Source organism: Emergencia sp. 1XD21-10 (assembly GCF_009936045.1).
GTDB lineage: Bacteria > Bacillota > Clostridia > Peptostreptococcales > Anaerovoracaceae > Senimuribacter > Senimuribacter intestinalis.
Genome location: NZ_QWEQ01000008.1, coordinates 57,672 through 113,060 on the forward strand (window position 1 = coordinate 57,672; position 55,389 = coordinate 113,060).

A 55,389-nucleotide genomic window follows, 5' to 3' on the forward strand; every position below is an offset into this window, starting at 1 on the left:
TTACTTTTTCCGAACGCCAAGTCCGGTAATGGCTGCACCAGCAACGCTCAGTCCTAAGGCGAAGTAAAGCAGAGCGTCGACGCCGGCAGTGCTGAGCACAATTCCGCCGGTTAAGTTGCCGACTACGGCGCCGATAGAGATAGATGCGGTCATATAGCTTTGACCGGTCACCTGGTCGCTTGTTTCCATTTTTTCGTTGGCGTAGTACACCGAGGCAGAGATAAAAATCGCATAGCTAAGCATTTGCAGGGATTGCGCCAGATAGATACCGGTGACGCTGCCAGCGATGATATAGGCCAGCGCTTTCAGAATAAAGGCTGCGCCTGCAAAGGCAATCAGTGCGCTTGGGGAAAACCGTTGAATTAGCTTGTAAAATCCGAACATAACTGGAAGCTCCATCAAGGCTTCGATGGAAAAGGCGGTACCCATAGCCGCGCTGTCTCCGCCGAGAGGCTCTATCATCTGTATCATATAAGTATGTACGATGTTATGAAATGACATCAATAAAACGATGCCAAAGAGCGTTACCATGAAGGTCGGATATTTTCGGGCAAACTGCACCATGCCGCTTTTGTGGTCCTGGTGCGCTGTTGCGTCTGCAGTACATTCTGAAGCGGTATGATTGCCGCTGGGCATGGAGCCTGTCACCAGAAGAAGACCGATGAGAACTGCCATGCTCAAATAAATGATAGCTTGCTCACTAGTTGCAGAAATCATTTGCCCGGCAATATAGGAAATCAGCGCATATGCCACAGAGCCCATGCCTCTGGCGCTGCCAAAATCTACAGAAATTCCGCTTGCCTCATAGGCAAAGGCGGCGGAATTGACAAGGGGCATCTGAAAATATACCAAAATGGTAAACAGTAGGTAAACTCCCACGTTTATCAAAAAGCTGCCGCTGCAAATAATCAGCAGAAAGAGGCAAGCAAGCTGCAGCACACCGATTCCTAAAATGGCATTTCGCCAAGTGACTTTTTTGTATTTGTCTGTTACATTGCCTACCACCAGCTGACCTGCCGCTGCAAGAATATTGCTTAGCGCCACGATGACGCCGATACTTGCAGCAGAAAGCCCTTGCGCCAGCAGAAACACTGTAATAAAAGCAGTAGACAAGCAGTAGAGCATCCAGTAAAAAGCATGGAGACCTTTATACCTTAGATTAAGCAGTCGTTTATTCTTATACATCCAGCAAAAATCCTTCCTGGAACGGGTCTTTTGGATCAAGAATCCAGGTTGCAAAACCGGTGATGCATGCATTCCCGGTGATTCTTGGAATAATGGCAGGAATGCCTTCTACAGTAGTTTCTTCTACGACTTCGCATTTGAATTTAGAGCCGATTACGCTTTCATGAACGAAACTTTCGCCGGCTTTCAGCTTGCCCTCAGCGTAAAGTAGAGCAGCTTTTGCGGAAGTACCTGTACCGCAAGGGGAACGGTCTATAACCTTAGGCAGAGCTACAACGATGTTCTGAATATCTGCGTCTTCGCTCTTTGCAGGACCTGCAAATTCAACATGGGTAACTCTGTCTACAAACGGCAGGGTTGGGTGATGAATCTCCACCTGTTCGTTGATGTCTGCTGCCAGCGACTGGGCAATTTCGATGAATTTGCCACAATTTGACGGATTGATGTCAAGACCAACCTTTTCAGCAGGCAGAATTGCGTACACATTGCCGCCCCAGGAAATATCCAAGGTCAATGGGCCGAAGGCTTCGGTCTGCACGGTTACATCTTGCTTTAGAACCAGCGCCGGCGCATTGAGGAATGAAACCTCTTCTACGATGCCGTCATTTATCTTTGCGTTTACGGTGATGACACCGGCAGGAGTATCCAATTTGATGGTGGTAACCGGTTCCTGCACATCGACAAGACCTGTTTCGATAAGGGCGACTGTGACGCCCATGGTGTCGTGACCGCACATCGGCAGCCAGCAGCTGGCTTCAAAGTAAAGCACACCTACATCGGTGCCGGGCGTACAGGGCTCTGTAATCAAAGTGCCGGACATGATTTCGCTGCCTCTTGGCTCGAACATCAAAACCTTGCGGAACCAGTCTTCTTTATCTCTCATATATTCAAATTTTTCCTGCATGGTATTTCCAGGAATTTTACGAAATCCGCTGACGACATTTCGGGTAGGTTGTCCTAAGGTGTGGGTTTCGATTGTTCTAAAAAGTTTTTTCGCTTTCATTATTACGGGTCCTTTCTATCTTTATGACGATTTTATTTCATTTATATATACAAGCAAAAAATATGCCAGTGGTTTATATAGGGAAAAAAGCCATAAAAAGGGGAAGGTGTCTCTGTAATTGAGCAGCTCTTGAAAATATTGTGTCAAAAATAGTACAAAACACAGTATTTTTATGAGAAAGTCAATTATACAGCAAAATAGCAGCAAAAAACTGTAACGAAAATAGTACAGACTGCGGATTTTTTCGCCGTTTTGACTAAAAAAATCCGGCTGAACACCATGTTTTTTTATCATTTTACACGAAAGACTGGTCTTTCTCAATGATTTTATTTGGCACGGAATTTGCTTTTATATAAAGTGCATAAAGAATGAAAAGGAGTACACTGCATGATTTTTAACATACAGAGATGTTCCATTCACGATGGAGCGGGTCTGAGAACGCTGGTGTTTTTCAAAGGATGTCCACTTCGATGTAAATGGTGCGCAAATCCGGAGTCTCAAAACTTTGAGACGGAGATTATGGAATCCCGCGTTAAATGCGTGGGGTGCGGTCTTTGCAGAAAAGTCTGCCCGGAAAATGCAATCTGCGATGACGGTACAATAGATCGCAGTCTTTGTACAAACTGCATGCAGTGCACCGATATTTGTTATGCTGAGGCGAAGAAGATCAGCGGAAAAGCATATACGGTGGAGGCATTATATAAGGAAATTGAAAAAGATAAACCTTTTTATGCCAGGTTTGGAGGCGGCGTGACCTTTTCCGGAGGAGAACCACTGATGCAGGGCGGTTATTTGCGGGATATTGCAAAACGCTGCAAGGAGAAAGGAATCCACGTCATGGTGGAAAGCTGCGGCTTTGGGGTCTATGAAGAGTTTGAGGAGGCTTTGCCTTATATCGATGGCATGTTCATGGATGTGAAGCATATGGATCTCGGCGTGCACGAGGAACTGACAGGCGTGAGCAACGAGTTGATTCTTGACAACATCAGAAAGATTTCCGCTTTCGGCATTCCCCTTACCATCAGAACGCCGGTGGTACCCGGTTGTACAGACAGCGAGGAAAATATCAGGGCAATTGCAGAATTTGTGGGGAACTTGCCTACAGCAAAAGAGTATGAATTGCTTGCTTACCACGATTTCGGAACGCCGAAGTACAAGGCACTGGGGCGAAGCTATGCCCTTTCTGATATCGGAACGCCAAGTGATGAGGAAATGCGGGCACGAGTAAAATGCGCGAACGAAGTGTTAAATAAATATGGAAAAGAGTGTTTTTGGATGAAAAACAATAATAAGGAGGTAGTAAAATGATTTCTGAAAGAATTGTAAGATTGAGTGAGAAGGTAAGAGATACACCGGTTACAATTTGTCTGGACCGTGCAAGACTGATTACGGACTTTTACAGTCAGCCATCCATGGAGCCGTTTATGATCAGAAGGGCAAAGTCTTTTGCCTATGTGCTGGATAATAAGAAGATTTTTATCGATGAAGATTCTGTACTTGCAGGTCATTTGGCTTCTCGCCTTCACGGTACGCCGCTGTATCCTGATATGACCGCTTGGCTTCGTGATGATTTAGAGGAACTGGACACCAGAGAGTCTGACAATCTGAAGTTTATGCCAGGTGAAAAGGAAGAACTGAGAAAGATTGTGAAGAAGTGGGAAGGCAGAGCTTTTGGCGATTTGACCGCGGCTTTAGCAGACCCTGACATGGACGAAATGGTAAACCTGGGTATTTTTACAAAGGGCGTTTCCAACAAGTCCACCATGAACCATGCGCCTTTTTACGATGAACTGGTAACAAAGGGCTACCGCTTCTATATCGATCAGTGCAAGGCAAATATCGCCGGCATTGAAAAGATGAACATCGAACAGATGGAAAAGCGCTATACATGGGAAGCGATGATTATTGTTATGGAGGCTATCATTCGTTTCGCTCACAGGTACGCAAAGCTGGCTGAAGTCATGGCGGCAGACTGTACCGATGCAGAAAGAAAAGCGCAGCTTTTGACTATTGCTGAAAATTGCCGCGTTGTGCCGGAACATGCACCGAAGAACTTCCATCAGGCAGCTCAGCTGGTATGGTTTACCCATCTTGCATTGCAGATGGAATATAACAGCAACGATAACTGTCTGGGCAGATTTGACCAGTACATGTATCCGTTCTATAAACAGGATTTAGCTGACGGCGTGGAAGAAGCATTTATCGCTGACTTAGTACACGAATTTAAGCTAAAAATTGCAGAACTTTGGGAGGTTCGCACCACCAGAGAATCTATCGCATATCCGGGCTGCCCACTCTGGATTCACATGATGATTGGCGGCGTTTTGCCTGACGGCAGCGACGGCTGCAACGATCTGACCAGACTGATTCTACACTGCATGGAAGATCTACAGACTAAAGAGCCTTGCGTATCCTTCCGTTACCATGATGGCGTTGACGAAGAAACTTTCCGTTTGGCGCTGGCTGTAGCGAGAAAGGGAGGAAGCCATCCGGCATTCTTTAACGACAGCACCAACATTTCCCACTTGCTTTCTCTGGGGCATTCTCTGGAAGATGCAAGAAACTGGGGTATCTGCGGCTGTATCGAACCGAGCGTACCGGGTATTACCGATTTCCAGTCAAATGCGGGATATTTTAATCCAAGCAAGGTTTTTGAGATTACCCTGAACAACGGCGTGGATCCGATTTCAGGAAAGCAGATTGGACCAAAGACAGGAGATGTGAGAACCTTTACTTCTGTGAAGCAGATTATGGACGCTTACGAAATTCAGCAGGATTTCTTCATGAACAAGTTTGTGGAACTCTTTGACAGAATCGTATCCTGCCACGCATGGACAGCGCCGACGATTACAGGCTCCTGCTTCACACACGGCTGTATCGAAAAGGGAACTGTGCTGCAGAGAAGAGGCGCAGAGCATAGATATTCCGCTGTTGCCATCACTGGTATTGCAAACATTGCAGACTCTCTGGCAGCGATTGAGGAATGTGTATTCAACAAGCAGTATCTGTCTATGGGGGAACTGATGGATCTTCTGGAAACGGACTTTGAGGGTAAGGAAAACCTGCGTCAGCTGCTCATAAACAAAGCGCCGAAGTACGGCAACGATATTGAAGAGGTGGACTGCTACGCTCACTGGCTGTCAAAGCTTTGCAACGACCAGATTACGAAGCACACCGACGGCCGTGACGCAAAGTATACCATGGTAATTTCCACCCAGTCCTACAACGTAGTATTGGGGCAGCTCATCGGCGCCCTGCCTGATGGAAGAAAAGCGTACACAGCGCTTGCTGACAACGCTTCCCCGATGATCGGCATGGATGTGAACGGACCGACTGCTGTGGTAAAATCTCTTGGCAGAATTGATCCGCTGCTTGCACAGAGCGGCGTACTGGTAAATCAGCGGTTTGACCCGGCGATTGTAAAGGGTGAAAAAGGTCTTGAAATCATCGAAACTGTCGTAAAGACTTACTTTGACGACCAGCACGGACAGCATATTCAGCTCAACGTTGTGGATGATGAAACCCTGCTGGCAGCACAGAAGGATCCGCAGAAGTACCGCAACATTCTGGTGAGAGTTGCAGGCTATTCCGCTTACTTCGTAGATCTGGAAAAGGATATTCAGGATAACATTATTGCAAGAACATTGCAGAAGAGTTTATAAATAGTACAAGGAGAAAAGTAACATGGCAAAAAGAGGAGACTGGGTGCGCATTCACGCAATCGTGCTGAAAGCCGCTGAGAGAACTGCTAAGATTCCAGAAGACACACAGAAGTGCGATCTGCAGCAGTGGACAAAGGGATTTTTGCAGGAAGAAGCTGCAGAAGTAGGAGATGAAGTTACAGTAAAGACTGCGGTGGGCAGAATGGTAAAGGGCACCTTGATTGAAGAGGGACCTTACTACACCCACAGCTACGGCAAATTCGTGCCGGAAATTATAGACATTGATAAACAGCTGAGAGAAATCATGTTCGGAGGTGAGAAATAATGGCATTACCAAAAGATTACGATTCCGTAATGGCAAGATCCGCAGAAATCAACCTGAAAGCTCTGGGAATCGACTATAACGAATTTGAATCGGGCTCTGTCGCTTTCGACTATGAAGGACTCATGGCAAAGACCGGATATACAGTAGAAGAAGTAGCAAGGATTCAGGCAAAGACTGCAGTGGGAGGCACACCGCTCATTGAGCTAAGAAACCTGACAGAGCTTGCAAGAAAATATGCAAAGCCGGGGTACGGTGCTAGAATTTTTGCAAAGGACGAAGCGGCAAATGCTTCCGGATCCTTTAAGGCGAGAAGAGCAGCCTGCGCAGTGGCACATGCAAAGAAGCTGGGCTACAAGGGTGTAATGGCTGCAACCTCAGGAAATTATGGTGCTGCTGTAGCATCTCAGGCAGCGATGCAGGGATTAAAGTGTATCGTTGTACAGGAGTGTTATGACTCAAAGGGCATCGGGCAGCCTGAAATTGTAGAGAAAGCAAGAAAGTGTGAAGCCTATGGCGCAGAAGTTGTACAGCTGACCGTAGGGCCGGAGCTCTTCTATTCATTCCTTTCTATCTTAGAAGACACTGGTTACTTCAACGCTTCTTTGTATTCGCCGTTCGGTATCGCAGGGGTAGAAACTCTTGGATACGAAATTGCTGAGCAGTGCAGAGAGATGACAGGGAAAAATCCTGATGCCGTTGTCTGCACTACAGCAGGCGGCGGAATGATTACAGGAACCGCAAGAGGATTGATCAAGGCGGGGTCTGCGGATACAGAGATTATCGCAGCTTCCATCGACTTGACGGGACTGCACATGGCATCAGACACCCAGTTTAATAAAAAATCCTGCACTACAGGACACACTGGCTTTGGTGTGCCTCATGCAACAGGACCTGACCACTCCGACACACCGCGCAGCGCAGCAAGAATTTTGCGTTATGCCGATAAATATGTTACAGTAAAGCAGGGAGAAGTTATGTACATGACAGAAGCCCTTGCCAATTTAGAAGGTCTCGAAAGAGGACCTGCAGGAAATACTGCCCTTGCAGCAGCCTTTTCTCTGGCACAGGAAATGCCGGAAGATCAGATTATCGTTATCAGTGAAACCGAGTATACCGGCGCTGGAAAACATATTCAGCCGCAGCTTGATTTTGCAAGAGACAATGGAATTGAGATTAAGTTTGGAAATCCGCAGGCAGAAGACAAGCCGGGCGTGAATATCGTGCTGCCGGAAAATCCTGGTCTGATTAAACATCAGGTGGCTGACATCAACAGATTTAGACAGTCGATGATTAAGAGAGCTTGCAAAGAGGCAGGTGTATCCCCTGAAAATCTCACTGCTGAGGATATTGCATATCTGGCAGAAGAAACAAAGACGGATGCGCAGTTTGTAAAGGCAACTTTGGAACTTGCGTAGCCCTATCATACGGAGGAAGAAAATGAGTAAAAAAATCGTATTTTGCGGCGGCGGCAATATGGCAGAAGGCGTTATCAGAAGCGTACTGCAAAGAGAAGTTGCAGCAGCCGGCGATATTACTGTAAGTGAATTGAACCCGCAGCGGTGTGACTATTTGAAAGAAGCTTACGGCGTGGAAGCGCTTGTGGATGCCAGTGCAGCGATGAAAACAGCGGACATGATTATTATCGCGGTATTGCCTAAAATTGTGCCGGTGGTATTGCAGTCGTTGGTTGGCGTCGTGAAAGAGGATGCGGTGGTGCTGTCCATTGCAGCTGGCGTAAAGATTGCCTCTATTGAGGAGGTGCTGGGCGCAGACAGAAAGGTAATCCGCGTGATGCCAAATACCTTGGGACAGTCCGGAAACGGGCACAGTGCAGTCTGCCTTAATTCCAATATTAATGAAGAAGATAAAGCTTATGCGCTGGAATTTTTAGGCGCACTGGGGCAGACGATTATTTTGCCGGAGTCCATGTTTGGTGAATTTACAGCTTTCAGTTGTTCGGGACCGATGTGGCTGTACCAGATGGCGGACGCTTTGGTTGATGCCGGTGTCTATGCGGGATTTAGCAGAAGCGACGCGCAGAAAATGGTCATCAAAAACATGCTGGGCGTTGCTATGATTCTCGATGAGACCGGCGATGAGCCGAAGGAAAGGGTCAACGAAATGTGTTCACCGGGCGGCGTCACCATCGAAGGTTACAAATCTCTGGTGGATGAAGGCTTTGCTTCTGCGGTTATGACCTCTGTGGATAAAGCTGTGAAGAAAGCGAATGCAATTTAAAGATTAGTGGATATAGAAAGTGGAGCTGTGCATTAATGGAAATAACCGTTAAGAACTGCTCCCCTTTTTTATTTTCTTTTTTGTTTGTTTCGCAGCTATTTAGCAAAATCGAAGCGATACATCAGCAGCTTTTCCACAATGTGATCATAGCCACAATGCTGGATTCCATTTCGCCGAGTGGAATCTGATTATAATAAAAGATGAGGGCGGCGGTATCTTGGTCAGTCAGGCTGGCAGCCGGCTGTACATTGAGTCCGATGGAGCGAGCCGTTTCAGAAAGGATCGCAGGGGATTTTTTTGTGCGGACTTTTAAGATGATGTTGATTCCTGAGTTGGTATTGGTCGGTGTGACGAAGCCGACGCCAAAGCACGCAAAAGCGGTAAGTGCGATCTGTAGTTTTTGACCGTAAAGCTTGCGCAATTTTTTGATATTGGTGTAGTAAAGCCCATCTTCCATAAAGAGGGCGAGGGTTAGCTGCTCTGTTTTGGAACAGGTCTGGGTGTAGTCGGTTTTAATGGTGTTGAAAATTTCCATCATTGACTCCGGCAGCACCATGTAGCTGATTTTGACTGCGGGAAATAAAGTGGACGAGAAAGAGCCCAGATAGACAACCCTGCCGCTGTCATCAAGACCCTGTAGCGCCGGCACAGGTTTTCCGAAGTAACGCAGTTCACTGTCGTAATCGTCCTCTAATATAAAACTGTGATTTTCTTTTGCCCACTCTAAAAGCTGGTAGCGTCTGCCCACCGGCATAACGGAGCCTGTAGGGAACTGATTAGAGGGGCTGACGTAGACTGCCGAAGGAATATTGGTCGGCAGTTTTTCTATATGGATTCCGTCGTCTGATACAGGAATTTTCGTAATACTAAAACCGTGGTCGCGGAAAATGTTTTGCACTGGAAGATAACCGGGATCCTCGGTTGCGATATGGTCTACGCTGATTTTGCGCAGAATCCGGCAAAGGTGACTGGTCAGTTGCTGGGTACCCGCGCCTATGACAATCTGCTCCGGGTTTGCGATAACACCGCGAGAGTTATAGATGTACTTTGAAATCTCAAAGCGCAAGGCGCCTTCTCCCTGCGGGTCGCTTTCAAAGAGCAGCAGACGGGAGTAGTCGTTAAGCACACGGGCCATGCATTTTTTCCATTTTCCAAAGTCAAAGCAGGACAAATCTTGTTTGTAAGGGGATTCCTGTACCGCATAAGAGGAGAGGTCAAGACCAGTCTCTGGGGTTAGTCCTCTGTCTGAACTGCCGCCAGCCACATTGGCAACATAGTAGCCGGACTGCGGCTTGCTGATGATGTAGCCTTCTACCAAAAGCTGGTTGTACGCCTGCTCGGTGGTGGTAATGCTGATGGACAAATCTGCAGAAAGTCTGCGGAGTGAAGGCAGTTTCTCTCCGGCGGTCATATTGCCGCAGGTAATTTCACTTTTTATGTGTCTGTACAACTGTATGTATAAAGGCGTTTTAGAACTGTTTTTGAATTCTATTGTAATTGGCTTCATTTCGCAAAAACCTCCAAAGTGTATATATAAAAATAATATATTCTGACTGTTTCTTTAAGAACACTTTAGTGCTATTATAATACTGACAGAGAGAAAGTCAATAGAAACAGGTGAAATTATGATTAGAAATGAAAATAGAAATCAAATAGCGACGATGGTAATGACGGCCTTGATGATGTGCCTTGTGATGATTGCGACCATGTTTATCAAAGTGCCGATTCCGTTTACCCAGGGGTACGTTCATTTGGGGGACTCCATGATCTTTCTTGCCGTTTTGATACTCGGCAAAAAAAGCGGTGCACTGGCAGCAGGCGCCGGCTCGGCTTTGGGTGACATCATCGGCGGTTATGCTTTTTGGGCGCCGTGGACGCTGCTGATTAAGCTGGTTATGGCATGGATTTTGGGAAGTTTTGTGGAGAGAATGGAAAAGTCAGGGAAAAACCAGCAAGAGGGTAGAATTTCTGTGGGGGAAGTTATCGGAATGGTCATCGCAGGCCTTGAAATGACAGCAGGCTATTATGTGACCGAAGCTGTCATGTATGGGAATTTCATTGCGCCGCTTTCGGGTGTGCCGTGGAATATCGGGCAGTTTGCAGTGGGCATGGTCCTTGCTTGCATATTAGCAAGCGCCCTTTGCAAAACACCGGCGAAAAAATTCTTTGCTTATAAATAAATTGCGACGGACAGAGGAATCTTCAGCGGGGAAGATTCCTTTTTTCTTTGGGGAGATTGTGGTATAATTACCGCAGTGGAAACATATTTGAATGAGGTACTATTATGACAGAACAGGAAATTTTACGGATTGCTAAAGAGGTAGGTATTGAAAACAGCGCATTTATGAATGCGAAGGATTTGGTCTTTGAATTTGAATTTCGTAAATACTGCGAGATGAACCAATGCGGTAATTTTGGGAAAAATTATGGCTGTCCGCCGGATTGCGGTACCCCTGCCGAAATGAAGGACAAGGTGATGAAATACAGCCGTGCCTTGGTTTTGCAGACCATTCAGCCGGTAGGAGACATCACCGATTCCGCAGAGACCGGTTCGCTGAAGAAAAGACATAACGCAAAAATCAGAATTTTTATCAATGAACTTGAGGCGAAGGGCATTAAAGGTATGGCAATTATGGCAGGACCATGCAGCGCTTGCAGCCCTTGTGCAAAGGTGAGCGGTGAGCCATGTAGATTTCCGGAGAAGAGAGCTTCCTGCCTTTCTGCTTACGGAATCAATGTGGCAGAATTATGTAAAACCTGCGGACTTTCCTGGGATCATGGGAAGGATAAGGTGGGGTTCTTTGGCATTTATATGATGGATTAGAAAGCAGGACTTTGAAAAACATAGAATTTTAATATTAAAGTACACAGCGGACGCATGTTCTAAAATTCGGATTCTTTAAACGGAATTTCGGACGAAAAGATGAGGAGAAAGCAGCAGAAAAAATCCGAATCTCCTAAAATAAAAGAGTTTTCAGAATAACCTTTTTCTGGCACAACATTTGCATGTCCTTTCTAGTGTGAGATATCACAAAAGAAAAGGAGATGATCAAATGAAGAAAAAGCTAATCAGTGTAATCCTGGTTTTATCTGTCGTCATGACGATGTGTTTTGGCGCGATGGGAACCGTCTATGCAGGAGATCAGATGCAGAGAGTCAATCTGGCAGTCAGCGTAGATGGAAATGAACCTGTGACCGTAAAAGCGTACAATGCGTCCTATGCGTATAACATGTATGTTTCTGTCAAAGATCTATGCAGTGCTTTGAGTGGAAGCGAGAAGCAGATGAATTTTAAATACGATGAAGAAAGTGGCAAGTACATCTTCACCACGGGAAAAGCCTATGAAGCTGTCGGTGGAGAGAATGCAGCATTTGATGTAACATATAGCCAGAATCCAAAAGAAGGGCAGGACGATATTAGCCTGAGCACACCGGGAATGACAACGCCGACCAACATGGAGATCGACGGAAAGCCTTATGGCTACAGCGTGTATAAAGCTGGAGACGATATCTACATGAAAATTTTAGATCTGGGATTTGCCTTTGGTCTGGAAACTAAGCTGACTGGGAAAAATGCACTGTCAGTGAATACGAAGAAGAACTTCAGCATCGACATCGATCAGCTTGACAAAAATGGTTATTTCAGTTTTCTGCACGGTGCGATTGTCGGCAACGCTGACACGGGAGAAATCCTTTACGCAAGTAACGAAAATGTACAGACCCAGCTGGCGTCCACTACAAAATTGATGACTTATCTGCTGGTGCAGGAAGCAATTGACAAAGGTAAAATTTCACTGGATACGAAAGTAAAAATTTCTGAAGCAGTGATGGAGGAAGCAAACTCCGAAGACAGCACCGGTATTTGCAGAAATAATTTTGAACTTGGAAAAGAAGTTTCTGTTCGTGATCTTTTGGCAGGATTCTTGTTGCCGTCTGCTAATGAGTGTGGAACTGCGCTGGCTGAAGCTGTCAGCGGATCCGAAGAGGCATTTGTAAAACTGATGAACAAAAGAGCAAAAGCACTGGGGCTTTCCTCAGCTGTATTTTACAATGTACATGGTCTTCCAAACTATGACAGCAGCGCAGTAACTGCAAAGCGTCAGAATTCCATGAGTGCAAAAGATATGTTCAAACTGGCATCCTATTTGCTGAAGAACTATCAGAAGGAACTGACTGCATTTACAGGACAGACACAAATTGAACTTCCAACCTTTGGAGAAGGTGTTGTTGCAACTTCAACTTATGGAACGCTGATTTACAATCTGGGTGCAATCGGACTGAAAACCGGAACAACCAACAGATCCGGTGCAAACATGGTTACTGCAGTGCCTGTGACAATCGAGGGTAAAACTCAGAATATTGTTTCTGTAATTTTCGGGGCAGAAGGCACAGCTGAGCGTTACGAAAAGAGTACTATGCTGATTGAATATGCAAAACAGTACTATGCTGCAAAAGATGCGGTGAAAGCAGTCAAGGTTAAAGTTTCTACAAAGACTGGAACCAGCGGAATTACAATTTCCTGGAAAAAGACAGGAAGCGCAGTAGACGGCTATCAGGTATACAGAGCAACGAAAAAGAACGGAACTTATAAGAAGATCGTTACAACAAAGAAACTCTCTGCGCTCAACAAGAGCACAACAAAGGGAAAAACTTACTATTACAAAGTAAGAGGCTACAAGAAAATTGACGGTCACACAGTTTATACACCATGGTCTGACAAAGTAGCACAGAAACGGTAAGCTAGCAATAATAAATACACCAATTGAAAAAAGACGGTAATCTGGAAGCAGGTTACCGTCTTTTTCTAGGGACTTCTTTTTGTGAAATTAGTCCCTCTTCACATCATAAGCAATCAAAGCCACTTGGCAACCGCACTGGTCAGAGAGCTTTCTTTCAGCGTCATCGATGATTTTCATCTCACTTGGAGAAATCGCCGCAAACTTGTTGAATTCCATACTTTATCACCTCCTAATTATAGTATGGCAAATTTTTTGTAATTGTGGTAAAATAAATTGTTAAACAATAATTACCAAGAGGCGTATATGGAAAATATCATTCGCATTGAGAATTTAATCTTTGAATATATGACGGGAGAGGATGACGAAAAGGTCCGCGCTATTGACGATGTGTCGCTTTCTATCGAGCGGGGCAGTTTTACTGCGATTATCGGCAGAAACGGCTCCGGCAAGTCGACATTGGCAAAGAACCTGAACGGACTTCTTCTTCCAAGCGGCGGCAGGATTTTCGTAAGAGGTTGGGATACCAGCGATGACAACCACATCTGGGATGTGCGGCAGAGCGCCGGGATGGTCTTTCAGAATCCTGACAACCAGCTGGTTTCCTCCATCGTTGAGGATGATGTGGCCTTTGGACCTGAGAATCTGGGCATAGACCCTGTCGAAATCCGAAGACGGGTGGATGATGCGTTGACAGCAGTCAATATGGGAAAATATAAGAAAAAATCTCCCCATATGCTTTCCGGAGGACAAAAACAGAGAATTGCTATTGCCGGAGTAGTAGCGATGAAACCAGAATGCATCATTTTCGATGAGCCGACTGCTATGCTGGATCCAAAAGGCAGAGAAGAAATCATGGAGATTATCAGACAGCTCCACGATGAGGGTATTACTGTAGTGCTGATTACCCACTTTATGGACGAAGCGGTGCAGGCTGACCGAATCATTATTATGGATAGAGGACATGTGCTGCTTGACGGCACGCCGGAGGAAGTCTTTGCACAGGAAGAAACGATTAGAGAGGCGAGTCTGGATTTGCCTCTTGCGGTGGAACTTGCCCAGAGGCTGAGAAAACGCGGAATCAAAATTCCAAAGGAAATCATTACCGCTGAAGGATTGGTGGAATTCATATGTCAATACAAGTAAGAAATTTATCCCATATTTATTCCAAAGGTATGCCTGACGAGCAGAAGGCGCTGGACAATATTAACTTTAACATATACGACGGCGAAATTGTCGGTGTCATCGGACATACCGGCTCCGGAAAATCGACCCTGCTGCAGCACCTCAACGGACTTTTGAAAGCGGACAGCGGCTCCATCGAAATTGACGGCATCGATATTACGAAGCCCGGTGTCAGCATGAGGGATATTAGAAAAAAAGTAGGGTTGGTGTTCCAGTATCCAGAGTATCAGCTTTTTGAAGAAACCGTAGCGCTGGATGTGGCATTTGGACCGAAGAATCTGGGGCTTTCCCCGGAGGAAATTGACAGCAGAGTTAAGGAAGGACTGGAGCTTGTGGGGCTTTCCTACGAGGACATCAAAGATCGATCCCCCTTTGAGCTTTCCGGCGGGCAGAAACGGCGGGTAGCTATTGCAGGCGTTATCGCCATGAAGCCCCATGTGCTGATTTTGGATGAGCCTACTGCGGGACTTGATCCGGGGGCGCACAAGGATATACTTTCTATGATTGAGCAGGTGCATGAATCGCAGAACAATATCATTCTTTTCGTTTCCCACAATATGGCGGACGTGGCAGCGCTGTCGGACAAAGTGCTGGTCATGGACGAAGGAAAGCTGGTCATGGCGGGTACACCGAAGGAAATTTTCGCGCAGAGAGACAGGCTGGCTGGAATCGGACTTTCTGTACCGCCGGTGACGGAACTGATGTGCCAGCTCAAAGAAAAGGGCATTCCTGTGGAAGAAAACATTCTGAGTCTCAAGGAGGCGACAGAATCAATATATGAGTATTTGCAGAGGAAATCATGATTAGAGATATTACGCTTGGACAGTATTACGGGGTGGAATCCCCCATTCATAGATTAGACCCGAGAATCAAAATTATTGCGACGATTTTGTTTATCGTAGAATTGTTTTTGGTGGACAGCTTTGTCGGATTTGCGGTCAGTATTGCAGCGCTGGGCACCGTGGTGGCGGTCAGCAAAGTACCCCTTTCCTTTATTATGCGCGGACTGAAGCCGATACTTTTGATTATCATTTTTACCTTTTGCCTCAATATCTTCATGACAAGCGGGCAGGTGCTGTGGCAGTGGGGATTTTTGAAAATCACCAAAGAAGGTCTTTATATGGCGGCATTTATGGCGCTGCGTCTGGTACTTTTGATTATCGGCTCATCCCTTTTGACTTTGACGACAAAACCAATCGGTCTAACTGACGGTATAGAGCGGCTTTTAGGACCTCTTTCGCATGTCGGCGTGCCCGCTCATGAAATTGCGATGATGATGTCTATTGCACTCCGTTTTATTCCGACGCTTCTTGAAGAAACGGATAAGATTATGAAAGCCCAGCAGGCGCGGGGTGCAGATTTTGAGAGCGGCAATATTTTGAACAGAGCAAAGGCGCTGATTCCGATTTTAGTACCGCTGTTTATCAGCGCATTTCGCATTGCGCAGGATTTAGCAATGGCCATGGAAGCAAGGTGTTATCGAGGCGGCAAAGGCAGAACGCGCATGCATGCCATGAAGATGCAGGGCAGAGATTATACTGCGATGGTTTTGATGGCGCTGTTTCTGGCAGCCATTGTTTTGATGAAGATTTATTAGAGGATATATGAGACAGAGAAAGATTAAAGATATTGACAATAAACTGGCAGCTTATGGGGCGTTTACGGTACCAATCCCAGCTGCGAATAAGGGAAAATGGCAGGAAATTTTTGGAAACCATAACCCTGTCTATCTGGAAATTGGCTGTGGCAAAGGTCAGTTTATCACAGAAATGGCGAAGAGGTATCCGGACAGAAACTTCGTGGCAATCGAAGGGCACCAAAGTGTGGTACTTAGGGCGCTTGAAAAAGCGGACGCAGATCAGATCGCCAATGTGCGATTTGTTTTGGAATATGTAAAAGACATTAGAGAATTCTTTGCGGATGGAGAACTTGCGGGGGTGTATCTGAATTTCAGTGACCCGTGGCCGAAGGATCGCCATGCAAAGAGGCGGCTTACCTACGGAAAAAGGCTGCAGCAGTACCGGCAGATTATTTGTGCCGGTGGCGGCATTTGTTTCAAAACAGACAACGAGGGGTTGTTTACATTTACCCTGGAACAGATTGAAGAGGAAAATCTGGAAATTTTAGAGATGAGCAGAGATCTTCACGCTTCGGAGTTTGCGGCAGAAAATATTACCACTGAATACGAAGATAAATTCGCAAAGACGGGGAAAAATATCAACTATGTAAAGATAAGAGCCTGAGATGGCTCTTTTTCTTTCGACTGCGATTAGTCAGAAATGACTTTGGTCGGATCGCAGACTTTTCCGTTTTTCAAAATCTCAAAGTGCAGATGAGCTTTGTCCATGGATTCGTACAGCGCAGATTTGCCGATGTTGCTGATGACCTGCCCCTTCTTTACGGTATCACCTTTCTCGCATAGCTTGTCTGTTGCCAGATTGCAGTAGCGGGAAATGTAACCGCCCTGATGGGTGATTTCGATGGTAATGCCATAGGCGTCGTCGGTGTAAACCTCAGTGATGGTGCCGTCAGCCACAGCTTTTACGCCAGAACCCTGCGGCGCCTCAAAATCAAGGCCTGGGTGGGTCATGTACTGGTCTAAGGTCAGGTTGTAAATCACCATGTCCATGGAGTATTCCTTGGAAATTTTTGCTGTTGACATGTCCATAGGACTAGCAAAAGCTGTTTTCTTCTTTGTCTGTTTCTGGCTGTCAACTGTTGGAATGTTGGAAGCGGTTTCTTCCGAATTTTCATTTTCATCGAGTGCTTCTTCCGCTGGGGAAGTCTGCTCATCTAGTTGTGGTTTTGTCGGTGTTTCTGTCGCTGCCGGCACGTCACCTGCACTTTTTGCAATCTTGTCTATGCTGGACTTTATGGTGAAAATCGAGACGAGAGCGATGAGACAGAAACAAAGCATTAAAACCGCAGCAACTTTGTCTTTTCCTTTTTTCTTTTCTGCTTGGCGCATGTTCTTCACCTCCTGCATTTAGTATCACCACTTCCGGCAGGATTCATACTAATATTAACTTGTAAAAAAAGGGAGAAACGTCTATAATTTAAAATAGAAAAAAATTCTTGTGATAATATAATAAACAGGGGGTTTTAATGAACAAGTATTTAGATATTGCGCCAGAGGTAAGAGAGGCGCTGGAAAGTAACAGACCAGTGGTTGCGCTGGAATCTACCATCATTTCTCACGGCATGCCGTATCCGAAGAATGTAGAGACGGCTCTTGCTGTGGAGCAGATTATTAGAGATAATGGTGCAGTACCTGCAACGATTGCCATTCTCGGTGGCAGACTCAAGTGCGGTCTTTCTAAAGACGAAATCGAATATTTGGGTAAGAAAGGCGCTGAAATTGTAAAGACTTCAAGAAGAGACGTGCCTGTAGTGCTGTCCCAAAAGATTGACGGAGCGACGACCGTGGCAACGACTATGATGATTGCCAACATGGCAGACGTTAAAATTTTTGCAACCGGTGGAATCGGCGGGGTGCATAGAGGCGCAGAAACTACCATGGATATTTCAGCAGACCTGGAGGAACTGACTAACACTCCAGTTATGGTAGTTTGTGCTGGAGCAAAGGCGATTTTGGATTTGGGTTTGACCTTGGAATATCTGGAGACCAAAGGCGTTCCTGTTATCGGCTACGGGACGGAAGAACTGCCGGCATTCTATACCCGAAAGAGCGGATTTGCCGTAGATTATAGACTGGATACGCCGCTAGCGGTTGCGGAAGCCTTTGATGCACAGCGAAAATGTGGACTGCATACGGGCATGTTGGTTGCTAACCCGATTCCGGAAGAGTTTTCCATGGATGCAGATACGATTAACCGCGCTATTGACGAGGCGATTGCAGAGGCCGCTGAAAAGAATATCAGCGGCAAAGAGACGACGCCGTTCCTGCTGGCGAAGGTAAAGGAAATTACAGACGGAGAAAGCCTTGAGGCGAATATTCAGCTTGTTTACAACAATGCAAAGGTTGCAGCCCAGATTGCTTGTGCTCTTTGCACATTATAAAGGAGCAAAGAGATGAAACTAATTTCGTGGAATGTTAATGGGCTGAGGGCATGTCTCGGCAAGGGATTCGTAGAATCTATGACGGCGCTTACGCCGGATTTTATCTGCATTCAGGAGACGAAGATGCAGGAAGGGCAGGCGGAAGTGGATCTGCCCGATTATCTGGAATTTTTCAGCAGCGCTGAAAAGAAGGGCTATTCCGGCACGGCTATTTTTGCAAAGGAAGCGCCGCAGTCTGTGCAGATTAATTTCGGTAAGCATACTGATGAGGGTAGGGCTGTGATTTTGGAATATGAGAAGTTCTTTTTGGTCAATGTTTATGTGCCCAATGCGCAGGATCAGCTGAAGCGAATCGACTACCGTATGGAGTGGGAAGATGATTTCAGGGCGTTTGTGCTGGAACTGGATGAGAAGAAGCCGGTCATCATTTGCGGCGATATGAATGTTGCTAAGGAGGAAATTGACCTGAAGAATCCAAAGACTAATCGGGGCAACGCCGGATTTTCCGACCAGGAGCGGGACAAAATGCGCAAACTGCAGGCGGCAGGTTTTGTGGACACGTTCCGTTATCTATATCCCGATTTGGAAGGCGTGTACAGCTGGTGGTCCTACCGTTTCAACGCTCGCAAGAACAACGCGGGGTGGAGAATCGACTATTTTCTCGTCAGTGAGCGCATTGCAGACAAAATTGTGGATGCAAAGATTCATACGGACATCTTTGGTAGCGACCACTGCCCAGTGGAGCTGGAAATAGAGCTGTAGAGGATACAGTTTGAAAGGAATTGACGTACGGAAATAGGAAAAAATTAAGGCATAGCCTTTAGTGGGATTTTGAACCACCGCTGGGGCTGTGCCTTTTGTGTTGCTTTATGTTTTTTGATAGGTGGTTGTGCAGGAATAGAAGGTAACTACCCGATTTGCACAACTTTAAGGGCTTTGGTTATCATACAGTTGTGCAGATTTTATGATGCAGCATTCATTTGCAAAACTTTTACCCTTTTTTCCTTCTATAGTTGTGCAATTTACGAGAGATTAGCATGTTCTGCACCACTTCAAGGTATTTGACTGGCATAAAGTTGTGCAAAGGGATGAATTCAAGCAAGTATTTGCATAACTTTGAACTTATTGTTTTGCGATGGGTTGTGCAAATCGATGGCGATTATGGGTTAGTCTGCACAACTTTCACTTCCATTCTGATTTCCGCCCTGCTCGCCGGTCAGGTTCTGCAGCCAGACGCCCTTTTTGACCAAGACGAATCCGATGGCGCATTTGATCAAATCCAGCGAATGGTCGATCAGGAAGACCAGCACCACAGGCAGGCTGGTAAAGCGAACCATGATGGTGACCGCAGGAATGGTGCAGACCCACAGGAACATACTGTCAAAGAAAAAGGTGATGATGGTTTTTCCGCCGGAACGCAGGGTGAAGTAGGACGCATTGATAAATCCCAACAGCGGCGCGGACAGTCCTTGAATCTGGATGAACCGCATGGCGATATGCTGGATTTCCGGGGCAGTATTATAGAGCTGCGGAAACAGAGGCGCGATGAGGATGAGAAGAATTCCTGTAATCACGCTGCAGAACATGGAAAAGGCGATGAGCTGATTGTCTTCCTCCCGGGCTTTTTCCAGTTCTCCCGCGCCAAGCAGTTGCCCCACGATGATGCCAACAGAGCCGCCCAGAGAAGCGAAGACTACGTTGGTAACATTACTCAAGGTATTGGCGATGTTTTCTGCGGCTATGACGTCAAGCCCCAGCATGGAATAGCACTGCGCCAGGAAAGCCAGCGCCAGTGACCAGAGTAGTTCGTTGAAAAACAGCGGCGTAGCGACGCGCAGCAGCTGTTTGACAAGTCTTGCCGGCACATGGAGACTGCGGTAGAGATCTTTGATGAAAGGAAGTTGCTCCGTATGTTGATGTGTCCATACTACGATAATAGCAAGCTCGACAAAGCGCGAGAGGACAGTGGCGATAGCAGCCCCTTCTACACCCAGAGCAGGCGCGCCAAATTTTCCAAAAATCAAAATGTAATTGAAGACCAGGTCAACAAGGACAGCAACGATACCGCTGATCATCGGCACGATAGTTTGCCCGGTTTCGCGGAGTGTACTGGAATAAACCTGAGACAGGGCGCTGGGCAGCATGCCAATCAGCATAATTAAAAGATAGTTTCTGCCATAGGTTAACGTGGCGGCAAGATCGCCATGGCTTTCTCCCTGATGGAGAAACGCTTCGATTAGCGTGCCGCCGAAGGGAATTAGAATTAATGCGGCAAGTAGGGTCAGAATCACACCGCAGAGTATTTTAAAACGCATGGTATGACGCAGCCCGTCGTTATTTTTGCTGCCGAAAAACTGGGCGCCCAGAATACCGGCACCTGCCACAGCACCAAACACTGCCATGTTAAAGACCAGCGTCAGCTGGTTGGCGATGGAAACGCCGGACATTTGCTCTGTACCCACCTGTCCTACCATGATATTATCCAGCATATTGACAAAGTTGGTAATGCCGTTCTGTAGCATAATCGGGACGGCAATAAGAAGCACTTTCTTATAAAACGCTCTGTCCCCGATGAGCTTCAGACGTTTTGGATGATTGTTCTGTTGTAACTGCTGCATGCTTTTGCCCTCCTTGTTTGTAATACGTGAATACCAGTATATCATAAAGCATGTGGATTGTATACAAGAGATTTGCTGTGTATTATGTGCGGATGTTGCGGCAAAAGCTATTTTCTTGTATAATGCTGTTTATAAGGAAAAAAGGATTTGATTCAGATGATTGTGATGACAGTGTTGCTTTTGCTTCTCGGAGGCTTTCTTTGGTGGAGCAGAAAGAGCATAAAAACAACGAGATATTTTTACTGGAACAAGGCGCTGCCTTCTGCCCTTGACGGACTTCGGATTGTACATCTGTCGGACTTACAGAGTGAGTATTTCGGCAAAGCACAGAGACGGATTTTAGAAAAAACAAGGGCTGCTTCGCCGGATTTGATTGTGTTTACAGGGGATTTGACAGATCGAAATCATACGGACTATCAGGCGGGAATCACATTGATGGAGGGGCTTGTGAAGATTGCGCCGGTTTACTATGTTGATGGAAATCACGAGCTGGCGCTGCCCGTAGAGGAAATATCGCAGATGTACGATGTGTTAGAAGGAATGGGAGTTGTCCTGCTCAGGGACAGAGCGACAACCTTTACAAAAAGTGGTGCGCCGCAGATGCGGCTTTTAGGGCTGTCAGAGGAAACGATTTATCGTGCGAAGATTAGCGGCGGCGCTTTACGTGAAGGAGAAAAGTGCAGTAGAGAGAAGGTTTCTGATACGGAAATTGATAGGCAGCTGGTGCGGGAGTGTATTGCGGCGCTTCTGACAGATGCGGGGGAAGGTGAGAATGCTTTTACACTATTGCTGGTTCATGAGCCGCAGTTTTTGGAAGTGTATGCTGTACCTGGTATCAATCTGATTTTTGCAGGGCATGCGCACGGCGGACAGATTCGACTGCCTTTCACACAGGGACTGTTTGCGCCTGGGCAGGGAATTTTACCGAAGCTGACAAGTGGTATGCATCAATCGGGGAATAGTACTATGGTAATCAGCAGGGGGCTGGGCAACAGTACCTTCCCGTTCAGAGTGTTCAATAGACCAGAGATTGTGGTAATTCAAGTTGAGTCGCAGCAATAGTAGTATTTGATTTTCTAAGCTTGTGTGCAGAGGAAAATAAAATGCTGACAAAGAAGTTGACAGTAAATGTAAAATATGGTAGCATATACATGGGCGAACTGGCATGGAAAGAGAGATGGAAATGTCAGAGAAAAATATCACATTTGAAATTAAAGAACATTTAGGAGTTATCACCAGATTTGAGAGCGGATGGAATCGTGAGCTGAATATCATCAGTTGGAATGGCGCTGCCGCTAAATATGATCTTCGCGATTGGGATCCTCATCATGAACGCATGCGTAAGGGCATTACCCTTCATGCTGCAGAAATGCGAAAGCTGGTGGATTTGTATCTGAACAATAACACGAGAAAGGCAGTGGAAGAAGGCAGAAGGCTTGAGAAACAGCGCAGAGATCGTCAGCGAGAACAGTTTGAGCAGAGTGCCGAGGCTAGAGGTGCGATTGCAGAGGCTGTTGATGCCGAAAGCTATGAAGCAGCACTTCCGCCTGAACCGGAAGTCGCAGAAGGTGAGGATTTGTCATGCGCATCTCAGAAACCGTGTCAGTGTTCAGCTGAAGAGGTGGAGGAGTCTAGAGCTGATACTGAGACAGAGCAAGAGTCTGTGGATTTGACGCCTGTGCAGGTCAGCGATGTAACTCCGTTTTAAGCTTACAGATCGTGTCGATTTTTCATGAACCAATGACAAGCAGACCACATAATATATAGCAAACGACTAAAACAGGAGGTATGTATTATGTCATGTTTTAATAATAGAAGAGGTATGGACGATAGTCTGTTATTCTTTTTCTTATTACTGGTTCTGCTGTTCTGCAATCCGGGCGCTTTCGGATGTGGCAGCTGCGGCGACACATGCGAACCTACATGTTGCTAATTTCAGCAGATGAGAGAGGGAGAAATCCCTCTCTTTGTGTTTTTGCTTTTACATAAAAGGCGAGTGTGATATAATAACCTCAGAAGGATTGCGGTACTGCCGCAAGGAAGGAGATTAAATATGAAGGTTTATCTTAGAACAGTTCCAAGGGGTCCGTGGGAAATGTTGGAACTGGAACAGGGAATTACAATAGAGGAAATTTATCGAAGCTATGAGAAGGACTTGCCTTATACGATTATAGCGGCGAAGGTAGACAATAAATTTGAGGATCTGACTTATGCGCTGGATACAGAATGCCGTGTGGAACTTTTGGATATAAGGACGCAGGCTGCTAATCTGATTTATCAGTACAGCTTGTCTTTAATCTATCTGAAAGCCGTGTCAGATTGTCTGGGCAATGTGCGTGTTGAAATACAGAACTCTTTAAATAAAGGAGTCTATACAGAAATTAAAACGGCGGAAGTTGTGACTGAGGCGCAGGTTGCGCAGATCGAAAAGCGAATGCGGGAAATCGTAGATGCCGATATGCCTTTTGTGAAAGAGGTTGTCTCCAGAGAAAAAGCCATGGAGATTTTTGAAAGAGAAGGGCGCAGAGACAAACAGAAGATTATGGGTGCTTCTCTTAATTTAAAGGACGTAAAGTTCTACTCCCTCGGCAATGTCAGAGATTTTTTCTATGGGCTGATGGCGCCGTCTACAGGATATATTCAGTTCTTTCAGCTGATGAAATATCGCCGCGGCGTGTTGCTGCGTTTTCCGCACCCATCGAATCCGGGAGAGATTCCGCCTTATGTGGATGAAACGAAGATGTATCAGGCATTTGGAGAACAAACCAGATGGGACAAACTGCTGGGCGTCAACTACGTGGCGGATTTGAATGAGAAAATTGAAAATGGTCAGTACAGAGAGCTGATTCAGCTTTCTGAGGCGCTGCACGAGAAGAAAATTGCAGAGATTGCCGATATGATAAAACAGCAGAATAAACGGATTGTTCTCATTGCCGGACCGTCTTCATCAGGCAAGACCACTTTTGCGCGCAGACTCTGCATTCAGCTGAAGGTGAATGGTCTGGATCCGATTTATATGGGAACTGACGACTATTTTGTTGAGCGGGAGCAGACGCCGCTCGATGAGCACGGCGAGAGGGATTATGAAAATTTACAGGCGCTGGATATTGAATTGTTCAACAGCAATATGAATGACCTGCTGGCAGGCGAAAAGGTGGATTTGCCGACTTTCAACTTTATGACTGGACATAAAGAATACGGGAGAAGAATTACATCGATCAAGGCAAATCAGCCTATCGTCATTGAAGGCATCCATGCGCTCAACGAAGAGTTGACTGCCTATATTCCGAAGGAAGAAAAGTTTAAGGTTTATATCAGTCCGCTGACACAGCTTAATATCGATGCACATAACAGAATCCCAACGACTGATGAACGAATGCTGCGGCGTATGGTGCGCGATAATCTGTATAGAGGTCACAACGCACAGAGCACCATTGCAAGCTGGCCAAAGGTGCGTGCGGGTGAGGACAAAAATATTTTCCCGTACAGCGGAGAAGCGGATGTGCTGTTTAATTCGTACCATGTTTATGAGATTGCAGTTCTAAAGAAATATGCAGAGCCGCTGTTGAAGGAAATAAGTCCCCAGGAAGCAGAATATGCAGATGCAGTGCGCATGCTGAAATTCCTGCGTTTCTTTAAAACCATAGAGGATGACAGTATCATCGTCAACAACTCAATTATCAGAGAGTTTATCGGCGGAAGTATTTTTACGGATTGATAAGAGGTATACCAGAAAGGATGCAGCAAGAAAATGGCAGAGATAACTGTAGTCGGAGGAATCAATATTGATATTGAGGGGATTCCCTATCAGCCGCTTCGCACGGCGGATTCCAATCCAGGGATTGTGAATCAGTCCTTTGGAGGCGTAGGGCGAAATATCGTAGAGAATATCGCAAGAATGGGCGGCGATGCAGCCATGCTTTCTTTGACAGGTGATGACTTTATGGGAGAAAGTGCTAGAAAGCAGCTGGAAAGTCTTGGCGTGGATACAGATCATATTTACCATATTCAGGGTGAAAGCACGGGGGTGTATTTGTCTATTCTCAATCATAGAAATGATATGGAACTTGCCATTTGCAACATGGATATTTTGGAGCGGATTACACCGGCATTTCTGGAAGACAAGATGGAGTTTCTGAATCGCTCGAAAATCGTTGGTGTGGATTGTAATCTACAGAGGGAAAGCTTGGATTACATCACGGAGCGTGCCAGAGTACCTCTGTTTCTAGATCCGGTATCTGCTTCAAAGGCGGAACGGGTAAAGCCGATTATCGGAGCTTTTCACACCATAAAACCCAATCGCATTGAGGCAGAACTGTTAAGCGGTATTAAGATCACTGATGAGATTTCTCTGTCAAGAGCAGGAGAATGGTTTTGCAGACAGGGTGTAAAAAGGGTCTTTATCAGTCTTGGCGAAAAGGGTGCTTATTACAGAGAAGGCGCTTGCGAGGGGATCGCAGCGACAAAGTCGGTGAGGGTATTAAGCGCCACTGGAGCCGGCGATGCTTTTTCTGCAGCGATTTTGCTGGGGCATGTGAAAGGCATGTCAGCCAGAGAAGCGGCGCAGATGGGCATCGCCTGTGCATCTATTGCTATGGAAGCGAAGACGGCAGTAAATCCGGAGATATCTATGGAAAAAGTATACGACAGAATATAGAATAGAAGCACCGGGTGAGTGACCGGTATGTACACATACAAAGGCTCGCTTTCAGGCAAAAGTGGAATATTATTAAAAAGATAGGACGGGGTTCGCTGAATTTGAGAATCACGTCCTTTTTCTTTTGTTATCTTTCTATAAAATATCAGTTCAAATAAATGGTCTATTCTGATATACTAAATAGAAAGCTATAAAAGGGTTGGGAGAAAACATGGATGGAAAGAGAGATTTTATAAGAGGCGCAGTGATTTTGAGCATATCAGGAATTTTAGTGAAACTGCTGGGAGCAGCGCTTAGAATTCCTATTGCCAACAAGCTGGGCGAGGGTATGGCATACTATAATGTAGCATATACGATATATGCCATTTTTTTAGTGCTGGCAACGGCGGGGATACCGGTTGCAGTTTCGCGCATGGTGTCGGAGCGCACTGCGGTAGGGAATCGGTCTGGCGCAAGAAAAGTCTTTCTTACAGCGTTGAAACTGATGGCGGTAATCGGAGCAGCCGCTTTTGCCATTTGTTTTTTCGGAGCAGATTTAATCGCCTCTGTAATTGATATTCCCGGCTCTCAAAATTCTCTGAGGGCCATAGCGCCAGCGCTGTGTATCGTACCGCTGCTTGCTGCCTTTCGGGGATATTTTCAGGGACAGCAGGATATGCGCCCTACAGCGGTTTCAGAAGTTTTCGAGCAGGTGGTGCGAGTAGCCGCAGGACTTGGACTGGGATTTTATTTATATGATGAGGGCTTGGATATCGCCGCTGCTGGCGCTACTTTTGGCGCTGTCGCGGGGGCCATGGCAGGCATGTGCGTAATAGGTGCGATTTACTGGAGACGATGCAGACAATTTGGAAAAGCTCCCGAACAACTTGCAGGCGAAGCTAGTTTAAGGTCGGAATCGACTGTAGAAATTCTGAAGAAAATTGCCTGGATTGCAGTACCTATCGTAATCGGGGCAGAAATCATGCCTTTGATGTCAGCCATTGATACGACACTGGTGGTTTCAAGGTTAAAAGATACAGGCTGGGAAGCGAGTGAGGCGTTGAACTTGTATAATCAGTATGGTGCTTATTGCGATACACTGATTTCACTGCCCCAGACTTTTACGCAGGCAATTGCGGTGAGCCTGGTGCCCTCCATTGCAGCATTTTTTTGGCAGGGAAGAAAAGATAAGGTGCAGGAAAACATCCGAATTAGTATGCGTATGACTATGCTTTTAGCGTGTCCTTGCGCTGTAGGTCTTTTTGTTCTTGCCAAACCAATTCTTCTTTTGCTGTATTTTAATCAGAGAGAAAATGCGCTGCAGGCTGTGCCGACTCTGCAGGTTATGACCATCGGCGTGATACTCCTTGCCATCGTGCAGACCACAACTGGAGCGCTGCAGTCCGTAGGTAAACAGATGAAACCGGTGCGCAATATGGCTGTCGGCGCTGTGCTGAAAACGGTGCTGACCTATGTGCTGGTGGGTATTCCCACCATTCATGTGAGGGGAGCTGCTTTGGGAACAAGTGGCGCATATTTGATTGCACTGATTTTAAACTTGCATGAAATAAAAAAGGAAACTGGTGTACACTTTCCCTTTGTGCAAACCTTTGTAAAGCCTATGCTGGCAGCTATGATTATGGGTCTGTGCGCGTATGGCTCCTATAATATAGTCTTCGCATGGGCGGGAAACGCTTTGGGCGTTTTATGCAGTATCCTACTCAGCATGGCGGCATACAGTGTTTTGGTTCTGCGCATGAAAGCTGTAAGTCCGGCAGAGCTGCGGGCGCTACCGGGAGGTGAGCTTTTGATGCGGATTTTCAGGGTTTAAGTCGATGGCGCAGTGCAGTCATCGGATATACATGCAGAGAATCTCGAATTAGGAATGTAAAAATCTCCACCATTTTAAGGCAAATGTAAGGCAATGTTGCGTTTCTGCGCTTGTGTAGTCTTGATGCTGCACCATATGACGCTGAATCAAGGGTCATGGTGCGGATGCCGCTTTTTCACTTAGAAAAAGTCCACCTTCCAGGGTGTTTTTAGGGAAAATAGTGCAGCACAGGTAAAATGAATTCTAAGATGGTTGTTGTCATAATAGAAACGCCAGGATCAGTGTATAATGATATGGGGTTTAAGCAGTTGAAATCACTGTGTCATATCATGAAAAAACTTCAAAAATCGTGAAAAGTTTTTTTAAAAAAGGGTTGCAATCTTTACCAACCTCATATATAATTAAAAGGCTTGCTTAAGGCGATGAAGTAGGAAGTTGCGGAGCTATCCGGTAATTTCTACAGAGAATTGTCCCCACCAGATGGGGGCGAAGGTGTTCGCCGACTTTTGCTTTGTGCGAAAAATAAAGAAACGCACGGAGCCGTGTGCAAAGTAAGCAATTCCACCGCACACGTTACAGAAGTGGGCATTTGACTGGGTTCTGCGCAGATTCGCGAGGCACAGAACATCTGGTCAGAAAAGAACCCCTGTACAAGCATAGCGAAAACAGTACAAAAAATTTTAGGAGGAAAAAATGAGCGAATTACAGAAAATCAGAATTAAGCTTAAGGCCTATGACCATGCGTTATTAGACCAGTCCGCAGCGAAGATCGTGGAAACTGCCAAGAAAACTGGCGCAGACGTTTCCGGACCGATTCCGCTTCCGACAGAGAAAGAAATCGTGACAATCCTGAGAGCTGTTCACAAATATAAGGACAGCAGAGAGCAGTTCGAACAGAGAACACACAAGAGATTGATCGATATCACCAATGCTACACTGCAGACTACAGACGCTTTAACTAAGCTGGATTTACCTGCTGGCGTAGACATCGAAATCAAGCTGTAGTCAGCTAAGGTGTAATAGTAAAGTTACGCAGGATTTTTTCGGGAGTGCAAGGCGTGTGAGTTTCGAGAAACGGAGCGCACTTAAGTGCGTGAGTATCGCAGAGAAGGAGCAGCAACGCAGCAATGCCGGAAAAAGACAAGTAAAGTAAGGGACCTTCCCTTAGTAAGATTGCATGAGAGGGAAAAGCTGCCAAAGGCTCACCTGTGAGAGCCCAGGCGCAAGATGCGGCGCCGCTGCGGCAAGTTGCACACCAGAGCAATCCAATGTAAGTGAAAAGGAGAAACAATATGAAAGCTATTTTAGGCAAGAAAATCGGTATGACCCAGATTTTCGCAGAAACAGGAGAAGTAATTCCTGTAACAGTTATCGAAGCTGGTCCTGAAGTTGTAACACAGGTTAAGACAGTAGAAACTGACGGTTACAACGCAGTACAGGTTGCATTCGAAGATCAGAAAGCACACAGAGTGAACAAACCTATGACAGGTCACTTTGCAAAGAGCGGTGCTCCTCTGAAGAAACATCTGACTGAATTCAGAGTAGAAGAAGGCGAAACTTACGAATTAGGACAGGTTATCACTGTTGCTGATTTCGAAGAAGGAAGCAAACTGGACATCACCGGTACTTCCAAAGGTAAAGGCACACAGGGTAACATCAAGAGACACGGACATCACAGAGGTCCGATGACCCACGGTTCTAAGCACAAGAGATTAGCCGGCGCACTGGCTGCTGGTACTTATCCTTCCAGAGTATTCAAGGGTAATGCCGGACCTGGTAGAATGGGACGCGAAACTGTTACCGTTCAGAACGTAGTTTTAGTAAAAGTTGACACTGACAGAAACCTGATGCTGGTTAAGGGCGCAGTACCTGGCGGCAAAGGAAGTCTGGTAAAAGTCCAGTACGCTGTCAAAGGTCAGGACAAATAGAATAGACTTCAGAAAGGAGGAAGCATAAAATGGCAAAAGTAACAATGCTTAACATGGCCGGAACTGAAGCCGGAACAATTGAGCTTAAAGACGAAATCTTTGGTATCGAACCAAATGCTAACGCTGTTCACGCAGTTGTTGTAAATTATCTGGCAAACCAGAGACAGGGCACACAGTCCGCAAAGACTAGAGGCGAAGTCAGAGGAGGCGGCAGAAAGCCTTTCAGACAGAAAGGTACCGGTCGTCACAGACAGGGTTCCACAACTGACCCTTCACAGGTAGGAGGCGGTATCGCTTTCGCACCGAAGCCAAGAGATTACAGCTATAAAGTACCTAAGAAGTTAAAGAGACTGGCACTGAAGTCCGCTCTTTCCGCAAAGGTATTAGATAAAGAAATCATCGTACTCGATGAACTGAAATTTGATGCTCCTAAGACTAAGGAAATGGTTAAGGTTTTAGAGAATGTCAAAGCTGCAAGAAAGGCACTGATCATCACTGCCGAAAAAGACGAAAACGTTGTTAGATCCGCAGCAAACATCCCTGGCGTAAAAACTGCCCAGGTAGGAACCATGAACGTTTACGAAATCGTAAACCACACAAGCTTCATCGTAACAAAGGAAGCAATCGAAAAAATTGAGGAGGTGTACTTATAATGAGAAGCGCATACGACGTAATTATCAAGCCGGTTATCTCCGAACAGAGTATGGACCAGGCACAGGAAAAGAAGTACACATTCAAAGTTGCAACAGACGCTAACAAGACCCAGGTAAAACTGGCTGTTGAAGAAATCTTTGGTGTTGAAGTTAAAAAAGTCAACATTATGAACTATGACGGAAAATTAAAGAGAATGGGAAGAACCATGGGAAGAAGAGCTGCTTACAAGAAGGCGATTGTAACCTTGACAGAAGCCAGCAAAGAAATCGAGTTCTTCCAGGGTCTGTAATATAGGAGGTAACTACGAATGGGAATTAAAAAATATAAACCAACGACTCCTGGACAGAGAGGTATGACCGTTTCTACTTTCGAAGAAATCACAGCGAAAACTCCTGAGAAATCTTTGACAGTAACTCTGAAAAAACATGCAGGAAGAAACGTTAGAGGTAAGATTACCGTTAGACACAGAGGTGGCGGTACAAGACCAAAATACAGAATCATCGACTTCAAGAGAAGAAAAGACGATATTCCGGGAACTGTTAAGACAATCGAATACGATCCAAACAGAAGCGCAAACATCGCTTTAATCGTATACGCAGACGGTGAAAAGAGATATATCATCGCACCTGAAAAATTAAAGGTAGGCGATGTAATCTATTCCGGTCCTGAAGCTGATATCAAGGTTGGAAACGCACTTCCAATCGCTAACATTCCAGTTGGTACAATGATTCACAACATCGAACTGAAGCCTGGCAAAGGTGGTCAGATGGCAAGATCAGCAGGTAATGCCGCGCAGCTGATGGCAAAAGAAGACAAATATGCGCAGGTAAGACTGCCTTCCGGAGAAGTTAGAAAAGTTCTGATTCAGTGCAGAGCAACCATCGGTGAAGTTGGAAATGCAGATCATTCCAACATCCAGATTGGTAAAGCAGGAAGAAAAAGACACATGGGTATCAGACCTACCGTTAGAGGTTCTGTTATGAACCCGAACGATCACCCACACGGCGGTGGTGAAGGCAGAGCGCCTATCGGACGTAAAGGTCCTGTTACTCCTTGGGGTAAACCTGCTCTTGGCTATAAGACCAGAAAGAAGAACAAAGCTTCTAATCAGTATATCGTAAAGAGAAGAAATGAGAAATAAGGAAGGAGCATAGATAAATGAGTAGATCACTTAAAAAAGGTCCTTTCGTAGACGTGAAGCTTCTGAAAGCTATCGAAGCAATGAACGAAGCGAACGAAAAGAAAGTTATCAAGACTTGGTCTAGACCATCTACAATCTTCCCACAGATGGTGGGTCACACAATTGCAGTCCATGATGGAAGAAAACATGTGCCTGTATATGTTACAGAAGACATGGTAGGACATAAGCTTGGAGAATTTGCTCCAACCAGAACTTACAGAGGTCATGCTGCAGATAAGTCATCAAAGGTTAGATAAGAAAAGGAGATAAGAAATGGAAGCAAAAGCAGTTGCAAAATACGTAAGAATGTCTCCTATCAAGCTGAAACCGGTAACTGATCTGGTTAGAGGCAAAGACTTAGCGGAGGCATTAACAATCCTGAAATTCACACCGGGTAAAGGTGCTGAAATCGTTGAAAAAGTTGTTCAGTCAGCAGCAGCAAACGCTGAAAACAATTTCGATATGAATCCGGACAATTTATACGTTGCTGAGGTATATGCTCATCAGGGCCCTACAATGAAGAGATGGAGAGCCGGTTCACAAGGTAGAGCATCAATCATTCTGAAGAGATCAAGCCACGTTGGCGTGACTCTGAAGGAAAGAGACTAAGATAGGAGGTTCATTGAATGGGTCAGAAAGTAAGTCCACATGGATTGAGAGTGGGCGTAATCAAAGACTGGAATTCCAAATGGTATGCAAACAAGCACAACTTTGCAGACATGCTGGTTGAAGATAACAAAGTCAGAGAATACGTAAAGAAAAAATTATATGCTGCAGGCGTTTCTAAAGTGTTAATTGAAAGAGCTGCAGAAAACAAAATCAGAGTCATCGTTTTAACTGCAAGACCTGGTATGGTAATTGGACGTTCCGGCAACGGCGTTGAAGAACTGAAGGCTGCACTGGTTAAAATGACAAAGAAAGAAGTAGAGATTTCCATCGAAGAAGTTAGAAGATCTGAACTCGATGCACAGCTGACAGCTGAGTCCATCGCACAGGCATTAGAAAGACGTGTATCTTTCAGAAGAGCCATGAAACAGGCAATGGGCAGAACCATGAAAGCTGGCGCAAAGGGAATCAAAGTTCTCTGCTCCGGAAGACTGGGCGGTGCTGAAATCGCTAGAAGTGAAAAGTACAGCGAAGGTAACGTTCCTCTCCACACTCTTCGAGCTGATATCGATTATGGGTTTGCGGAAGCAGACACCACTTATGGTAAGATCGGTATCAAAGTATGGATTAACCACGGAGAAATCCTCGACAAGGGATTACAGAGCCCGGTTCGCGAAGAAAAGCGTGAAAAGAGAGACAGAAGAGGCAAGAAAGACGGCGACAGAAGAAGAAACGACAGACGTGGCGACAGAAAGAGAAATGATCGCGGCGACAGAAACGACAGACACGAAGCGCCGAAAGCTGTAAACCCAAGAGTTAGAAAGACTCCGAAGGTAGAAAAAGTAGAAGAACCACAGGTAGAAGCAGCAGTGGAAACTGCAGAAGCTACTGAAGAATAAGCACTGAAGAAAGGAGGAACAAAGCCATGTTAATGCCAAAGCGCGTTAAACACAGAAGAGTTCATAGAGGTAGAATGAAGGGCGTAGCAACCAAGGGCAACACAATTACCTACGGTGCATATGGCCTGGTATCACAGGAATGTGGATGGATCACCTCCAATCAGATCGAGGCAGCTCGTATTGCCATGACAAGATCTATCAAAAGAGGTGGTAAAGTATATATCAAGATTTTCCCACACAAGTCAGTAACAAAGAAACCTGCTGAAGTACGTATGGGTTCCGGTAAAGGTGCACCTGAGTACTGGGTAGCAGTTGTAAAACCTGGCAGAGTCATGTTTGAGATTGAGGGGGTAACTGAAGAACAGGCAAGAGAAGCTATGAGACTTGCTATGCACAAGTTACCTGTTAAATGTAAGTTTGCCATCAAGGAAAACGCAGCAGAGGGTGGTGAAGCATAATGGAATTAAAGAAAATGAGAGAAATGACAGAAATCGAGCTCGCAGCTGAGCTGGAAAAGATGAAAAAAGAACTGTTCAACTTGAGATTCCAGCACGTAACAGGCCAGCTTGAAAACCCTGTTAAAATGAGAGAAGTAAAGAGAAACATCGCTAGAGTGAAAACTATCATAAGAGAAAAAGAACTGGAAAAGGTTCAGGCTTAAGAAAGGAGGATGTAAATTATGGCAGTTGAAAGAAACAGAAGAAAGACTAAAGTCGGCATCGTAGTAAGCGATAAGATGGATAAGACTGTAGTTGTTGCAATCGAAGACTTCGTAAGACATTCCCTTTACGGCAAAGCTGTAAAAAGAACCAAGAAGGTGAAGGCTCACGATGAAAACAACGAATGCCAGATTGGCGATAAAGTTAGAATTATGGAAACAAGACCTCTGTCCAAAGACAAGAGATGGAGACTTGTGAACATCGTAGAGAAAGTTAAATAAGGAGGCACCAAATCATGATTCAGACTGAAACTAGATTAAGAGTTGCTGACAATTCAGGTGCAAAAGAACTTTTATGTATCCGTATTCTGGGCGGTACTTCCCGTCAGTATGCGAATATCGGTGATGTAATCGTTTGTGCTGTTAAAGAAGCAACACCAGGCGGCGTCGTTAAAAAAGGTGACGTTGTCAAGGCTGTAGTGGTTAGAACTAAGAAAGGTGCCAGAAGAGCAGACGGCAGCTATGTAAAGTTTGACCAGAACGCTGCAGTAATCATTAAAGATAAAGAAGACAAGAGCCCAGTGGGAACACGTATCTTCGGACCTGTTGCAAGAGAGCTCAGAGATAAGGGCTTTATGAAGATTGTGTCATTGGCACCAGAAGTACTGTAAGGAGGTGTTGACAGATGCGTATTAAAAAAGACGACACAGTAATTGTGATTACTGGTAAAGATAAGGGCAAAACAGGCAAAGTCCTGAAAGCTATGCCGAAAGAAAACAGAGTCATCGTAGAAGGCGTAAACATTCAGACTAAGCACCAGAAGCAGACAAGAACTGCTAAGGCTGAAATCAAACATGTAGAAGGTCCAATCGACGCTTCTAACGTAATGTTCTACGATACAAAAGCAAAAGCAGCAGTAAAGATCGGTTACAAAGTTGATGGCGACAAAAAAGTTAGAGTCAACAGAAAGACCGGAGCTGTAATCGACTAAGAAAGGAGGAGACGATTTTGACAGCAAGATTAAGAGAAACTTATAAAGAAAAAGTATTCCCAGCACTGCAGGAAAAGTTCCAGTACAAAAATGTAATGGAAGTACCTAAGCTGGAGAAAGTTACTATAAATATGGGTCTTGGCGAAGCAAAAGAAAATGCTAAGATTCTGGAAACAGCCGTAAAAGAAATCGGACTGATCACAGGTCAGAGACCGGTTGTAACAAAGGCTAAAAAGTCCATCGCTAACTTCAAAGTGAGACAGGGCATGCCGGTTGGAGCAAAAGTTACTCTGAGAGGGGATAACATGTATGAATTTATTGATAAGTTCTTCAACATCTCTCTTCCTAGAGTAAGAGACTTCAAGGGTGTCAGCAAAAACTCTTTTGATGGCAGAGGAAACTATTCCATGGGTATCAAGGAACAGTTAATCTTCCCTGAAATTAACTATGATGATGTTGACACAATCAAAGGTATGAACATTGTATTTACGACGACGGCTAAGACTGACGAAGAAGCAGCAGCACTGCTTGAGCTTCTGGGCATGCCGTTCGAAAAGCAATAGGAGGTTAAGATGGCTAAGACATCTCTAAAAGTAAAACAGCAGAGAAAACCGAAGTACTCCACTCGCGCTTATACAAGATGCAGACTTTGTGGAAGACCTCACTCTGTATTAAAGAAATACGGCATCTGCCGTATCTGCTTCAGAGAGCTTGCTTACAAAGGTGAAATCCCTGGCGTAAGAAAAGCTAGCTGGTAAGAATTCGTTAAATCAGTGCGAAGGCGAAGCCCTAACCCGATTTCTGAAAGAAATCGCTGGTAGGTCTTGTGCGAGAAATTCCCAAATCTCCGATTTGGTGAATTTTACCGCCCCGATCTCAGCAAAAAGAAAGGATTAGACGCTTCGAACCGCGCAAGAGTAAAGGAGATATACTGTAATGACAATGACAGATCCAATAGCAGATATGCTAACAAGAATCAGAAATGCCAATACTGTAGGTCATGAAACAGTTGAAATCCCTGCATCAAGAATCAAAAAATCTATCGCAGAGATTTTACTGGAAGAAGGCTACATTAATGGATTCGAAGTTATAGACGATAACAAGCAGGGCATCATCAAAGTTCAGATGAAGTACGGTGCCGGCAAAGAAAGAGTTATCACAGGAATTAAGAAGATTTCAAAGCCTGGTCTGAAAGTTTACGCAAAGGCTAACGAAGTACCAAAGGTACTGGGCGGTCTGGGAATCGCAATCGTTTCCACATCTAAGGGCGTAATCAGCGACAAGAAAGCAAGACAGCTTGGCGTTGGCGGCGAAGTCATCTGTTATGTATGGTAGGAGGTAATGAATTATGTCTAGAATAGGTAATAGACCTGTTGCACTTCCTGCCGGCGTAGAAGTTACTGTAGATGCAAACAATCTTGTAACAGTAAAAGGACCGAAAGGTCAGCTGCAGGAACAGGTAAGCAAATTAATCAGCGTAGAAGTAAAAGAAAACGAAATTTTATTTACCAGACCTTCCGATGCTAGAGAGTACAGATCTCAGCACGGTCTGGCAAGAACACTGGTAAACAACATGGTAGTTGGCGTAACTGAAGGTTACCAGAAGAAACTCCAGTTGATCGGTGTTGGTTACAGAGCAGAGAAAAAAGGTGACACACTGGTTATGAACCTTGGATATTCTCATCCTGTAGAAATGAAAGACCCTGAAGGAATCACAACAGAAGTTCCTGATGCTACCACTGTAGTAGTAAAGGGTATCGACAAAGCAGTTATCGGAAACTATGCGGCAAACATCAGAGCTTGGAGAATGCCTGAACCGTACAAAGGAAAGGGTATCAAGTACGAGGACGAAGTTATCCGCAGAAAAGAAGGAAAAGCTGGAGCTAAATAAGGAAAGGAGTGAAGAAAAATGGCAAAAGAAAGCAGAAACGACAGACGTGTTAAGAGACACGAAAGAGTCAGAAAGAATTTATCCGGAACTCCTGAGAAGCCTAGACTTTGCGTTTTCAAGTCTAACAAGAACATTTCTTGCCAGATTATCGACGACGTAAACAAAGTTACTTTAGCTTCTGCATCTTCCCTTGATAAGGAACTGAAAGCCGAAATCGGTTACGGTGGAAACAAGGAAGCTGCAAAGAAAGTCGGTGAAGCCATCGCAAAGAGAGCACTGGCAAAAGGAATCGAAGTTGTTGCTTTTGACAGAGGCGGTTTCCTCTATCACGGAAGAGTGAAGGAACTGGCTGATGGCGCTCGCGAAGGCGGATTAAAATTCTAACAGGAGGAGATAAGGAATGCGTAATATCATTGATGCATCCAAGCTTGACTTAAAAGAAACTATCGTTAATATCAGACGTGTAGCTAAGACTGTTAAAGGCGGTAGAAACATGAGATTCAGCGTAACTGTAGTAGTCGGCGACGGCAATGGCTATGTAGGCGTTGGTCTTGGTAAAGCACAGGAAATTCCTGAAGCTGTAAGAAAAGCAACAGAAGATGCTAAGAAGAATTTAATATATGTTCCTACAGTTGGAACAACTATCCCACATAGAAACGTTGGTATTTTCGGCGCAGGTAAAGTTTTACTGATGCCTGCTGCACAGGGTACCGGAGTTATCGCAGGTTCCTCTGTACGTACCGTACTGGAAGCTGCAGGTATCAAAGACGTGAGAGCTAAGTCCATCGGCTCCAGCAACACTGGAAACATGGCTTATGCAACTTTGGAAGGTCTGAAGAGCCTGATGACTGTAGAAAAAGTTGCTAAGCTGAGAGGCAAAGCTCCTGAAGAAATTTTAGGATAAGGAGGAACGTTTCATGGCTATGTTAAAAATCACATTGACAAAGAGCACAATTGGCGCTTCCCCTAAACAGAGAAAAGTTGTCGAAGCGTTAGGACTGAAGAAGATGCATAGAAGTGTCGAATTAGCTGACACACCTGCAACTCGCGGTGCTGTAGCAAAAGTAGCACATCTTGTTACTGTAGAAGAACTGTAAGATAGGGGGTGCAAGGTAAAATGAAACTGCATGAGTTAAGAGCGGCAGAAGGTTCCACTAAAAACCGCAAAAGAAGAGGTCGTGGTACTGCTACCGGCCAGGGTAAAACCGGCGGCAGAGGTATGAACGGTCAGAAGTCCAGAAGCGGCGGCGGAGTCAGACTTGGCTTCGAAGGCGGACAGATGCCACTTTACAGACGTCTTCCAAAGAGAGGATTCACCAACATCTTTGGAACAGAGTATACAATTGTTAATGTAGAAGATCTTAATAGATTTGAAGCTGGTACTGAAGTTACACCTGAGCTGTTGAAAGAATTAGGCATGGTAAAACAGGTGAAAGACGGAATCAAGATTCTTGGAAATGGAACTTTGAACATCGGTATCACAGTAAAGGCACACAAATTTACTAAGAGCGCAATTGAAAAAATCGAAGCTGCTGGAGGAAAGGCAGAGGTGATTTAAGATGGAGATGCTTAAGACTATTTCACAGGCATTTAAAGTCGCTGAAATAAGAAGCAAAATGATTTTCACGCTGTTAATGCTGGTCGTTTTTAGAATCGGATCCAACATTCCTGTACCGGGCATTAACAGAGGTACGCTGGCACAGATGTTTACAGGTGAAACCGGATTGTTCGACTTGTTCGACCTGTTTTCCGGCGGATCCTTCAGCCAGTTCACCATATTTGCTTTAAGTATTACACCATACATTACGGCTTCCATCATTATCCAGCTTTTGACCATGGCTTTCCCTTATTTTGAAAGACTGGCAAAGGAAGGACAGGAAGGAAGAAAGAAGATGGCGCAGATTACTCGTTATCTGACCATCGTCCTTGCGCTGATTCAGGCGCTTGGCTTGACAGTAGGTCTGTTCAGAAGAGCAATCACCGACCAGACATGGTTCTCTTTCGCAGTAATTATTCTGGTTCTCACAGCAGGTACTGCATTCCTGATGTGGCTGGGTGAGCAGATTAACGAGAATGGAATCGGTAATGGTATCTCGCTGATTATCTTCGGCGGTATCGTTGCAAGAATTCCGAGCGGACTTCGCAGTCTGTGGACCCAGTATAACGATGGAGCGCTTTCCATCGTAACACTGCTGGTGTTCGTAGTATTTGCAGTTGCAGTTATTCTGGGCGTTATTGAAATTCAGCAGGGTACCAGAAGAATTCCTGTACAGTATGCGAAGAGAGTTGTAGGAAGAAAGATGTACGGCGGACAATCCACCCATATCCCTCTAAAGGTTAACCAGGCAGGGGTAATTCCGGTAATTTTCGCGCTGTCCATCCTGCAGTTCCCACTGACAATCACATACTTCTTCCCAGGCACTGCTTTTACTGAGTTTGTAACTAAGTGGCTGTCACCTGCGGGGAATCCGGGTGTATGGGTATATGCAGTATTTAACGTATTGCTGATTATATTCTTCAACTACTTCTATACAGCAGTTAGCTTTAACCCTGTGGAAGTAGCACAGAACATGAAAGCAAACGGCGGATTTATTCCGGGTATCAGACCGGGAAAAGCAACAGTTGAATATCTGAACAAAGTAATGTCAAGACTTTCATTTGTAGGCGCTATTTTCCTGGCAGTAATCGCAACGTTGCCAACAATTTTAGGCGTACTTGTTCCAGCATTGAAGGGAATGCACTTCGGCGGAACTTCTCTGCTTATCGCAGTAGGCGTTGCGCTTGATACAATGAAACAACTGGAAAACCAGATGGTTATGAGAAACTATCAGGGATTCCTGAAATAAGAGGAGATGAGCAAATGCTGAGAACAGTATTGTTAGGCCCTCCGGGCGCCGGAAAGGGCACACAGGCAGTGAAAATTGTGGAGAAGTACAATATCCCACACATTTCAACTGGAGATATTTTCAGAGAAAACATCAAAAACGGAACAGAGCTTGGTAAGAAAGCACAGGAATATATGAACAAAGGTGAATTGGTTCCAGATGAGTTGGTAATGGATTTAGCAACGGACAGACTTCTTGCAGATGACTGCAGGAATGGATTCCTGCTCGACGGCTTCCCTAGAACTGTTTATCAGGCTGAAAAGCTGGATGAATTCTTAGAAGCGCACGGTCAGAAACTTGACACTGTGATTGATATCGAAGTGGAAAAGGAAGAACTGGTTACAAGAATTACCGGAAGAAGAGTCTGCAAGGCTTGCGGCGCTTCCTTCCATGTCGTAAACATTCCTCCTAAAAAAGAAGGCATTTGTGACCTCTGCGGAGGCGAGCTGTTCCAGAGAGCGGACGACACGGTTGATGCTGTTGAAACCAGAGTCGCAGAATACAACGAAAAGACCAAGCCTTTGGTGGATTACTACACAAAGGCAGGCAATGTCGTTACTATCGATGGAGCGCTTCCTCTCGACACTGTATTTGCTGAAATTGTAAAAGCTTTAGGTGAATAGTATGATCATCATCAAATCCAAACAGGAAATTGATTTAATGCGTGAGTCCGGAAAAGTTACCGGCTATATTCTAAAAACGCTGGAAGACTTTATTAAACCGGGCATGTCCACTATGGACATCGACCGCTATGTAGAGGAAACCATCCGTAAGAACAAAATGATTCCCTCATTTAAAGGCTACGGTGGTTTTCCTGGCAGCGCATGTGTGTCCATTAACGAAGAGGTCGTGCATGGCATTCCCGACAAACATCGAATCATTCAGGAAGGCGATATTGTCAGCGTAGATGTGGGTTCGACCTACAAAGGCTATGTCAGTGACGCAGCAAGAACTTACGCTATCGGCAAGGTTGAACCTGAAGCACAAAGGCTGATTGATGTTACCAGAGAAAGCTTTTTCGAAGGCATCAAGTTTGCAAGAGCGGGAAACAGACTGTCAGATATCTCCCATGCCGTTCAGGTACATGCGGAGGGTGCAGGATTTTCTGTGATTCGTGACTTTGTAGGACACGGCGTAGGAAGAGATATGCACGAAGATCCGCAGATTCCTAACTATGGCAAGGCGGGAAAAGGACCGAGACTGGTCAGCGGTATGGTATTTGCTATTGAACCGATGATTTGTCAGGGCGGCTACGAAGTAGAAACGTTGCTCAATGACTGGACAGTGGTTACAGCTGACGGAAAGCTTGCAGCGCATTATGAAAATACTGTTGTTATTAATGATGGTGAGCCTGAACTGCTTACCTTATAGTAAAGAGAGAGGTGTATTTATGGCGAAAAAAGACGTCATCGAAGCAATGGGAACCGTTGTAGACGCACAGCCAAACGCTATGTTCAAGGTGAAGCTTGAAAACGGTTTTGAAGTACTCGCACACATTTCAGGAAAAATCAGAATGAATTATATAAGAATCCTTCCGGGAGATAAAGTGAAAGTGGAACTTTCCCCTTATGACCTGACTCGCGGAAGAATTATCTGGAGAGATAAATAATTCCCTCGGCTTCGCCCTGGGAATTATAGACAAGATAAAATCTTTCGCAGCTTCGCTGTAAGGAAATCTTGTTTGAAATTCCCTCGACTTCGCCCTGGGAATTATAGAAAATCGCATAGATATGGAGGAGGAATTAAAATGAAAGTTAGAGCTTCCGTAAAACCAATCTGTGAAAAGTGCAAGGTAATCAAAAGAAACGGACGAGTAATGGTGATCTGTGAAAATCCGAAGCACAAACAGAGACAAGGTTAATTAAATTCGTTAAATCCCCTGCGAGGACCAGGACCGCAGGAAAGATAAAATTTATTGTTATTAGAACCCCTGTCTGTATCACCCCTGGAAGGTGACGGAAGATAGGAGAAGGAGGAAACGTATGGCTCGTATAGCCGGTGTCGACTTACCAAGAGACAAAAGAGTAGAAATTGGTTTAACTTACATTTACGGTATCGGAAGAAAAACCTCAAATGTAATCCTTGAAAAAGCAGGCGTAAATCCTGATACAAGGGTAAAAGACCTGACTGAAGATGAAGCTGGTAAAATCAGAAAGATCATCGATGAAGAATACCTTGTAGAAGGTGACCTGAGAAGAGAAGTTTCTCTGAATATCAAGAGACTGATGGAAATCGGCAGCTACAGAGGTATCAGACATAGAAGAGGTCTGCCTGTTAGAGGTCAGAAAACAAAGACAAACGCTAGAACTCGCAAAGGTCCTAAAAAGACTGTAGGCAGAAAGAAGAAATAAGAAGGAGGTAGGAAACAATGGCTAAAACTGCTAAAAAGGTAGTTAGAAAAAAGAAAAGAGAACGTAAGAACATTGAAAAAGGCCAGGCACATATCCAATCCACCTTTAACAATACTTTAGTCACTCTTACAGATATGGACGGAAATGCACTTTCCTGGTCCAGCGCAGGTTCCCTGGGTTTTAAGGGTTCCAGAAAGTCTACTCCATACGCTGCACAGATGGCTGCTGAAGAAGCAACTAAAGGTGCACTGGAACACGGCTTAAAAACAGTTGAAGTTTACGTAAAGGGTCCAGGATCCGGAAGAGAAGCTGCTATCAGAGCACTGCAGGCAGCTGGTCTTGAAATCACTATGATTAAGGATATCACACCGATTCCGCACAACGGATGCAGACCGCCAAAGAGAAGAAGAGTCTAATTGAAGGGAGGAGTAATATAACATGGCAAGATATACAGACGCTAACTGCAGATTATGCAGAAGAGAAGGCCAGAAGCTTTTCTTGAAGGGTGAAAGATGCTATAGCGGCAAATGCGCAATTGAGAAGAGAAATTACGCTCCCGGACAGCACGGTCAGTCCAGAAAGAAGACTTCTGACTATGGACTGCAGCTCCGCGAAAAGCAGAAAGCTAAGAGATTCTACGGAATGCAGGAAAAGCAGTTTAGAAATTTATTTGATAAAGCTGCTAGAAAACAGGGTAAGACAGGTGAAAACTTACTGATCTTATTAGAAACCAGATTGGATAACGCAGTATATAGATTAGGTTTTGCATCTTCCCGAAAAGAAGCAAGACAGCTGGTTGTTCACGGACATTTCACAGTAAATGGCAAGAAAGCTACAGCTCCATCTATGCAGCTGAAAGCTGGTGATGTCATTAAAGTTAAGGAAAAGAGCACAAGCTCCCCTAAATTTAAGGAAATCAAAGAAATGTCAATCACTGTACCTTCATGGATGGCAGTAGACGTTGAGAAATTAGAAGGTAAAGTTGTTGCTATGCCAACAAGAGAAGATATCGATACTCCGGTTGCAGAGCACTTAATCGTCGAATTGTACTCCAAGTAAACAAGCGGCATAAAACCGGTATTACTTGGAATAAGAAGGAGGGTTTTTAGTGATAGAAATCGAAAAACCAACAATCACTAAGTTTGTGGACGAAGACGGTACTTACGGCAAATTTGTCGTAGAACCTCTTGAAAGAGGTTATGGTACAACACTGGGAAACTGCATGAGAAGAATTCTCTTGAGTTCACTTCCGGGTGCTGCTGTAACTTCTGTAAAAATCGACGGAATACTTCACGAGTTTTCAACGATACCAGGTGTCAAAGAAGACGTAACAGAAATCATCTTAAACTTAAAGAAACTTGCTGTAAGACTGAACGGCGATAATACAAAGCGTGTAATCATCAATGCGGTTGGTCCAAAAGTTGTAACGGCTGCTGACATTATTGGTGATTCCGAAATGGAAATTTTCAATCCTGAGCTGCATATTGCAACACTGGAAGAAAATGCTACACTTGTAATGGAAATCAATCTCGCAAGAGGCAGAGGCTATGTACCTGCTGACCAGAACAAGACAGAAAGCACACCGATTTCAGTGATTCCAGTTGACTCTATCTACACACCTGTTAGAAAAGTCAACTATACAGTAGAGAACACAAGAGTTGGTCAGGTCACTGACTTTGACAGATTGATTCTGGAAATTTGGACAGATGGTTCCATCACACCGGAGGAAGGCGTATCCATAGGAGCGAAGATTATGCAGGAACACCTGAATCTCTTCATTCAGCTGGACGACTCCACCGATGGCATGGAAATCATGGTCGCAAAAGAAGAAGACCAGAAAGAAAAAGCGCTGGAAATGACAATTGATGAATTGGAACTTTCCGTTCGTTCCTTCAACTGTTTGAAGAGAGCTGCAATTAACACTGTTGAAGAGTTGACCGAACGCACCGAAGAGGATATGATGAAGGTTAGAAACCTTGGGAAGAAGTCCCTCGACGAAGTGAAAGCAAAATTAGAAGAATTAGGACTTGGTCTCAAACCAAGCGACGATTAATCATTTGCACAAACCATGATACGACTTGTGCCAAGCTGCTCACGCAGTTCGCAGGGCACAAAAGCATAAGGTCTCCCCATCAATTTCCCCTGGAAATTGGGGCGAGAACCATTACGAAAGGAGAATTGATATGCCAGGATATAGAAAACTGGGCAGACCTACTGCTCACAGAAAAGCTATGCTGAGAAATCTGGTAACTGATCTGCTCAGAGAAGGTAGAATTTCTACTACTGACTGCAGAGCTAAGGAAGCTAGAAGAGAAGCAGAAAAGCTGATTACACTTGCAAAGCGCGGCGACCTTCACGCAAGAAGACAGGCGCTGGCATACATCTACGACGAAAGCGTAGTAAGCAAGCTGTTTGATGAAATTGCACCAAAGTATGCTGACAGAAACGGTGGATATACAAGAATTCTGAAGCTGGGACCTAGAAGAGGCGATTGCGCTGAAGTAGTGTTCGTAGAATTAGTATAATCAAACATCAACTTAATACTAAACATGAAAACCCTGTAAGGCATACGCCTTGCAGGGTTTGTTCATTCTATATTTCTTTATGGAGGGGAACGCTTAGTACGTCTTGCTATATTTTAAATAGTACTCTTGTGCTTTATCCTCGGTTAGGGAGAAGTGCTTTTGCAGCTTAGAGAGAATCTGTACCTGCGTCTTTCCTTCTTCCAGATTATCCAAAATAAGGGCGGCGATGCCCTGTTCTATACCTACTGCTTTACCTTCTGCGAGACCTTCTCGTCTGGCTGCATCACGTTCCGTAGTACGGTCGTGTTTTGCCATCTCCTCATGCCATAAGAGAACTTCTAAGACTTCATCGTCTGTAACATTTTTGTATACCCGATCGGACATATGGATTGCCTCCTCATCAGTTTCTAAGAGTTTTGCAACATAATCTTCTTTCTGGTCATCACCAACGTATTTTATATAGGAACAGAACTGCTCCAACGGGCTCATCAGCGAAGGATCTTGCGCCTGCAGTTTCCCCAACTCCAGAAAATGAATTTCCAGCTTGTCAGTTAGAGGGTACCCGTAGGTGTCCTCTGCCATGATAAACCGGGTATGGAAATCCGGAATATGGCTGAACTGTATGCCATTGACAAAAGAGATGACTACGTTTTTCTTCATTTTACCATAGTTTTCCCCGGAATCCAATGAAGAATTTGTCATGCGGCAGCCATACAGCAGAATACGGTTTTCGAAGCCATCCTGTACTTTATTCTGCATTTCCACGTTGAACTGCTCTCCATCATGGGTTTTGGCGCGGATGTCCATAACCGTGCCTGTATCGCTCGGTTTGAAGCCTTTGTGCACGCTGTTTAGAACGGTAACCTCTGTAATGGGATCATCTTTGCGGTCCAGAACCAGATTCAGCATAGCCATCAGTGCATGGCGGGATGCGTCTGTATCGGACGCATAGACAAAGTAGAAGACCAGATCATCAGTCAGGCGTAATTGTGATTTTTGTTTCATATTTCTCCCTTTCTTTGAACGAAATCAGCAAAAACTAAAAAAGAGAAAATGACAAAATAGTAAAATTTTGCCTTTTTCTCTTTATACTAATTTTATCATGGAAAAATCCCCTAGTCAATACAAAATTTGGAAGATGATAGACTGAAAGAAGAAACGGGCTGCTAGCTATGTTTTGAGAAAATACTTTGTAAAAATGGTAAACTGATTTGGAAGCAGAGTTTTATACTGTACAAAGCTTTCCGCCTGTGCTATACTGTATATAAATCATTAGAAACAATTGAATGAAACTATTTCATGTTCTGACAAGTTGTCAGCTAAGAGGGAAGCAGGTGTGAGTCCTGCGCGGTTACCGTCGCTGTATTGAAGGAATGCTGCTAAGAAACCACTAACGTTTCGTGATGAAACGTCGGGAAGGATAGCAGTGTGATGATTTCTGAGCCAGAAGACCTGCATGGAGTACTGAAGCGGCTGACGGTTATTGGCTAAGCAAGATAGAACATACAGAAAAAACGGGCTGTAGCACCATTGTGCTACAGCTTTTTTATTGTCTGAGGATAATGATATCATATCACAGGAGGTGAGCCATGGAAAATAAAGGACTTGGTGAAACAGCGGAATTTTGTTCCTTTCACCCACTTGTCAACATTACCTATTTTGCGCTGGTTGTGGGTATTACTATGTTTTCTATTTCACCGTATTTTTTGGCGGTGAGCCTGGTATTTTCCTGGAGCTATGCCTTCGTGCTCAAAGGCTTTAAGAGCCTGAAGCTAAACCTTGGGATTTCGCTGGCGATGCTCCTTGTCATGGTAATTATCAACATGTTTTTCAACAACAATGGAGAAACGGTGCTGATGTATATCAATACCAACAGGATTACAGCGGAGTCTATCGTTTTCGGTATTGCATCTGCGGTTATGCTCATTGCCGTGGTTGTGTGGTTTTCCTGCTTCAACGTAATTATTACAGCGGATAAGCTGATTTACCTTTTCGGAAAAGTTGCACCAGTGCTGGGGCTGACCCTGTCCATGATTTTCAGATTTATCCCCCTGCTCAAAAATCGCTTTGCGGAAATTACTCTGGGACAAAAATGCATGAAACGCAGTCATACCGAAGGAAATTTAATCAGACGCGCCAGGCAGCTTTTAAAGGAAGTATCCATCTTAATCGCATGGTCATTGGAAGCATCTATTGAAAGTGCCGACTCTATGGAAGCCAGAGGTTATGGGCTGAAGGGCAGAACAAGCTTTCACCTCTTCAAGTTTTCGAGAAGAGATATTGCCATGCTGATATTGATGGCAGTGACGGCATCTCCGGTATTTTATGGTGCTTATCTAGGGGTCACCAACATGTACTTTTATCCGAAACTGGTCCTTCCGCAGTTGGATTTGACAACGGCGTTGATTTTAATCAGCTACGCAATTTTATCAGCGGCACCGATGATTGTCGACATCATAGGAGAATATAAATGGAAACAATTAGACTTGAACATGTGACTTTTTCTTATCCCCTAGCGGAAGGTAACGCCTTAAAGGATGTAAGTTTTGCTATAGAGCCCAGCGAGTTTATCGTACTGTGCGGCAAGTCGGGCTGCGGAAAAAGCACTCTTTTGAAACAACTGAAGAAAAATTTGATTCCCTACGGCAATTTGCAGGGGCAGGTTTTGTACTGCGGTGAGCCTGTGGCAGATCTCGATGATCGGCGCAGTGTAACGGAAATTGGATTTGTACAGCAGAATCCGGACAATCAAATTGTTACGGATAAGGTTTGGCACGAGCTTGCCTTTGGCCTTGAAAGTCTGGGCATGGACAATGCGACGATTAAGCGAAAAGTGGCAGAAATGGCAAGCTATTTCGACATCCAGGGCTGGTTTCGCAAAAATGTAAGCGAACTGTCTGGCGGACAGAAGCAGCTTCTCAATCTGGCGTCTATTATGGCAATGCAACCGAAGCTTCTGATTCTGGACGAACCGACTTCCCAGCTGGATCCTATTGCGGCTTCAGAATTTTTATCAACCATATATAAAATTAACAGAGATCTTGGTACGACCATTATTATTTCGGAACATCGCCTTGAGGAGATATTCCCTATGGCAGACAAAGTCATGGTTATGGACAAAGGTGAGGTTATCGCTTTTGATGAGCCGGGAAAAATTGGAGAATTCCTGTCCGGAGAATCAGAAGCGGATAGGCATCCAATGTTCTATGGGCTGCCTGCAGTGATGAGAATTTTTTCTAGTGTATTACCTGATGAGAAGAGCCCGCTGACCATCAGGGAGGGCAGACTTAAGGCGGCAGAACTGCTGGAGGGAAAGAGCCCGGAGGTTACAACACCAGTAGAAGAGCAGCCGTCAGAGTCTTCCGGCAAGGCAGTGATTACGGTGAAAGACCTTTGGTTTAAATACAGCAGAGAAAGCGGTGAAGTACTGCGGGGTCTGAATCTTTCCGTGGAAGAGAATCAGTGGTATTGTCTTCTTGGCGGAAATGGAACCGGAAAGAGCACGACCCTGAAAATGATTGCAGGCATGCTAAAGGCGCAGCGGGGCACGGTGAAAACTGACAGGGATATCATGTCTATGCTTCCGCAAAATCCCCAGGCGCTTTTTACAGAGATTACAGTGGAAGAGGAACTGCTGGAAGCTCTGCATTTTATGAAGATGTCAGACAGCCGCAGAATTGAGCATGTCAATGCTATGCTTAAGTTGATGGAAATAGAGCATCTTCGCAAGGCGAATCCTTACGATTTGTCCGGTGGAGAACAGCAGAGGCTGGCACTTGGTAAAATCCTTCTGCTGGAGCCTAAGATTTTGCTATTGGATGAGCCGACTAAGGGGCTTGATCCTTTTTTCAAGAGAACCCTTGCTGGGATTCTGCGAAAGCTGGTGGAAAGCGGCGTGACCATTTTTATGGTTTCCCACGATGTAGAGTTTTGCGCAGAATATGCGGATAAGTGCGCAATGTTCTTTGACGGAGACATTGTATCTATTGGCAATCCGAAGACCTTCTTCTCCGGTAACAACTTTTACACCACCACAGCAAACAAGATTATTCGTCAGTGGAAGCCGGACGGTATTACCTGTGAGGAGGTGGCTACATGGCTAAAAGCTACAATTTAACGCAGGTAGAAGCAGCGCATCGTAAACGGACGCTGGTATCGGCAGCCCTGATTTTTCTGGCAATGCCTCTGACAATTTTTATCGGACTGCAGTTTGGAAAGAGCAAATTTATGATTGTCAGCGTGATTCTGCTGATTTATACCATGCTTCCTTTCTTCATGGTCTTTGAAAAGCGAAAGCCAAAAGCGAGAGAAATCGTTTTGATTGCTATGATGTCGGCGCTGACAGTAAGTCTGCAGCTGTTTTGCCATATTTCACTGCCGCTGCAAATTGGCACGGCGATGATCATCATATCAGGTATTTCTCTTGGACCGGAGGCAGGTTTCCTCATTGGCGCAGTATCCCGGTTTGTCTGCAATTTTTATATGGGGCAGGGACCGTGGACACCGTGGCAGATGTTCTGCTGGGGGATTCTAGGATTTCTTGCAGGTTTAGCATTTAACAAGGTAGACCTGGATGAGCTGAAATCACGCCACTTTAAGCTAATTATGGGACCAGTACTGTGCGTGATATTCGGAATACTGATTGCATATGTATGCTATCAGATATGGCCGGGTACAGACGGAACCTTTTTCGGATGGAGACTTTATGTTTTCGGCTTTCTAGGACTTTTAGCGGGTGTGCTGCTGCAGCGAAAGAGACTGCCTGTAGACGGCGTGACTTTGGCAATATTTACCTTTGTTACAACCTTCGTCCTTTACGGAGGGATTATGAATATATGCGCACTGGTAACATCAGCGGGCGCACCTGGAGCAGCATTATCTATTGAGCAGATGAGACTTTTGTACATCTCAGGCGCACCTTATGATGCGTACCACGGCAGTACAGCGGCGCTATGCGTGTTTCTGTTTGGCAACAGCATCATAAAGAAATTAGAGAGGATTAAAATAAAGTATGGAATATACAAATAATGGTTTTCGCAGGTTGACAGAGTGATTTGATGACAAGTCCTTGCTTTACAAGAATTTCTAAAAGAGTAAGAAAAGTGAAATCTGACTAGAAAGATTTAGTTGTATTAAGGAGGAATCTATGAAAAGAAAACTACTATCCTTGTTTGTAGCGTTTTGTCTGGTTTTGTCGTTCATGACAAGCTTTGCCTTCGCAGCGGACAGTGACACTCCGTACAATGAAGCACTTGAAAAAACGAAGACCTATATTACAAAGCAGGTGAATGAAAAGGGTGCTGTTTATGGAACAGAATGGATGATTTTGGGACTGGCGCGTTCTGGTGCAAACTTGAATGACCAGCTTTTCAGCGATTACTATAACGATGTGGTGAAAACCGTCAAAGCATGTAAAGGTGTTCTTCATGCAAAAAAGTACACAGAGTATTCCAGAACGATTCTGGCGCTCAGTGCTATTGGCAAGGACCCAAGCAATGTAGGCGGTTATAATCTCCTGGAAAAGCTGGCGGATTTCAATCGGGTTAAGTGGCAGGGAATCAATGGAACGATTTGGGCGCTTATTGCACTGGATTCTAAGAATTATACAATTCCAAAGGTAAAAGGCGTGGAGGTGCAGACAACCAGAGATAAACTGATTCAGGAAATTTTGGGGCAGCAGCTTGCAGGCGGTGGTTTTGCACTGTCTGGAACGAAAGCTGATGTGGATATTACGGCTATGGCACTGCAGGCACTGGCGCCGTATACTGGGCGCAGTGAAGTAAAGAAAGCTGTGGATAAGGCTGTGCAATGCCTGTCAGATATGCAGAAAGATAACGGTACCTATGATTCATGGGGAATTGAGAACTCTGAAAGCATTGTACAGACTATCATAGCTATGACAGCACTGGGGATTGATCCGGGAAAAGATGAGCGTTTTGTTAAGAATGGCAAAAGTGCAGTTGATGGTCTGATGACCTTCTACGATGCACAGGGTGGATTCAGACATGTAAATACTGCTGCAGACGGCTACCCGCCGGTTATCAACGGCATGGCAACAGAGCAGGGGTATTATGGACTGGTGGCCTATGACAGATTTATAAACCAAAAGAACAGTCTTTTCGATATGACAGATGGTGAAAAACCTCTGGCAAAACCTGCAAAGGCGGCAATTTCCTCACTGAAATCCTCTAAAGCAAAGACCTTTGTAGTAAAGTGGAAAAAGGTTACAAATGCCAGCGGATATCAGATTGTTTACTCGACAAACAGCAAATTCACGGCAAGCAAGACTGTGTCTGCTTCTAAGTCCACCTTGTCAAAGACTGTGAAGAGTCTGAAATCGGGAAAGACCTATTACGTTAAAGTTAGAGCTTACAGAACCGATGCCAAGGGAAATAAGCTTTACGGAAGCTACAGTTTGATAAAGAAGGTTAAAGTAAAATAGTATGGATAAAGAATTTGAAAAGAAAGTCAGAATGAAGAGAATCCGGGCAGCGGCAGTGGCAATTATCGTCATTGCTATCGCAGCGTATCTGATTTATGACATGGATGTTGAGAAGGCTGACTACGGTGATTCTCTGCAGGAACAGATTACAGCTGCTCAGAGTCTTTACGATGAACAGAAGGAAAATGCTGGAAATGAAGAGGGGCAGTATGCTCCATATACACTGCTTGCCTTCTCGCAGCAGATAGACAAAGCCAAAGCAGTAGCGGAGGATGAGGCCAGTGAGTACAATGCAGAAAAGGACGCCTACGAACAGCTAAAAGATGATATCAAGGCTTTTAAAAAGGCTGATAACAGCGATGTGGTGCCTGCGGAAGAAGCAGAAAAACTGGCTAAAGAAAAGGGGGCTGAAAACTACACGGTTGATTTTAAAAAGGACAAAGAATTGTCTTATGTGATTGCAGGAGAAAATCTGAAAAAGCCAGTTACCATGAACCTGACTGCAGAGGAAGAAGGACCATACTATGGTCAGATTTCTGAGATTCTTGCGGAACTTTCACTGCAGGGGCAGGTGGTCTCTTTCTATCAGGACGGCAGCTTTGGCGGAAAAATTAGTGTGACTGCTCCGATGTATCTGGAAAAAGAGACAAAGGCGTATGCCTATAAAGTTGATTTGGAAAAAGGTACTTTAGAATATGTTTCCGATGCCAAGCTCTCTAAAGAGGGTCAGACGGCGACTTTCAGCGTGTCAGAAGGCGGCGATTACGTCATTGTCACCAAGAAAATACACAAGGACGGCAAGAAAAAGGCGCTGGATATCGAGGAACTGGAAGAAGTGGCACAGCAGGATGCTGAGAGCAATGATGGAAAAACAGGAGATAAGAAAGGCAGCAGTTCTTCTTCCAACAAGGGTGGAAATTCTTCCAATGACAATCCTTCTGATAAACCAGAATCTAAGAATATTACCGTATCCATCGAAATTCGCTGCGATACTTTGGCGCAGGATTTATCCAAACTGGAGAATCCGGCTCTTGAGGCATATGTGCCATCTGACGGTACGATTTTGCCGGCCACCAAGGTGACTGTAAAAGAGGGAAGCACAGTATTTGATGTGTTGAATAAAGTATGCCGGGATAAGAAAATTCACGTAGAGTCTTCTTATACACCAGCATTTGGTTCTTACTATATAGAAGGAATCAACTATCTCTACGAGTTTGACGGCGGCAATTTAAGCGGCTGGATGTACAAAGTAAACGGCTGGTTCCCGAATTATGGATGCTCTGCCTATACGCTGAAAGATGGAGATTCCATCGTGTGGGCATATACCTGTGATTCGGGTGAAGATGTAGGCCGCAAACTGCCAGAATAAATTTATTTATAAAGTATTGATATATATTTTAAGGAGGAAAAAAATGAAAAGAAAATTAGTATCTTTGCTGCTGGTTTTAACATTAGTAGTATCTTCTGCAGCAGCGATGACCTGCCTGTCCTGGGCAGCAGAGAAAGGCGCTACAGTTTATGTAACCATCAGCAATCGTGGTGATGTAGCTGTAACAGAAGAAGGCGAAGTCATGGCGGACGTAGCCGTAAAGGTTTCAGAAGGCGCAACAGTGGACGACGTCATGAAGGCTTTCCATGAGGCATATTGCAAAGATGGATACAAGATGGAAGAGGGAAACTGGGGACCTTTTGTTTCAAAACTCTGGGGCGTTGAGACACAGAACACTTTGTTCTTTGTCAACGATGTAGCATTGGTAGAGACAATTTCCAATGTAAAACTTAAGGCTGGCGATAGAATCGTTGCGTCCATCAACGCAGATGATAAACTCTATTCTGACTTCTATAGCTATTTCAGCCCAAAGAAAACCACTGTCACCACAGGTGAAGATCTTTCCCTGACACTGAAAGGCTTCTCTGGCATGCTAGGAGGAGATGCAGCGGCTATTGCAAATGCACAGCTGGGTGTTGTAACTGATAAAGGCTTTGTGGCACTGGAAGGTGTTGTAACTGACGAAGCAGGAAATGCTGTCATTAAAATGGACCCGGCACAGTTTGAAGTTGGAAAGACTTACGTAATTTCTGCAAAGGGCACAGTAGCAACTACTGCAACCGATTGGAATGCAGAAGGAACCCCGACTGTGGATGTAGATGCTCCGATTATGGCGCCGGTTTGCAAAGTAACCGTGCAGAGCAAGATTGCAGCAGGCGTAAAAGGAACTAAAATTACCAATCTGAAAGCAGCTGCCTCCAAAGGAAAGGTATCCCTGACCTGGAAGAAGAGCGCAGGCTATAAAGTAGACGGATATCAGGTATACAGATCTACTAAGAAATCCAGCGGATTTACCAAGATGTTTACTACCAAAGCAAGATCCTATAAGAACACAAAATCTCTGAAAAAGGGAACTCGTTACTATTACAAAGTCAGAGGTTACAGAACTGTAGATGGAAAGACTGTTTATACTGAATGGTCGAACGTTGTTTCTGTAATTGCGAAATAATTGAAAGAGATAATCATGAAAAAAATATTAAGTGTATTTTTGTCCCTGACAATGGCTTTCACGCTAGTGCTTTCCTCAGCTGCTTCTGCTCATGGAGCAAGTGTCAGCTGGAAGACTGCTATGAGCAAGACCGAAAGCTATATGACAAAGAAACTGGCAAATCCGACTTATGGTGACGAATGGGCACTCCTTGGACTTGCCAGAAATGGTGCAGCGGTTACAGATGCTACATATAATAAGTACTATAAAAATCTCGGGAAAGTTTTGGCGGACAAAAAAGGTGTGCTGGATGCCCGTAAGTACAGTGAGTATTCCAAGGTAATTCTGACCCTGACTGCCATGGGAAAAGATCCTACAAATGTAGGCGGCTACAATCTTTTTGAAAAATTAGCAGACTTTGAAATGGTAAAGAAGCAGGGCATCAACGGACCTGTCTGGGCGCTGCTGGCACTGGACTGCGACGGCTATGAGATTCCAAAGGTAGAAGGGATTTCTCAGGTTACAAGCAGGGAACTTTTGATTGAGAATATTTTATCTCAAGAAAAAGAAGGTGGCGGTTTTGCTTTGACTGGCGATGCAGCGGATGTGGACATAACCGCTATGGTATTGTCTGCTCTGGCGCCATATCGGACGAGGACTGATGTTGGGACCGTTGTTGATCGCGCAATTGCTGTACTTTCTGAAAAGCAGATGGCAGACGGAGGTTTTGAAACTTTGAAGACTGCTAACGCAGAGAGCAACGTGCAGGTTATTGTAGCACTGACTTCTTTGGGAATAGACCCTCATAAGGACAAGCATTTTATTAAAAATGGCAAATCTGTTTTGGATGCTTTGCTGACTTATTATGCCACAGGCGGCGGATTTCGCCATGTAAACAAGTCTACAGTCGGCTACGAGCCGGTAGTCAATGGTCTTGCGACGGCGCAGGGATATTATGGACTGACGGCATACAGCAGGTTTTTAAATGGGAAAAATACGCTCTATGATATGAGAGATGGTAAAACCATTGCAAGACCAATAAAGCCGACAATTTCTTCACTGAAATCTTTAAAAACAAAACAGCTGACAGTGAAGTGGAAAAAGATTTCCGGCGTAAAGGGCTACCAGATTGTCTATGCCGCAAACAGCAAATTCACAGCGAGCAAGACAGCGACAGCTACTGCTTCCAGCGTGCAAAAGACTATAAAAAGCCTGAAAAAGGGAAAAACCTATTATGTGAAAATCCGGGCCTATAAAGACGATGGCGAGGGCGGCAAACTCTATAGTGAGTATTGCAGCGTAAAGAAGGTAAAAGTGAAATAAATCAAAGGAAAAGAGAACGTCAGGACTGATGTTCTCTTTTTGTCGGGATTATAGCGGATGAAAAGACGTATATTTCAATTCTTGTAAAGAAAAAGACTCCGCTTGGCGGCAGAGTCTTTTTCTTGCGATATTTAGTATTTAATTAAGAAAGAACGTTCAAAAGTGTGCAAACCATTAACTTTTGACTCCTTTAGTATATACGGTTTTTGTGGTAATTTCAAGAAGAAATTGAGCGTATTTATGTTTTTTTTGTGTGAGAAGTGTAACCTTGGAAATTGTTCTCCGTCTATAGAAGTGAAAGGAGGTGCAGCCAGTGAATGAAGAGGAGATTTTGATGCTCTACTGGCAGAGAAATCAGAATGCCATAGCGCAAACAGAGGCACTTTATGGGAGTCAACTTTTACGGCTGGCGGAAAATATTTTGCATAGTCGTCAGGATGCCGAAGAGTGCGTCAGCGATACTTATTTGAAAGCGTGGAATGCCATTCCGCCGAAAAGACCGAATCATTTGTTCGCATATTTGGCAAAAATCTGCAGGCTTACTTGTTTTGACAGACTGGACTGGAATCATGCGAAGAAGAGAAATTTTCCGGTGGTGGAATTATCTGTGGAGTTGGAGACGTGTATACCCGACGAATCTGTCCAGTGTAGTTTTACAGGGCAGGAAATCGGAGTGCTGCTCAGTTCTTTTGTGAAGCAGTTGCCTATTGGAAAAAGGCAGATGTTTTTGCGGCGTTACTGGCTGGGACAGTCTGTGGCAGAGCTAGCAAAAACCATGGGCATTAGTCAGAGTAAGGTGAAGACAGAACTGCATCGCACAAGAAAAGCGCTGCGCAGCTATTTAGAGAAAGAGGGGATTACAATATGAACGGAAAAGATTTATTGACAGGTTTGAGTTATATGCATGAGGATGTTATTTCGGATATTATTTCGGAAGCTTATGCGCCAGTGCATAAGAGAAAAGCACGCTCCAGAAATTTTTTAAAAGGGTTTGGATTGGCGGCAGCCTGTATCTGTATTGCGGTAACCGGTGTTTTTTTGCATAGACAGGGGTTGAATGCGCCGGCGACGGAACTGGTGCGGGTGGAACTTTCGGATATTGCAGTAAGTGAGCTTGCTAGTTTTAGCGCCGACAAAATC

67 protein-coding genes and 1 riboswitch (1 of these 68 cut by a window edge) are annotated in these 55,389 nt (G+C 44.9%); of the genes, 60 read left to right on the forward strand and 7 right to left on the reverse strand.

The genetic code is table 11. From position 1 onward, the window contains the following. Complete coding sequence (locus D1151_RS06325) at window positions 1-1,185, reverse strand: MFS transporter (RefSeq protein ID WP_161908349.1); 1,185 nt, start codon at window positions 1,183-1,185, stop codon at window positions 1-3. After that, on the reverse strand, window positions 1,178-2,188 hold the full coding sequence (locus tag D1151_RS06330) for a proline racemase family protein (RefSeq protein WP_160201993.1): 1,011 nt from the start codon (window positions 2,186-2,188) through the stop codon (window positions 1,178-1,180). Before D1151_RS06330 ends, D1151_RS06325 begins: the two co-directional genes overlap by 8 nt. 387 nt (window positions 2,189-2,575) lie before the next feature. Between D1151_RS06330 and D1151_RS06335 the strand changes: the two genes are divergently transcribed. Genes D1151_RS06335 through proC form a run of 5 tightly spaced genes read left to right on the forward strand, consistent with a single transcriptional unit; the run spans window position 2,576 to window position 8,413 of the window. Next, window positions 2,576-3,496, forward strand: a complete 921-nt coding sequence (locus D1151_RS06335) for a glycyl-radical enzyme activating protein (protein ID WP_160201992.1) — start codon at window positions 2,576-2,578, stop codon at window positions 3,494-3,496. After that, window positions 3,493-5,850 (forward strand): pyruvate formate lyase family protein, encoded by a 2,358-nt coding sequence (locus D1151_RS06340; RefSeq protein ID WP_161908350.1) that lies wholly within the window; start codon window positions 3,493-3,495, stop codon window positions 5,848-5,850. The genes D1151_RS06335 and D1151_RS06340 overlap by 4 nt, the downstream gene beginning before the upstream one ends. 22 nt (window positions 5,851-5,872) lie before the next feature. Beyond that, window positions 5,873-6,175 (forward strand): 2-amino-4-oxopentanoate thiolase subunit OrtA, encoded by a 303-nt coding sequence (ortA, locus tag D1151_RS06345; protein ID WP_161908351.1) that lies wholly within the window; start codon window positions 5,873-5,875, stop codon window positions 6,173-6,175. Beyond that, on the forward strand, window positions 6,175-7,590 hold the full coding sequence (gene ortB, locus D1151_RS06350) for a 2-amino-4-oxopentanoate thiolase subunit OrtB (protein ID WP_161908352.1): 1,416 nt from the start codon (window positions 6,175-6,177) through the stop codon (window positions 7,588-7,590). The genes ortA and ortB overlap by 1 nt, the downstream gene beginning before the upstream one ends. A gap of 22 nt (window positions 7,591-7,612) precedes the next feature. After that, on the forward strand, window positions 7,613-8,413 hold the full coding sequence (gene proC / locus D1151_RS06355; protein WP_161908353.1) for a pyrroline-5-carboxylate reductase: 801 nt from the start codon (window positions 7,613-7,615) through the stop codon (window positions 8,411-8,413). 121 nt (window positions 8,414-8,534) lie between these two features. On the opposite strand, the gene D1151_RS06360 is transcribed toward proC, so the two are convergent. Continuing rightward, window positions 8,535-9,920, reverse strand: a complete 1,386-nt coding sequence (locus D1151_RS06360) for a PLP-dependent aminotransferase family protein (protein WP_161908354.1) — start codon at window positions 9,918-9,920, stop codon at window positions 8,535-8,537. Window positions 9,921-10,038: 118 nt separating this feature from the next. Here D1151_RS06360 and D1151_RS06365 point away from each other — a divergent pair, with 118 nt between their 5' ends. From D1151_RS06365 to D1151_RS06375, 3 genes are all read left to right on the forward strand, one after another. Further along, complete coding sequence (locus D1151_RS06365; RefSeq protein ID WP_160201986.1) at window positions 10,039-10,593, forward strand: ECF transporter S component; 555 nt, start codon at window positions 10,039-10,041, stop codon at window positions 10,591-10,593. A 104-nt stretch (window positions 10,594-10,697) separates the two neighbouring features. Further along, the gene (locus D1151_RS06370) at window positions 10,698-11,237 is read left to right on the forward strand and encodes a DUF2284 domain-containing protein (RefSeq protein ID WP_160201985.1); all 540 of its coding nucleotides are present in this window, start codon (window positions 10,698-10,700) and stop codon (window positions 11,235-11,237) included. Between the two features lie 229 nt (window positions 11,238-11,466). Then, window positions 11,467-13,152, forward strand: a complete 1,686-nt coding sequence (locus D1151_RS06375; RefSeq protein WP_160201984.1) for a D-alanyl-D-alanine carboxypeptidase family protein — start codon at window positions 11,467-11,469, stop codon at window positions 13,150-13,152. 87 nt (window positions 13,153-13,239) lie between these two features. On the opposite strand, the gene D1151_RS17040 is transcribed toward D1151_RS06375, so the two are convergent. Further along, window positions 13,240-13,368, reverse strand: a complete 129-nt coding sequence (locus tag D1151_RS17040) for a hypothetical protein (protein ID WP_275557599.1) — start codon at window positions 13,366-13,368, stop codon at window positions 13,240-13,242. 87 nt (window positions 13,369-13,455) lie between these two features. Between D1151_RS17040 and D1151_RS06380 the strand changes: the two genes are divergently transcribed. Genes D1151_RS06380 through trmB form a run of 4 tightly spaced genes read left to right on the forward strand, consistent with a single transcriptional unit; the run spans window position 13,456 to window position 16,577 of the window. Then, window positions 13,456-14,295 (forward strand): energy-coupling factor transporter ATPase, encoded by an 840-nt coding sequence (locus D1151_RS06380; protein WP_161908355.1) that lies wholly within the window; start codon window positions 13,456-13,458, stop codon window positions 14,293-14,295. Then, window positions 14,280-15,137, forward strand: coding sequence for an energy-coupling factor transporter ATPase (locus tag D1151_RS06385; RefSeq protein WP_161908356.1), 858 nt, complete (start codon window positions 14,280-14,282; stop codon window positions 15,135-15,137). The genes D1151_RS06380 and D1151_RS06385 overlap by 16 nt, the downstream gene beginning before the upstream one ends. Next, window positions 15,134-15,931, forward strand: coding sequence for an energy-coupling factor transporter transmembrane protein EcfT (locus D1151_RS06390; protein ID WP_160201981.1), 798 nt, complete (start codon window positions 15,134-15,136; stop codon window positions 15,929-15,931). Before D1151_RS06385 ends, D1151_RS06390 begins: the two co-directional genes overlap by 4 nt. A gap of 7 nt (window positions 15,932-15,938) precedes the next feature. Then, window positions 15,939-16,577 carry a tRNA (guanosine(46)-N7)-methyltransferase TrmB gene (trmB, locus tag D1151_RS06395; RefSeq protein ID WP_161908357.1) on the forward strand — a complete coding sequence of 213 codons (639 nt, stop codon included), beginning with the start codon at window positions 15,939-15,941 and terminating at the stop codon, window positions 16,575-16,577. A gap of 26 nt (window positions 16,578-16,603) precedes the next feature. Here trmB and D1151_RS06400 read toward each other — a convergent pair whose 3' ends face one another. Further along, entirely contained in the window at window positions 16,604-17,302 is a 699-nt protein-coding gene (locus tag D1151_RS06400; RefSeq protein WP_161908358.1) for a M23 family metallopeptidase, read from the reverse strand. 137 nt (window positions 17,303-17,439) lie between these two features. On the opposite strand from D1151_RS06400, the gene D1151_RS06405 reads away from it, so the two are divergent. Then, a complete protein-coding gene (locus tag D1151_RS06405) occupies window positions 17,440-18,354 on the forward strand; it encodes a pseudouridine-5'-phosphate glycosidase (RefSeq protein WP_161908359.1) in 915 nt (304 codons plus the stop codon). 12 nt (window positions 18,355-18,366) lie between these two features. Then, on the forward strand, window positions 18,367-19,116 hold the full coding sequence (locus D1151_RS06410; protein ID WP_160201977.1) for an exodeoxyribonuclease III: 750 nt from the start codon (window positions 18,367-18,369) through the stop codon (window positions 19,114-19,116). A gap of 404 nt (window positions 19,117-19,520) precedes the next feature. Here D1151_RS06410 and D1151_RS06415 read toward each other — a convergent pair whose 3' ends face one another. Further along, entirely contained in the window at window positions 19,521-20,972 is a 1,452-nt protein-coding gene (locus D1151_RS06415; protein ID WP_161908360.1) for an MATE family efflux transporter, read from the reverse strand. Between the two features lie 156 nt (window positions 20,973-21,128). On the opposite strand from D1151_RS06415, the gene D1151_RS06420 reads away from it, so the two are divergent. The 37 genes from D1151_RS06420 (at window position 21,129) to rplQ (ending at window position 44,007) form a co-directional block, all read left to right on the forward strand. After that, the gene (locus D1151_RS06420; RefSeq protein WP_243151174.1) at window positions 21,129-22,034 is read left to right on the forward strand and encodes a metallophosphoesterase; all 906 of its coding nucleotides are present in this window, start codon (window positions 21,129-21,131) and stop codon (window positions 22,032-22,034) included. A 121-nt stretch (window positions 22,035-22,155) separates the two neighbouring features. After that, entirely contained in the window at window positions 22,156-22,680 is a 525-nt protein-coding gene (locus D1151_RS17145) for a PC4/YdbC family ssDNA-binding protein (protein WP_161908362.1), read from the forward strand. An 87-nt stretch (window positions 22,681-22,767) separates the two neighbouring features. Further along, window positions 22,768-22,905: a hypothetical protein gene (locus D1151_RS06430; RefSeq protein ID WP_160201973.1), complete on the forward strand. Its 138-nt coding sequence runs from the start codon at window positions 22,768-22,770 to the stop codon at window positions 22,903-22,905. A 120-nt stretch (window positions 22,906-23,025) separates the two neighbouring features. Further along, a complete protein-coding gene (locus D1151_RS06435; RefSeq protein WP_160201972.1) occupies window positions 23,026-24,690 on the forward strand; it encodes a nucleoside kinase in 1,665 nt (554 codons plus the stop codon). Between the two features lie 33 nt (window positions 24,691-24,723). Continuing rightward, window positions 24,724-25,629 (forward strand): carbohydrate kinase family protein, encoded by a 906-nt coding sequence (locus D1151_RS06440; RefSeq protein WP_161908363.1) that lies wholly within the window; start codon window positions 24,724-24,726, stop codon window positions 25,627-25,629. A 211-nt stretch (window positions 25,630-25,840) separates the two neighbouring features. After that, the gene (locus D1151_RS06445) at window positions 25,841-27,439 is read left to right on the forward strand and encodes a polysaccharide biosynthesis protein (protein WP_161908364.1); all 1,599 of its coding nucleotides are present in this window, start codon (window positions 25,841-25,843) and stop codon (window positions 27,437-27,439) included. A 693-nt stretch (window positions 27,440-28,132) separates the two neighbouring features. Beyond that, entirely contained in the window at window positions 28,133-28,444 is a 312-nt protein-coding gene (gene rpsJ, locus D1151_RS06450) for a 30S ribosomal protein S10 (protein ID WP_160201969.1), read from the forward strand. A gap of 287 nt (window positions 28,445-28,731) precedes the next feature. Further along, window positions 28,732-29,367, forward strand: a complete 636-nt coding sequence (gene rplC, locus D1151_RS06455) for a 50S ribosomal protein L3 (RefSeq protein WP_160201968.1) — start codon at window positions 28,732-28,734, stop codon at window positions 29,365-29,367. 29 nt (window positions 29,368-29,396) lie between these two features. Further along, complete coding sequence (gene rplD, locus D1151_RS06460; protein WP_160201967.1) at window positions 29,397-30,020, forward strand: 50S ribosomal protein L4; 624 nt, start codon at window positions 29,397-29,399, stop codon at window positions 30,018-30,020. Next, window positions 30,020-30,310, forward strand: coding sequence for a 50S ribosomal protein L23 (gene rplW / locus D1151_RS06465; protein WP_160201966.1), 291 nt, complete (start codon window positions 30,020-30,022; stop codon window positions 30,308-30,310). The genes rplD and rplW overlap by 1 nt, the downstream gene beginning before the upstream one ends. Window positions 30,311-30,328: 18 nt before the next feature. Then, window positions 30,329-31,162, forward strand: a complete 834-nt coding sequence (gene rplB / locus D1151_RS06470) for a 50S ribosomal protein L2 (RefSeq protein WP_160201965.1) — start codon at window positions 30,329-30,331, stop codon at window positions 31,160-31,162. 17 nt (window positions 31,163-31,179) lie between these two features. Beyond that, window positions 31,180-31,458 carry a 30S ribosomal protein S19 gene (gene rpsS / locus D1151_RS06475; protein ID WP_160201964.1) on the forward strand — a complete coding sequence of 93 codons (279 nt, stop codon included), beginning with the start codon at window positions 31,180-31,182 and terminating at the stop codon, window positions 31,456-31,458. 16 nt (window positions 31,459-31,474) lie between these two features. Next, entirely contained in the window at window positions 31,475-31,810 is a 336-nt protein-coding gene (rplV, locus tag D1151_RS06480) for a 50S ribosomal protein L22 (protein WP_160201963.1), read from the forward strand. 17 nt (window positions 31,811-31,827) lie between these two features. Beyond that, entirely contained in the window at window positions 31,828-32,706 is an 879-nt protein-coding gene (gene rpsC, locus D1151_RS06485; protein ID WP_160201962.1) for a 30S ribosomal protein S3, read from the forward strand. A gap of 26 nt (window positions 32,707-32,732) precedes the next feature. Then, a complete protein-coding gene (rplP, locus tag D1151_RS06490; protein WP_160201961.1) occupies window positions 32,733-33,164 on the forward strand; it encodes a 50S ribosomal protein L16 in 432 nt (143 codons plus the stop codon). Next, a complete protein-coding gene (rpmC, locus tag D1151_RS06495) occupies window positions 33,164-33,367 on the forward strand; it encodes a 50S ribosomal protein L29 (RefSeq protein WP_160201960.1) in 204 nt (67 codons plus the stop codon). Before rplP ends, rpmC begins: the two co-directional genes overlap by 1 nt. A gap of 18 nt (window positions 33,368-33,385) precedes the next feature. Further along, window positions 33,386-33,646 (forward strand): 30S ribosomal protein S17, encoded by a 261-nt coding sequence (gene rpsQ / locus D1151_RS06500; RefSeq protein WP_160201959.1) that lies wholly within the window; start codon window positions 33,386-33,388, stop codon window positions 33,644-33,646. Window positions 33,647-33,660: 14 nt separating this feature from the next. Next, a complete protein-coding gene (rplN, locus tag D1151_RS06505; RefSeq protein ID WP_160201958.1) occupies window positions 33,661-34,035 on the forward strand; it encodes a 50S ribosomal protein L14 in 375 nt (124 codons plus the stop codon). Between the two features lie 14 nt (window positions 34,036-34,049). Continuing rightward, window positions 34,050-34,355 (forward strand): 50S ribosomal protein L24, encoded by a 306-nt coding sequence (gene rplX, locus D1151_RS06510; protein ID WP_160201957.1) that lies wholly within the window; start codon window positions 34,050-34,052, stop codon window positions 34,353-34,355. 17 nt (window positions 34,356-34,372) lie between these two features. Beyond that, window positions 34,373-34,918 carry a 50S ribosomal protein L5 gene (gene rplE, locus D1151_RS06515; RefSeq protein WP_160201956.1) on the forward strand — a complete coding sequence of 182 codons (546 nt, stop codon included), beginning with the start codon at window positions 34,373-34,375 and terminating at the stop codon, window positions 34,916-34,918. A 9-nt stretch (window positions 34,919-34,927) separates the two neighbouring features. After that, window positions 34,928-35,113, forward strand: coding sequence for a type Z 30S ribosomal protein S14 (locus D1151_RS06520; RefSeq protein ID WP_160201955.1), 186 nt, complete (start codon window positions 34,928-34,930; stop codon window positions 35,111-35,113). 178 nt (window positions 35,114-35,291) lie between these two features. Beyond that, window positions 35,292-35,690 carry a 30S ribosomal protein S8 gene (gene rpsH, locus D1151_RS06525; RefSeq protein ID WP_160201954.1) on the forward strand — a complete coding sequence of 133 codons (399 nt, stop codon included), beginning with the start codon at window positions 35,292-35,294 and terminating at the stop codon, window positions 35,688-35,690. Window positions 35,691-35,703: 13 nt separating this feature from the next. Next, window positions 35,704-36,246, forward strand: a complete 543-nt coding sequence (gene rplF / locus D1151_RS06530) for a 50S ribosomal protein L6 (protein WP_160201953.1) — start codon at window positions 35,704-35,706, stop codon at window positions 36,244-36,246. Between the two features lie 18 nt (window positions 36,247-36,264). Continuing rightward, complete coding sequence (gene rplR, locus D1151_RS06535) at window positions 36,265-36,630, forward strand: 50S ribosomal protein L18 (protein WP_160201952.1); 366 nt, start codon at window positions 36,265-36,267, stop codon at window positions 36,628-36,630. Between the two features lie 16 nt (window positions 36,631-36,646). After that, a complete protein-coding gene (gene rpsE, locus D1151_RS06540) occupies window positions 36,647-37,150 on the forward strand; it encodes a 30S ribosomal protein S5 (protein ID WP_160201951.1) in 504 nt (167 codons plus the stop codon). Window positions 37,151-37,163: 13 nt separating this feature from the next. Continuing rightward, window positions 37,164-37,343, forward strand: coding sequence for a 50S ribosomal protein L30 (rpmD, locus tag D1151_RS06545; protein WP_160201950.1), 180 nt, complete (start codon window positions 37,164-37,166; stop codon window positions 37,341-37,343). 20 nt (window positions 37,344-37,363) lie between these two features. After that, window positions 37,364-37,804: a 50S ribosomal protein L15 gene (gene rplO / locus D1151_RS06550; protein WP_160201949.1), complete on the forward strand. Its 441-nt coding sequence runs from the start codon at window positions 37,364-37,366 to the stop codon at window positions 37,802-37,804. 1 nt (window position 37,805) lies between these two features. Next, window positions 37,806-39,092 carry a preprotein translocase subunit SecY gene (secY, locus tag D1151_RS06555; protein ID WP_330588301.1) on the forward strand — a complete coding sequence of 429 codons (1,287 nt, stop codon included), beginning with the start codon at window positions 37,806-37,808 and terminating at the stop codon, window positions 39,090-39,092. Between the two features lie 17 nt (window positions 39,093-39,109). Continuing rightward, a complete protein-coding gene (locus tag D1151_RS06560) occupies window positions 39,110-39,754 on the forward strand; it encodes an adenylate kinase (RefSeq protein WP_161908415.1) in 645 nt (214 codons plus the stop codon). Window position 39,755: 1 nt separating this feature from the next. Beyond that, window positions 39,756-40,502 (forward strand): type I methionyl aminopeptidase, encoded by a 747-nt coding sequence (map, locus tag D1151_RS06565; RefSeq protein ID WP_161908365.1) that lies wholly within the window; start codon window positions 39,756-39,758, stop codon window positions 40,500-40,502. Between the two features lie 19 nt (window positions 40,503-40,521). Further along, complete coding sequence (gene infA, locus D1151_RS06570; RefSeq protein ID WP_067532786.1) at window positions 40,522-40,740, forward strand: translation initiation factor IF-1; 219 nt, start codon at window positions 40,522-40,524, stop codon at window positions 40,738-40,740. Between the two features lie 138 nt (window positions 40,741-40,878). Next, window positions 40,879-40,992 (forward strand): 50S ribosomal protein L36, encoded by a 114-nt coding sequence (rpmJ, locus tag D1151_RS06575; RefSeq protein ID WP_050738992.1) that lies wholly within the window; start codon window positions 40,879-40,881, stop codon window positions 40,990-40,992. 121 nt (window positions 40,993-41,113) lie between these two features. Then, window positions 41,114-41,482 carry a 30S ribosomal protein S13 gene (gene rpsM / locus D1151_RS06580; protein WP_160201946.1) on the forward strand — a complete coding sequence of 123 codons (369 nt, stop codon included), beginning with the start codon at window positions 41,114-41,116 and terminating at the stop codon, window positions 41,480-41,482. 17 nt (window positions 41,483-41,499) lie between these two features. Further along, window positions 41,500-41,898, forward strand: coding sequence for a 30S ribosomal protein S11 (rpsK, locus tag D1151_RS06585; RefSeq protein ID WP_160201945.1), 399 nt, complete (start codon window positions 41,500-41,502; stop codon window positions 41,896-41,898). 22 nt (window positions 41,899-41,920) lie between these two features. Then, entirely contained in the window at window positions 41,921-42,541 is a 621-nt protein-coding gene (gene rpsD, locus D1151_RS06590; protein ID WP_160201944.1) for a 30S ribosomal protein S4, read from the forward strand. Between the two features lie 49 nt (window positions 42,542-42,590). Continuing rightward, on the forward strand, window positions 42,591-43,535 hold the full coding sequence (locus tag D1151_RS06595; RefSeq protein WP_160201943.1) for a DNA-directed RNA polymerase subunit alpha: 945 nt from the start codon (window positions 42,591-42,593) through the stop codon (window positions 43,533-43,535). Window positions 43,536-43,665: 130 nt separating this feature from the next. Further along, window positions 43,666-44,007: a 50S ribosomal protein L17 gene (gene rplQ / locus D1151_RS06600; protein ID WP_161908366.1), complete on the forward strand. Its 342-nt coding sequence runs from the start codon at window positions 43,666-43,668 to the stop codon at window positions 44,005-44,007. 93 nt (window positions 44,008-44,100) lie between these two features. Here rplQ and D1151_RS06605 read toward each other — a convergent pair whose 3' ends face one another. Then, window positions 44,101-45,012 (reverse strand): Rpn family recombination-promoting nuclease/putative transposase, encoded by a 912-nt coding sequence (locus D1151_RS06605; RefSeq protein WP_161908367.1) that lies wholly within the window; start codon window positions 45,010-45,012, stop codon window positions 44,101-44,103. 277 nt (window positions 45,013-45,289) lie between these two features. After that, a riboswitch (cobalamin riboswitch) is annotated at window positions 45,290-45,482 on the forward strand. A gap of 114 nt (window positions 45,483-45,596) precedes the next feature. Here D1151_RS06605 and D1151_RS06610 point away from each other — a divergent pair. The 9 genes from D1151_RS06610 to D1151_RS06650 all read left to right on the forward strand — a co-directional run. Continuing rightward, a complete protein-coding gene (locus D1151_RS06610) occupies window positions 45,597-46,505 on the forward strand; it encodes an energy-coupling factor transporter transmembrane component T (RefSeq protein WP_161908368.1) in 909 nt (302 codons plus the stop codon). Next, the gene (locus D1151_RS06615) at window positions 46,478-48,124 is read left to right on the forward strand and encodes an ABC transporter ATP-binding protein (RefSeq protein WP_161908369.1); all 1,647 of its coding nucleotides are present in this window, start codon (window positions 46,478-46,480) and stop codon (window positions 48,122-48,124) included. The genes D1151_RS06610 and D1151_RS06615 overlap by 28 nt, the downstream gene beginning before the upstream one ends. Next, the gene (locus D1151_RS06620) at window positions 48,103-49,035 is read left to right on the forward strand and encodes an ECF transporter S component (protein WP_161908370.1); all 933 of its coding nucleotides are present in this window, start codon (window positions 48,103-48,105) and stop codon (window positions 49,033-49,035) included. Before D1151_RS06615 ends, D1151_RS06620 begins: the two co-directional genes overlap by 22 nt. 118 nt (window positions 49,036-49,153) lie before the next feature. Continuing rightward, window positions 49,154-50,449, forward strand: coding sequence for a fibronectin type III domain-containing protein (locus tag D1151_RS06625; protein ID WP_161908371.1), 1,296 nt, complete (start codon window positions 49,154-49,156; stop codon window positions 50,447-50,449). A gap of 1 nt (window position 50,450) precedes the next feature. Beyond that, complete coding sequence (locus D1151_RS16860) at window positions 50,451-51,818, forward strand: DUF4430 domain-containing protein (RefSeq protein WP_243151170.1); 1,368 nt, start codon at window positions 50,451-50,453, stop codon at window positions 51,816-51,818. 43 nt (window positions 51,819-51,861) lie between these two features. Further along, window positions 51,862-52,947, forward strand: a complete 1,086-nt coding sequence (locus D1151_RS06635) for a fibronectin type III domain-containing protein (RefSeq protein ID WP_161908372.1) — start codon at window positions 51,862-51,864, stop codon at window positions 52,945-52,947. Between the two features lie 15 nt (window positions 52,948-52,962). Continuing rightward, window positions 52,963-54,249 carry a fibronectin type III domain-containing protein gene (locus D1151_RS06640; protein ID WP_161908373.1) on the forward strand — a complete coding sequence of 429 codons (1,287 nt, stop codon included), beginning with the start codon at window positions 52,963-52,965 and terminating at the stop codon, window positions 54,247-54,249. A 313-nt stretch (window positions 54,250-54,562) separates the two neighbouring features. After that, window positions 54,563-55,117, forward strand: coding sequence for an RNA polymerase sigma factor (locus D1151_RS06645; RefSeq protein WP_161908374.1), 555 nt, complete (start codon window positions 54,563-54,565; stop codon window positions 55,115-55,117). After that, window positions 55,114-55,389 carry the start of a hypothetical protein gene (locus tag D1151_RS06650; protein ID WP_161908375.1) on the forward strand. It continues 543 nt past the right edge of the window, so 276 of the gene's 819 nt are visible here — the first part of the coding sequence; it begins with the start codon at window positions 55,114-55,116; the stop codon falls past the right edge of the window. Before D1151_RS06645 ends, D1151_RS06650 begins: the two co-directional genes overlap by 4 nt.

Bases quoted from the DNA above. Each gene is read 5' to 3' on its own strand.
- D1151_RS06625 (WP_161908371.1), top strand. From the start codon at position 49,154: ATGAAAAGAAAACTACTATCCTTGTTTGTAGCGTTTTGTCTGGTTTTG.
- D1151_RS06440 (WP_161908363.1), top strand. From the start codon at position 24,724: ATGGCAGAGATAACTGTAGTCGGAGGAATCAATATTGATATTGAGGGG.
- D1151_RS06620 (WP_161908370.1), top strand. From the start codon at position 48,103: ATGGCTAAAAGCTACAATTTAACGCAGGTAGAAGCAGCGCATCGTAAA.
- ortA (WP_161908351.1), top strand. From the start codon at position 5,873: ATGGCAAAAAGAGGAGACTGGGTGCGCATTCACGCAATCGTGCTGAAA.
- rplW (WP_160201966.1), top strand. From the start codon at position 30,020: ATGAGAAGCGCATACGACGTAATTATCAAGCCGGTTATCTCCGAACAG.
- D1151_RS06325 (WP_161908349.1), bottom strand. From the start codon at position 1,185: ATGTATAAGAATAAACGACTGCTTAATCTAAGGTATAAAGGTCTCCAT.
- D1151_RS06405 (WP_161908359.1), top strand. From the start codon at position 17,440: ATGAACAAGTATTTAGATATTGCGCCAGAGGTAAGAGAGGCGCTGGAA.
- rplF (WP_160201953.1), top strand. From the start codon at position 35,704: ATGTCTAGAATAGGTAATAGACCTGTTGCACTTCCTGCCGGCGTAGAA.
- D1151_RS06610 (WP_161908368.1), top strand. From the start codon at position 45,597: ATGGAAAATAAAGGACTTGGTGAAACAGCGGAATTTTGTTCCTTTCAC.
- D1151_RS06430 (WP_160201973.1), top strand. From the start codon at position 22,768: ATGTCATGTTTTAATAATAGAAGAGGTATGGACGATAGTCTGTTATTC.
- rplV (WP_160201963.1), top strand. From the start codon at position 31,475: ATGGAAGCAAAAGCAGTTGCAAAATACGTAAGAATGTCTCCTATCAAG.
- rplO (WP_160201949.1), top strand. From the start codon at position 37,364: ATGAAACTGCATGAGTTAAGAGCGGCAGAAGGTTCCACTAAAAACCGC.
- rplP (WP_160201961.1), top strand. From the start codon at position 32,733: ATGTTAATGCCAAAGCGCGTTAAACACAGAAGAGTTCATAGAGGTAGA.
- D1151_RS06420 (WP_243151174.1), top strand. From the start codon at position 21,129: ATGATTGTGATGACAGTGTTGCTTTTGCTTCTCGGAGGCTTTCTTTGG.
- rplN (WP_160201958.1), top strand. From the start codon at position 33,661: ATGATTCAGACTGAAACTAGATTAAGAGTTGCTGACAATTCAGGTGCA.
- D1151_RS06365 (WP_160201986.1), top strand. From the start codon at position 10,039: ATGATTAGAAATGAAAATAGAAATCAAATAGCGACGATGGTAATGACG.
- trmB (WP_161908357.1), top strand. From the start codon at position 15,939: ATGAGACAGAGAAAGATTAAAGATATTGACAATAAACTGGCAGCTTAT.
- rpsQ (WP_160201959.1), top strand. From the start codon at position 33,386: ATGGCAGTTGAAAGAAACAGAAGAAAGACTAAAGTCGGCATCGTAGTA.
- D1151_RS06410 (WP_160201977.1), top strand. From the start codon at position 18,367: ATGAAACTAATTTCGTGGAATGTTAATGGGCTGAGGGCATGTCTCGGC.
- rpmJ (WP_050738992.1), top strand. From the start codon at position 40,879: ATGAAAGTTAGAGCTTCCGTAAAACCAATCTGTGAAAAGTGCAAGGTA.
- D1151_RS06370 (WP_160201985.1), top strand. From the start codon at position 10,698: ATGACAGAACAGGAAATTTTACGGATTGCTAAAGAGGTAGGTATTGAA.
- D1151_RS06635 (WP_161908372.1), top strand. From the start codon at position 51,862: ATGAAAAGAAAATTAGTATCTTTGCTGCTGGTTTTAACATTAGTAGTA.
- D1151_RS06385 (WP_161908356.1), top strand. From the start codon at position 14,280: ATGTCAATACAAGTAAGAAATTTATCCCATATTTATTCCAAAGGTATG.
- D1151_RS06640 (WP_161908373.1), top strand. From the start codon at position 52,963: ATGAAAAAAATATTAAGTGTATTTTTGTCCCTGACAATGGCTTTCACG.
- rplR (WP_160201952.1), top strand. From the start codon at position 36,265: ATGGCAAAAGAAAGCAGAAACGACAGACGTGTTAAGAGACACGAAAGA.
- proC (WP_161908353.1), top strand. From the start codon at position 7,613: ATGAGTAAAAAAATCGTATTTTGCGGCGGCGGCAATATGGCAGAAGGC.
- rplQ (WP_161908366.1), top strand. From the start codon at position 43,666: ATGCCAGGATATAGAAAACTGGGCAGACCTACTGCTCACAGAAAAGCT.
- rpsC (WP_160201962.1), top strand. From the start codon at position 31,828: ATGGGTCAGAAAGTAAGTCCACATGGATTGAGAGTGGGCGTAATCAAA.
- rpmD (WP_160201950.1), top strand. From the start codon at position 37,164: ATGGCTATGTTAAAAATCACATTGACAAAGAGCACAATTGGCGCTTCC.
- rpsE (WP_160201951.1), top strand. From the start codon at position 36,647: ATGCGTAATATCATTGATGCATCCAAGCTTGACTTAAAAGAAACTATC.
- D1151_RS06400 (WP_161908358.1), bottom strand. From the start codon at position 17,302: ATGCGCCAAGCAGAAAAGAAAAAAGGAAAAGACAAAGTTGCTGCGGTT.
- D1151_RS06615 (WP_161908369.1), top strand. From the start codon at position 46,478: ATGGAAACAATTAGACTTGAACATGTGACTTTTTCTTATCCCCTAGCG.
- D1151_RS06330 (WP_160201993.1), bottom strand. From the start codon at position 2,188: ATGAAAGCGAAAAAACTTTTTAGAACAATCGAAACCCACACCTTAGGA.
- rpmC (WP_160201960.1), top strand. From the start codon at position 33,164: ATGGAATTAAAGAAAATGAGAGAAATGACAGAAATCGAGCTCGCAGCT.
- D1151_RS06605 (WP_161908367.1), bottom strand. From the start codon at position 45,012: ATGAAACAAAAATCACAATTACGCCTGACTGATGATCTGGTCTTCTAC.
- D1151_RS06390 (WP_160201981.1), top strand. From the start codon at position 15,134: ATGATTAGAGATATTACGCTTGGACAGTATTACGGGGTGGAATCCCCC.
- rplC (WP_160201968.1), top strand. From the start codon at position 28,732: ATGAAAGCTATTTTAGGCAAGAAAATCGGTATGACCCAGATTTTCGCA.
- D1151_RS06415 (WP_161908360.1), bottom strand. From the start codon at position 20,972: ATGCAGCAGTTACAACAGAACAATCATCCAAAACGTCTGAAGCTCATC.
- D1151_RS06435 (WP_160201972.1), top strand. From the start codon at position 23,026: ATGAAGGTTTATCTTAGAACAGTTCCAAGGGGTCCGTGGGAAATGTTG.
- map (WP_161908365.1), top strand. From the start codon at position 39,756: ATGATCATCATCAAATCCAAACAGGAAATTGATTTAATGCGTGAGTCC.
- D1151_RS17040 (WP_275557599.1), bottom strand. From the start codon at position 13,368: ATGGAATTCAACAAGTTTGCGGCGATTTCTCCAAGTGAGATGAAAATC.
- D1151_RS06380 (WP_161908355.1), top strand. From the start codon at position 13,456: ATGGAAAATATCATTCGCATTGAGAATTTAATCTTTGAATATATGACG.
- D1151_RS06340 (WP_161908350.1), top strand. From the start codon at position 3,493: ATGATTTCTGAAAGAATTGTAAGATTGAGTGAGAAGGTAAGAGATACA.
- rplB (WP_160201965.1), top strand. From the start codon at position 30,329: ATGGGAATTAAAAAATATAAACCAACGACTCCTGGACAGAGAGGTATG.
- rpsJ (WP_160201969.1), top strand. From the start codon at position 28,133: ATGAGCGAATTACAGAAAATCAGAATTAAGCTTAAGGCCTATGACCAT.
- D1151_RS06335 (WP_160201992.1), top strand. From the start codon at position 2,576: ATGATTTTTAACATACAGAGATGTTCCATTCACGATGGAGCGGGTCTG.
- D1151_RS06445 (WP_161908364.1), top strand. From the start codon at position 25,841: ATGGATGGAAAGAGAGATTTTATAAGAGGCGCAGTGATTTTGAGCATA.
- rpsS (WP_160201964.1), top strand. From the start codon at position 31,180: ATGAGTAGATCACTTAAAAAAGGTCCTTTCGTAGACGTGAAGCTTCTG.
- D1151_RS06375 (WP_160201984.1), top strand. From the start codon at position 11,467: ATGAAGAAAAAGCTAATCAGTGTAATCCTGGTTTTATCTGTCGTCATG.
- rpsM (WP_160201946.1), top strand. From the start codon at position 41,114: ATGGCTCGTATAGCCGGTGTCGACTTACCAAGAGACAAAAGAGTAGAA.
- D1151_RS06360 (WP_161908354.1), bottom strand. From the start codon at position 9,920: ATGAAGCCAATTACAATAGAATTCAAAAACAGTTCTAAAACGCCTTTA.
- rpsH (WP_160201954.1), top strand. From the start codon at position 35,292: ATGACAATGACAGATCCAATAGCAGATATGCTAACAAGAATCAGAAAT.
- D1151_RS17145 (WP_161908362.1), top strand. From the start codon at position 22,156: ATGTCAGAGAAAAATATCACATTTGAAATTAAAGAACATTTAGGAGTT.
- infA (WP_067532786.1), top strand. From the start codon at position 40,522: ATGGCGAAAAAAGACGTCATCGAAGCAATGGGAACCGTTGTAGACGCA.
- rpsK (WP_160201945.1), top strand. From the start codon at position 41,500: ATGGCTAAAACTGCTAAAAAGGTAGTTAGAAAAAAGAAAAGAGAACGT.
- secY (WP_330588301.1), top strand. From the start codon at position 37,806: ATGGAGATGCTTAAGACTATTTCACAGGCATTTAAAGTCGCTGAAATA.
- D1151_RS16860 (WP_243151170.1), top strand. From the start codon at position 50,451: ATGGATAAAGAATTTGAAAAGAAAGTCAGAATGAAGAGAATCCGGGCA.
- rplD (WP_160201967.1), top strand. From the start codon at position 29,397: ATGGCAAAAGTAACAATGCTTAACATGGCCGGAACTGAAGCCGGAACA.
- D1151_RS06520 (WP_160201955.1), top strand. From the start codon at position 34,928: ATGGCTAAGACATCTCTAAAAGTAAAACAGCAGAGAAAACCGAAGTAC.
- rpsD (WP_160201944.1), top strand. From the start codon at position 41,921: ATGGCAAGATATACAGACGCTAACTGCAGATTATGCAGAAGAGAAGGC.
- rplX (WP_160201957.1), top strand. From the start codon at position 34,050: ATGCGTATTAAAAAAGACGACACAGTAATTGTGATTACTGGTAAAGAT.
- ortB (WP_161908352.1), top strand. From the start codon at position 6,175: ATGGCATTACCAAAAGATTACGATTCCGTAATGGCAAGATCCGCAGAA.